The 57,671-nt window shown below is 53.1% G+C and carries 50 protein-coding genes, 1 tRNA gene and 1 rRNA gene (1 of these 52 running past the window's edge); 12 read left to right on the forward strand and 40 right to left on the reverse strand.

The genetic code is table 11. The features are described 5' to 3' along the window. Positions 1 to 4: 4 nt before the first annotated feature. From MWU62_RS13995 to MWU62_RS14020, 6 genes are all read right to left on the reverse strand, one after another. Positions 5 to 81 (reverse strand) — tRNA-Ile (locus MWU62_RS13995). 107 nt (positions 82 to 188) lie between these two features. Then, a 16S ribosomal RNA gene (locus MWU62_RS14000) occupies positions 189 to 1,729 on the reverse strand. Between the two features lie 556 nt (positions 1,730 to 2,285). After that, entirely contained in the window at positions 2,286 to 3,134 is an 849-nt protein-coding gene (pssA, locus tag MWU62_RS14005; RefSeq protein ID WP_247115494.1) for a CDP-diacylglycerol--serine O-phosphatidyltransferase, read from the reverse strand. An 89-nt stretch (positions 3,135 to 3,223) separates the two neighbouring features. Continuing rightward, a complete protein-coding gene (gene ilvC / locus MWU62_RS14010) occupies positions 3,224 to 4,240 on the reverse strand; it encodes a ketol-acid reductoisomerase (RefSeq protein ID WP_200366850.1) in 1,017 nt (338 codons plus the stop codon). Between the two features lie 64 nt (positions 4,241 to 4,304). Beyond that, the gene (gene ilvN / locus MWU62_RS14015; protein ID WP_247115495.1) at positions 4,305 to 4,796 is read right to left on the reverse strand and encodes an acetolactate synthase small subunit; all 492 of its coding nucleotides are present in this window, start codon (positions 4,794 to 4,796) and stop codon (positions 4,305 to 4,307) included. Between the two features lie 2 nt (positions 4,797 to 4,798). After that, positions 4,799 to 6,517, reverse strand: a complete 1,719-nt coding sequence (locus tag MWU62_RS14020) for an acetolactate synthase 3 large subunit (RefSeq protein WP_247115496.1) — start codon at positions 6,515 to 6,517, stop codon at positions 4,799 to 4,801. A gap of 519 nt (positions 6,518 to 7,036) precedes the next feature. Between MWU62_RS14020 and MWU62_RS14025 the strand changes: the two genes are divergently transcribed. Continuing rightward, a complete protein-coding gene (locus MWU62_RS14025) occupies positions 7,037 to 7,501 on the forward strand; it encodes a DUF4124 domain-containing protein (RefSeq protein WP_247115497.1) in 465 nt (154 codons plus the stop codon). A 72-nt stretch (positions 7,502 to 7,573) separates the two neighbouring features. Here MWU62_RS14025 and clpB read toward each other — a convergent pair whose 3' ends face one another. The 3 genes from clpB to rluD all read right to left on the reverse strand — a co-directional run bounded on the left by clpB (position 7,574) and on the right by rluD (position 12,018). Continuing rightward, on the reverse strand, positions 7,574 to 10,150 hold the full coding sequence (clpB, locus tag MWU62_RS14030; RefSeq protein ID WP_247115498.1) for an ATP-dependent chaperone ClpB: 2,577 nt from the start codon (positions 10,148 to 10,150) through the stop codon (positions 7,574 to 7,576). Positions 10,151 to 10,283: 133 nt separating this feature from the next. Beyond that, on the reverse strand, positions 10,284 to 11,051 hold the full coding sequence (gene pgeF / locus MWU62_RS14035) for a peptidoglycan editing factor PgeF (RefSeq protein WP_247115603.1): 768 nt from the start codon (positions 11,049 to 11,051) through the stop codon (positions 10,284 to 10,286). Further along, positions 11,041 to 12,018, reverse strand: coding sequence for a 23S rRNA pseudouridine(1911/1915/1917) synthase RluD (gene rluD, locus MWU62_RS14040; RefSeq protein ID WP_247115499.1), 978 nt, complete (start codon positions 12,016 to 12,018; stop codon positions 11,041 to 11,043). Before rluD ends, pgeF begins: the two co-directional genes overlap by 11 nt. 133 nt (positions 12,019 to 12,151) lie before the next feature. On the opposite strand from rluD, the gene MWU62_RS14045 reads away from it, so the two are divergent. Beyond that, positions 12,152 to 12,985, forward strand: coding sequence for an outer membrane protein assembly factor BamD (locus tag MWU62_RS14045; RefSeq protein ID WP_247115500.1), 834 nt, complete (start codon positions 12,152 to 12,154; stop codon positions 12,983 to 12,985). Positions 12,986 to 13,005: 20 nt separating this feature from the next. Here the strand turns inward: MWU62_RS14045 and MWU62_RS14050 are convergent, their stop codons facing one another. After that, positions 13,006 to 14,670 (reverse strand): NAD+ synthase, encoded by a 1,665-nt coding sequence (locus MWU62_RS14050; RefSeq protein ID WP_247115501.1) that lies wholly within the window; start codon positions 14,668 to 14,670, stop codon positions 13,006 to 13,008. Positions 14,671 to 14,763: 93 nt separating this feature from the next. On the opposite strand from MWU62_RS14050, the gene MWU62_RS14055 reads away from it, so the two are divergent. The 3 genes from MWU62_RS14055 to MWU62_RS14065 all read left to right on the forward strand — a co-directional run bounded on the left by MWU62_RS14055 (position 14,764) and on the right by MWU62_RS14065 (position 18,448). After that, positions 14,764 to 16,404, forward strand: coding sequence for an ATP-binding protein (locus MWU62_RS14055; RefSeq protein WP_247115502.1), 1,641 nt, complete (start codon positions 14,764 to 14,766; stop codon positions 16,402 to 16,404). 20 nt (positions 16,405 to 16,424) lie between these two features. Then, positions 16,425 to 17,804 (forward strand): sigma-54 dependent transcriptional regulator, encoded by a 1,380-nt coding sequence (locus MWU62_RS14060; RefSeq protein WP_247115503.1) that lies wholly within the window; start codon positions 16,425 to 16,427, stop codon positions 17,802 to 17,804. A 122-nt stretch (positions 17,805 to 17,926) separates the two neighbouring features. Next, entirely contained in the window at positions 17,927 to 18,448 is a 522-nt protein-coding gene (locus tag MWU62_RS14065) for a GspH/FimT family pseudopilin (protein WP_247115504.1), read from the forward strand. A 57-nt stretch (positions 18,449 to 18,505) separates the two neighbouring features. Here the strand turns inward: MWU62_RS14065 and MWU62_RS14070 are convergent, their stop codons facing one another. From MWU62_RS14070 to murJ, 12 genes are all read right to left on the reverse strand, one after another. Then, a complete protein-coding gene (locus tag MWU62_RS14070) occupies positions 18,506 to 18,940 on the reverse strand; it encodes a type IV pilin protein (RefSeq protein WP_281494919.1) in 435 nt (144 codons plus the stop codon). 60 nt (positions 18,941 to 19,000) lie between these two features. Beyond that, complete coding sequence (locus tag MWU62_RS18995; RefSeq protein WP_247115505.1) at positions 19,001 to 22,642, reverse strand: PilC/PilY family type IV pilus protein; 3,642 nt, start codon at positions 22,640 to 22,642, stop codon at positions 19,001 to 19,003. Between the two features lie 120 nt (positions 22,643 to 22,762). Continuing rightward, complete coding sequence (locus MWU62_RS14080) at positions 22,763 to 23,236, reverse strand: PilX N-terminal domain-containing pilus assembly protein (RefSeq protein ID WP_247115506.1); 474 nt, start codon at positions 23,234 to 23,236, stop codon at positions 22,763 to 22,765. 5 nt (positions 23,237 to 23,241) lie between these two features. Further along, the gene (locus MWU62_RS14085) at positions 23,242 to 24,369 is read right to left on the reverse strand and encodes a PilW family protein (RefSeq protein ID WP_247115507.1); all 1,128 of its coding nucleotides are present in this window, start codon (positions 24,367 to 24,369) and stop codon (positions 23,242 to 23,244) included. Further along, on the reverse strand, positions 24,369 to 24,830 hold the full coding sequence (pilV, locus tag MWU62_RS14090) for a type IV pilus modification protein PilV (RefSeq protein WP_247115508.1): 462 nt from the start codon (positions 24,828 to 24,830) through the stop codon (positions 24,369 to 24,371). The genes MWU62_RS14085 and pilV overlap by 1 nt, the downstream gene beginning before the upstream one ends. Before the next feature lie 10 nt (positions 24,831 to 24,840). Then, a complete protein-coding gene (locus MWU62_RS14095) occupies positions 24,841 to 25,341 on the reverse strand; it encodes a GspH/FimT family pseudopilin (RefSeq protein ID WP_247115509.1) in 501 nt (166 codons plus the stop codon). A 188-nt stretch (positions 25,342 to 25,529) separates the two neighbouring features. Then, the gene (gene ispH, locus MWU62_RS14100; protein WP_247115510.1) at positions 25,530 to 26,483 is read right to left on the reverse strand and encodes a 4-hydroxy-3-methylbut-2-enyl diphosphate reductase; all 954 of its coding nucleotides are present in this window, start codon (positions 26,481 to 26,483) and stop codon (positions 25,530 to 25,532) included. Between the two features lie 2 nt (positions 26,484 to 26,485). After that, the gene (fkpB, locus tag MWU62_RS14105; protein ID WP_247115511.1) at positions 26,486 to 26,938 is read right to left on the reverse strand and encodes an FKBP-type peptidyl-prolyl cis-trans isomerase; all 453 of its coding nucleotides are present in this window, start codon (positions 26,936 to 26,938) and stop codon (positions 26,486 to 26,488) included. 8 nt (positions 26,939 to 26,946) lie between these two features. Beyond that, positions 26,947 to 27,468, reverse strand: a complete 522-nt coding sequence (lspA, locus tag MWU62_RS14110) for a signal peptidase II (protein ID WP_247115512.1) — start codon at positions 27,466 to 27,468, stop codon at positions 26,947 to 26,949. Then, a complete protein-coding gene (gene ileS, locus MWU62_RS14115; protein WP_247115513.1) occupies positions 27,468 to 30,287 on the reverse strand; it encodes an isoleucine--tRNA ligase in 2,820 nt (939 codons plus the stop codon). The genes lspA and ileS overlap by 1 nt, the downstream gene beginning before the upstream one ends. Before the next feature lie 23 nt (positions 30,288 to 30,310). Next, positions 30,311 to 31,288 (reverse strand): bifunctional riboflavin kinase/FAD synthetase, encoded by a 978-nt coding sequence (gene ribF, locus MWU62_RS14120; RefSeq protein ID WP_247115514.1) that lies wholly within the window; start codon positions 31,286 to 31,288, stop codon positions 30,311 to 30,313. Positions 31,289 to 31,372: 84 nt separating this feature from the next. Beyond that, complete coding sequence (murJ, locus tag MWU62_RS14125) at positions 31,373 to 32,953, reverse strand: murein biosynthesis integral membrane protein MurJ (protein ID WP_247115515.1); 1,581 nt, start codon at positions 32,951 to 32,953, stop codon at positions 31,373 to 31,375. Between the two features lie 307 nt (positions 32,954 to 33,260). Between murJ and rpsT the strand changes: the two genes are divergently transcribed. Continuing rightward, complete coding sequence (gene rpsT, locus MWU62_RS14130; protein ID WP_200366801.1) at positions 33,261 to 33,530, forward strand: 30S ribosomal protein S20; 270 nt, start codon at positions 33,261 to 33,263, stop codon at positions 33,528 to 33,530. 65 nt (positions 33,531 to 33,595) lie between these two features. Here the strand turns inward: rpsT and proB are convergent, their stop codons facing one another. The 4 genes from proB to rplU all read right to left on the reverse strand — a co-directional run bounded on the left by proB (position 33,596) and on the right by rplU (position 36,686). Beyond that, positions 33,596 to 34,720, reverse strand: coding sequence for a glutamate 5-kinase (proB, locus tag MWU62_RS14135; protein WP_247115516.1), 1,125 nt, complete (start codon positions 34,718 to 34,720; stop codon positions 33,596 to 33,598). Between the two features lie 66 nt (positions 34,721 to 34,786). Continuing rightward, positions 34,787 to 35,983, reverse strand: coding sequence for an Obg family GTPase CgtA (gene cgtA / locus MWU62_RS14140; RefSeq protein ID WP_200366797.1), 1,197 nt, complete (start codon positions 35,981 to 35,983; stop codon positions 34,787 to 34,789). A gap of 91 nt (positions 35,984 to 36,074) precedes the next feature. After that, positions 36,075 to 36,338, reverse strand: a complete 264-nt coding sequence (rpmA, locus tag MWU62_RS14145; RefSeq protein ID WP_200366785.1) for a 50S ribosomal protein L27 — start codon at positions 36,336 to 36,338, stop codon at positions 36,075 to 36,077. 36 nt (positions 36,339 to 36,374) lie between these two features. After that, complete coding sequence (gene rplU / locus MWU62_RS14150) at positions 36,375 to 36,686, reverse strand: 50S ribosomal protein L21 (RefSeq protein WP_096784044.1); 312 nt, start codon at positions 36,684 to 36,686, stop codon at positions 36,375 to 36,377. 249 nt (positions 36,687 to 36,935) lie between these two features. On the opposite strand from rplU, the gene ispB reads away from it, so the two are divergent. After that, complete coding sequence (ispB, locus tag MWU62_RS14155; protein ID WP_247115517.1) at positions 36,936 to 37,904, forward strand: octaprenyl diphosphate synthase; 969 nt, start codon at positions 36,936 to 36,938, stop codon at positions 37,902 to 37,904. 23 nt (positions 37,905 to 37,927) lie between these two features. Here ispB and MWU62_RS14160 read toward each other — a convergent pair whose 3' ends face one another. Next, positions 37,928 to 38,911, reverse strand: a complete 984-nt coding sequence (locus tag MWU62_RS14160) for a glutathione S-transferase family protein (protein ID WP_247115518.1) — start codon at positions 38,909 to 38,911, stop codon at positions 37,928 to 37,930. 287 nt (positions 38,912 to 39,198) lie between these two features. Here MWU62_RS14160 and MWU62_RS14165 point away from each other — a divergent pair, with 287 nt between their 5' ends. Next, positions 39,199 to 40,110: a LysR substrate-binding domain-containing protein gene (locus tag MWU62_RS14165; protein ID WP_247115519.1), complete on the forward strand. Its 912-nt coding sequence runs from the start codon at positions 39,199 to 39,201 to the stop codon at positions 40,108 to 40,110. A 123-nt stretch (positions 40,111 to 40,233) separates the two neighbouring features. After that, entirely contained in the window at positions 40,234 to 41,763 is a 1,530-nt protein-coding gene (locus tag MWU62_RS14170; RefSeq protein ID WP_247115520.1) for a wax ester/triacylglycerol synthase family O-acyltransferase, read from the forward strand. Positions 41,764 to 41,786: 23 nt separating this feature from the next. On the opposite strand, the gene MWU62_RS14175 is transcribed toward MWU62_RS14170, so the two are convergent. Further along, positions 41,787 to 42,497 (reverse strand): DUF2057 family protein, encoded by a 711-nt coding sequence (locus MWU62_RS14175; RefSeq protein WP_247115521.1) that lies wholly within the window; start codon positions 42,495 to 42,497, stop codon positions 41,787 to 41,789. Between the two features lie 253 nt (positions 42,498 to 42,750). Between MWU62_RS14175 and MWU62_RS14180 the strand changes: the two genes are divergently transcribed. Further along, a complete protein-coding gene (locus MWU62_RS14180; RefSeq protein ID WP_227714421.1) occupies positions 42,751 to 42,954 on the forward strand; it encodes a DUF6316 family protein in 204 nt (67 codons plus the stop codon). Between the two features lie 42 nt (positions 42,955 to 42,996). Here the strand turns inward: MWU62_RS14180 and MWU62_RS14185 are convergent, their stop codons facing one another. The 8 genes from MWU62_RS14185 to glyA all read right to left on the reverse strand — a co-directional run bounded on the left by MWU62_RS14185 (position 42,997) and on the right by glyA (position 49,649). Further along, positions 42,997 to 43,524 carry a phosphatidylglycerophosphatase A gene (locus MWU62_RS14185; protein ID WP_247115522.1) on the reverse strand — a complete coding sequence of 176 codons (528 nt, stop codon included), beginning with the start codon at positions 43,522 to 43,524 and terminating at the stop codon, positions 42,997 to 42,999. Beyond that, on the reverse strand, positions 43,521 to 44,498 hold the full coding sequence (gene thiL, locus MWU62_RS14190) for a thiamine-phosphate kinase (RefSeq protein WP_247115523.1): 978 nt from the start codon (positions 44,496 to 44,498) through the stop codon (positions 43,521 to 43,523). The genes MWU62_RS14185 and thiL overlap by 4 nt, the downstream gene beginning before the upstream one ends. Before the next feature lie 3 nt (positions 44,499 to 44,501). After that, positions 44,502 to 44,978 (reverse strand): transcription antitermination factor NusB, encoded by a 477-nt coding sequence (gene nusB / locus MWU62_RS14195; protein ID WP_247115524.1) that lies wholly within the window; start codon positions 44,976 to 44,978, stop codon positions 44,502 to 44,504. Beyond that, positions 44,978 to 45,454: a 6,7-dimethyl-8-ribityllumazine synthase gene (gene ribE / locus MWU62_RS14200; protein WP_247115525.1), complete on the reverse strand. Its 477-nt coding sequence runs from the start codon at positions 45,452 to 45,454 to the stop codon at positions 44,978 to 44,980. Before ribE ends, nusB begins: the two co-directional genes overlap by 1 nt. A gap of 47 nt (positions 45,455 to 45,501) precedes the next feature. Beyond that, positions 45,502 to 46,617 (reverse strand): bifunctional 3,4-dihydroxy-2-butanone-4-phosphate synthase/GTP cyclohydrolase II, encoded by a 1,116-nt coding sequence (gene ribBA / locus MWU62_RS14205; protein ID WP_247115526.1) that lies wholly within the window; start codon positions 46,615 to 46,617, stop codon positions 45,502 to 45,504. Positions 46,618 to 46,693: 76 nt separating this feature from the next. Continuing rightward, the gene (ribD, locus tag MWU62_RS14210) at positions 46,694 to 47,809 is read right to left on the reverse strand and encodes a bifunctional diaminohydroxyphosphoribosylaminopyrimidine deaminase/5-amino-6-(5-phosphoribosylamino)uracil reductase RibD (protein WP_247115527.1); all 1,116 of its coding nucleotides are present in this window, start codon (positions 47,807 to 47,809) and stop codon (positions 46,694 to 46,696) included. Then, entirely contained in the window at positions 47,806 to 48,324 is a 519-nt protein-coding gene (gene nrdR / locus MWU62_RS14215) for a transcriptional regulator NrdR (RefSeq protein ID WP_200366755.1), read from the reverse strand. Before nrdR ends, ribD begins: the two co-directional genes overlap by 4 nt. Before the next feature lie 71 nt (positions 48,325 to 48,395). Beyond that, positions 48,396 to 49,649, reverse strand: coding sequence for a serine hydroxymethyltransferase (glyA, locus tag MWU62_RS14220; protein ID WP_247115528.1), 1,254 nt, complete (start codon positions 49,647 to 49,649; stop codon positions 48,396 to 48,398). A 293-nt stretch (positions 49,650 to 49,942) separates the two neighbouring features. Between glyA and ettA the strand changes: the two genes are divergently transcribed. Together ettA and radA are read left to right on the forward strand one after the other, a co-directional pair. Further along, complete coding sequence (ettA, locus tag MWU62_RS14225) at positions 49,943 to 51,604, forward strand: energy-dependent translational throttle protein EttA (RefSeq protein ID WP_247115529.1); 1,662 nt, start codon at positions 49,943 to 49,945, stop codon at positions 51,602 to 51,604. Between the two features lie 291 nt (positions 51,605 to 51,895). Further along, complete coding sequence (gene radA / locus MWU62_RS14230; protein ID WP_247115530.1) at positions 51,896 to 53,272, forward strand: DNA repair protein RadA; 1,377 nt, start codon at positions 51,896 to 51,898, stop codon at positions 53,270 to 53,272. A 172-nt stretch (positions 53,273 to 53,444) separates the two neighbouring features. Here the strand turns inward: radA and MWU62_RS14235 are convergent, their stop codons facing one another. The 4 genes from MWU62_RS14235 to MWU62_RS14250 form a co-directional block, all read right to left on the reverse strand. Continuing rightward, positions 53,445 to 53,813, reverse strand: coding sequence for a PilZ domain-containing protein (locus MWU62_RS14235; protein WP_247115531.1), 369 nt, complete (start codon positions 53,811 to 53,813; stop codon positions 53,445 to 53,447). A 103-nt stretch (positions 53,814 to 53,916) separates the two neighbouring features. After that, positions 53,917 to 55,179, reverse strand: coding sequence for an MFS transporter (locus MWU62_RS14240; protein ID WP_247115532.1), 1,263 nt, complete (start codon positions 55,177 to 55,179; stop codon positions 53,917 to 53,919). Between the two features lie 34 nt (positions 55,180 to 55,213). Next, the gene (gene hemE / locus MWU62_RS14245; RefSeq protein ID WP_247115533.1) at positions 55,214 to 56,278 is read right to left on the reverse strand and encodes a uroporphyrinogen decarboxylase; all 1,065 of its coding nucleotides are present in this window, start codon (positions 56,276 to 56,278) and stop codon (positions 55,214 to 55,216) included. Between the two features lie 128 nt (positions 56,279 to 56,406). Next, positions 56,407 to 57,671, reverse strand: partial view of an FAD-dependent oxidoreductase gene (locus tag MWU62_RS14250; RefSeq protein WP_247115534.1) — the 3' portion only. It continues 154 nt past the right edge of the window; 1,265 of the gene's 1,419 nt are visible here — the last part of the coding sequence; the start codon falls outside the window, past its right edge; the stop codon is at positions 56,407 to 56,409.

Raw genomic sequence — 57,671 nt, forward strand, 5'->3', positions numbered from 1 at the left:
ATTTTGGTGGGTCTGGGTGGACTTGAACCACCGACCTCACCCTTATCAGGGGTGCGCTCTAACCACCTGAGCTACAGACCCGGTTTTGCTTGCCATAGACAAGCCAAGTCGGGCCTGAAAGACCCTTGCTCTCTTTATCAATCAACCAAGTAATTCGTGTGGACTCTGACCGAAGCGTCGACTTCGTTTAAGGAGGTGATCCAGCCCCAGGTTCCCCTAGGGCTACCTTGTTACGACTTCACCCCAGTCATGAACCACACCGTGGTAATCGTCCTCCCGAAGGTTAGACTAACTACTTCTGGTGCAATCCACTCCCATGGTGTGACGGGCGGTGTGTACAAGGCCCGGGAACGTATTCACCGTGACATTCTGATTCACGATTACTAGCGATTCCGACTTCACGGAGTCGAGTTGCAGACTCCGATCCGGACTACGATACGTTTTGTGAGATTAGCTCCCCCTCGCGGGTTTGCAACCCTCTGTACGTACCATTGTAGCACGTGTGTAGCCCTGGCCGTAAGGGCCATGATGACCTGACGTCATCCCCACCTTCCTCCGGTTTGTCACCGGCAGTCTCCCTAGAGTTCTCAGCATAACCTGCTAGCAACTAGGGATAGGGGTTGCGCTCGTTACGGGACTTAACCCAACATCTCACGACACGAGCTGACGACGGCCATGCAGCACCTGTGTCAGAGTTCCCGAAGGCACCAATCCATCTCTGGAAAGTTCTCTGCATGTCAAGGCCAGGTAAGGTTCTTCGCGTTGCGTCGAATTAAACCACATGCTCCACCGCTTGTGCGGGCCCCCGTCAATTCATTTGAGTTTTAACCTTGCGGCCGTACTCCCCAGGCGGTCAACTTAGTGCGTTAGCTGCGCCACTAAGGATTCAAGATCCCCAACGGCTAGTTGACATCGTTTACGGCGTGGACTACCAGGGTATCTAATCCTGTTTGCTCCCCACGCTTTCGCACCTCAGTGTCAGTGTTGGTCCAGGTAGCCGCCTTCGCCACTGGTGTTCCTTCCTATATCTACGCATTTCACCGCTACACAGGAAATTCCACTACCCTCTACCACACTCTAGCCAAGCAGTTCGAAATGCCGTTCCCAGGTTAAGCCCGGGGCTTTCACATCTCGCTTACTCAACCACCTACGCGCGCTTTACGCCCAGTAATTCCGATTAACGCTTGCACCCTCCGTATTACCGCGGCTGCTGGCACGGAGTTAGCCGGTGCTTCTTCTGTGAGTGACGTCAATCTTCCAGAGTATTAATCTGAAAGCCTTCCTCCTCACTGAAAGTGCTTTACAACCCGAAAGCCTTCTTCACACACGCGGCATGGCTGGATCAGGCTTGCGCCCATTGTCCAATATTCCCCACTGCTGCCTCCCGTAGGAGTTCGGGCCGTGTCTCAGTCCCGATGTGGCTGATCATCCTCTCAGACCAGCTACGGATCGTTGCCTTGGTGAGCCATTACCCCACCAACTAGCTAATCCGACTTAGGCTCATCCAATAGCGCAAGGTCCGAAGATCCCCTGCTTTCCCCAAAAGGGCGTATGCGGTATTAATCCGAGTTTCCCCGGGCTATCCCCCACTACTGGGCAGATTCCTAAGCATTACTCACCCGTCCGCCGCTCGACGCCTGATAGCAAGCTATCTTCGTTTCCGCTCGACTTGCATGTGTTAAGCCTGCCGCCAGCGTTCAATCTGAGCCATGATCAAACTCTTCAGTTTAAATCATACAAGAATCCGAAGATTCTTAATTCTTGCTCAAGACAAAACTCAATTTTCGACGAGTCGCTGTCTTGGTATTTCTTGTCGAAATACTCCAGTCAGCGCCCACACGAATTACTTGGTTAATTTGTTAAAGAGCGTTTGAGCCGTTGCTCAATCAAGGTGGCGTATTTTACATCGTCTCGCCGCCTTGTCAACCGTTTTTTTCAAGTCGTTTCAGAAGCTTCCCTTCCAAAACCACCGATACTTACCGGCTGATTCATACTTTATTTCGAGGGGCGTATTCTACATCGAATCCCAACCCTGTCAACTGTTATTTCGAAGAATCTTAAAAGCTTTTTCTTCAATACTTTCAAACAGTTAACTCTCTCAAAACACTCCGCTGTTCCGGTGTATCCCTCAAGCGAGATGCGCATTCTACAGACACACAGACTTCTGTCAACGCCATTTTGAATTAATTCTAAAGAACTTCGGTTTCCACCTATAAATACGTCAAACCCAGGGGGAAACCGAACAAAAAACGTACCATTCCAACACTATTGCTGCACTTTACTAATTATTCGGACTTGCTCGACCGACGCACCTTTCCACGAAACAACGCACGAACCGGTCCAGACAAGGCGTAAACCAAAAAGCCGGTAAACAAAACCGTTGCCGGGTCCAGTGCAACCACTACGAAAATCAACACCACTAACAGTATCGCGGCGAAAGGCACCCGCCCACGAAGGTCGAGATCTTTGAAGCTGCGATACAGCACATTGCTAACCATCAGCACTCCAGTACCACCTACAACCACGAGCGTAAGGAACGTAAGCCAAGCAGCTGGGTCATAGGCATGAAAACACCACACAAGACCTGCAACACACGCAGCCGCCGCAGGACTAGGCAAGCCTACAAAATACTTTTTATCGACCGAGCCGATTTGCGTATTAAACCGCGCAAGGCGCAGGGCGGCACCAGCCACATATATAAAGGTTACAGCCCAGCCGATTTTATCCAAGCCATTCAGGGACCAGAAAAATGCGACAAACCCGGGTGCGACGCCAAACGCCACCATATCAGCAAGACTGTCGTACTCTTCTCCAAACTTACTTTGGGTATTAGTCATACGAGCAACGCGCCCATCAAGCCCATCCAAAATCATGGACACAAAGATCGCAATGGCAGCGTTGTCGTAGACACCGCCCGCAGCTGAAACAATGGCGTAAAAACCGGAAAACAATGATGCTGTTGTGAGAGCATTAGGAAGGAGGTATATCCCTTTTCTGCGCACAGGCGCGCCCTCAACTAGCTCTTCCTCAACAACCTCTCCGGGCTCGATATCGCACTCACTTCCTGAACCGGACGAAAGTTCCGACTCGCGCGCACGTTGATCCAATTCGGTATCTTCTCTTTCTTTAGTCATTCCCACTACTCCGGAAAGTATTTGGGCGAAGTATATACGAAAAACGCGGCCACTCGGGCCGCGCTTCATTAAACCAAACGGAACGTCGCTTAGTTTTTATCCTTATCCACAATCTTGTTGGCGGAGATCCACGGCATCATTCCGCGTAGCTTCTCACCTGTCACTTCAATCTCATGAGCGGCGTTCTGACGACGACGCGCTGTCATAGACGGATAGTTGAGAGCACCTTCCGAGATGAACATCTTCGCGTACTCACCACTTTGAATTCGCTTAAGCGCATTGCGCATAGCTTCGCGAGATTGTTCGTTGATGATTTCTGGGCCGGTCACATACTCACCATACTCTGCGTTGTTCGAGATGGAGTAATTCATGTTCGCGATACCGCCTTCGTACATCAAGTCTACAATCAACTTGAGCTCGTGCAGACACTCAAAGTACGCCATTTCCGGCGCATAGCCCGCTTCAGTCAGCGTTTCAAAACCTGCTTTTACCAGCTCGACAGCACCACCACAAAGAACAGCTTGCTCACCGAATAGGTCTGTTTCAGTTTCATCTTTGAAGGTGGTCTCGATGATACCGGTACGCCCACCGCCGATGCCGCTAGCGTAGGATAGAGATAGGTTCTTTGCGTTTCCGGAAGCGTCTTGGAACACAGCAATCAGGTCTGGGATCCCACCGCCATTGGCGAACTCGGTGCGCACAGTGTGCCCCGGAGCTTTGGGAGCAACCATGATAACGTCGAGATCTTTGCGCGGAACGATCTGGTTGTAGTGAATTGCAAAGCCATGAGCAAAGGCGAGAGTGGCACCTTGCTTTAGGTTTGGCTCAATTTCCGCCTTATAGAGTTGAGACTGAAACTCATCCGGTGTCAGAACCATTACAACATCGGCCGCAGCAACGGCAGATGGCACGTCGCTGGTCTTTAAGCCGTAGGCTTCTGCCTTAGCGATTGAAGAAGATCCAGGGCGCAGACCCACAGTGACATCAACACCGGACTCTTTCAGGTTGCACGCATGGGCATGACCCTGCGAACCAAAACCGATAATGGCAACTTTTTTGCTCTGAATGATGGAAAGATCACAATCCTTATCGTAATAAACCTGCATGACTAACCTCTATGATGTGTGATGGCCTTTCAGGAGGCCAAATCGTTCGTAATGGATAAATAATTTAAAGGCTCAAAACCTTCTCGCCTCTGGCGATCCCGGAAACCCCGGACCGCACCACTTCAAGCACACCTGACGTTCCGATCGCCTGAACAAAACCGTCAAGCTTATCGCTGGCCCCTGCCAATTGGACGGTATAAACCGAACTGGTGACGTCGACAATCTGGCCTCGGAATATATCCACAGTGCGCTTAATCTCAGCACGCTGGGAACCGGTTGCCTTCAGCTTGATCAGCATCAGTTCGCGTTCGATGTGGGGACCTTCTGTCAGGTCTACCAGCTTGACCACCTCAACCAGTTTATTGAGTTGCTTCGTAATCTGCTCGATAACCCGGTCTGAACCCGTCGTTGTAACTGTGAGACGAGACAAGGTCTCATCCTCTGTAGGCGCAACGGTTAAGGTCTCGATGTTGTAGTTCCGCTGTGAAAACAGCCCAACCACACGTGACAGCGCGCCGGATTCGTTTTCAAGCAACACAGAAATAATTCGACGCATGATCACACCCTCTCCGTCTTGCTGAGCCACATATCTTTCATGCAGCCGCGGGCCACTTGCATCGGGTATACGTGCTCAAAACGGTCAACCTGAATATCCACAAAGACAAGCGTGTCTTTCATAGCCAAGACTTCTTTCAATTTCGGCTCAAGGTCTTCCTTCTTGTCGATACGGACACCAACGTGCCCATAAGCTTCAGCAAGCTTGATGAAATCCGGCAACGACTCCATGTACGAATGGGAGTGGCGGGACTCATAATTCATGTCTTGCCACTGTTTCACCATGCCCAAAGCCTGATTATTCAGATTGATGATCTTTACCGGCAACTTGTACTGGTTACAGGTAGAGAGTTCCTGAATATTCATCTGGATACTGCCCTCACCGGTGATACACAAAACTTCGTCATCTGGATGGGTGAGCTTAATGCCCATTGCCGCTGGCAAGCCGAAACCCATGGTTCCAAGACCACCAGAGTTAATCCAGCGATTGGGTTTATCAAACTTGTAATATTGGGCAGCGAACATCTGATGCTGCCCGACGTCAGACGTAACAAACGCATCCCCGTTAGTGAGACGGTGCAGCATTTCGATCACTTCTTGCGGCTTAATGACATCCGGACTGGTTTCGTAGCGCATACCGTGGAATGCACGCCATTCGTCGATCTGCTTCCACCAAGAGGCCAATGCCTCTGCGTCTGGTTTTTCCTTGCTGTCTTTTACCAGTGCGAGCATTTCTTTGAGAACCGCATCAACCGGCCCAACGATAGGAACGTCGGCGTCAATGGTTTTAGAGATGGACGCCGGATCAATATCGATATGAATGATGCGCGCACCCGGGCAGAACTTTTCAGTTGCGTTTGTTACTCGATCATCAAATCGCGCGCCTACCGCGAGAATAAGATCTGAGTGATGCATCGCCATATTGGCTTCATAGGTTCCGTGCATGCCTAGCCAGCCGAGATGCTGCTTGTCGCTGGCAGGGTAACAACCAATGCCCATTAGGGTGTTAGTAATCGGGTACCCCAACTTGCGTACCAGCTCCGTCAACTGACCAGAGGCCTTCCCCAGAATAACACCGCCACCGGCATATATTATGGGGCGACGGGCTGCCAGCATCATATCGACAGCTTTCTTGATCTGGCCAGCATGACCGCGTATCGCGGGACTATAGGAGCGCAACTTTATCTTTTTCGGATAAGCGTATTCGAAGCGCTCATTCGGTGCTGTCATATCTTTGGGAATATCCACAACAACAGGCCCGGGGCGACCGGTCGAGGCGATATAATAGGCCTTACGGATAATTTCCGGGATTTCCGAAGGGTGGCGAACACTGAGGTTGTGTTTAACAACCGGCCGGGAAACACCCATCATGTCCGTTTCCTGAAAAGCGTCTTCGCCAATCAGGGTAGACGCAACCTGCCCGCACAGAACCACCATAGGGATGGAATCCATGAATGCGGTAGCAATGCCGGTAATAGTGTTGGTGGCCCCAGGGCCGGAGGTTACAAGCACAGTTCCTGGAAGCCCCGTAGCGCGCGCATAGCCGTCGGCCATGTGCACAGCAGCCTGCTCGTGCCTTACCAGAATGTGTTTAACTTCATCCTGCCTGAACAGCGCATCATAAATATGAAGGGCTGCACCACCCGGATAGCCATATATGTATTCGATCCCCTGGTCCTGTAGGGAACGGATCAGCATATCGGCGCCAGACAATAACTCCACGATTTTCTACCCTCTTCTACGAGTGAATGAGCCGGGCACACGCCCGGTTGCCTGGGTCCACGGATTCGCTGCTTCTTTTGAAAGCGGAACCGGCTGCTCCACACCTTGTTAAGAGGTTGTCTCCTGGCCAGCCGCCCTCCTGAGGGTTGCGGAGAACGGCCAATCGACGGGTTGCATTTAAGCAACAACCATTCCGCGACATATGCGCGGCACGCTCAGTGTGGTAAATAACAGGGGGATACTTGCACGGGATTGCCTGCCGTATTTACCCCAGTCTTCAGGCAATCGGTAATTCTGACAGCGCGAAACTCCCTGTCAATAGCCTCCGTTGCTTTCTGTGTTCATACTGGCGCATGCTCTGCCATCATTATGCATCACTACAGGCGCGGAATTTTGAACCAGATGGAAGAAAAAACGTCCCATAGATGGCACTATAGGCAAACGCGAAACAGAACGAAGGGCCCGGTTTCTCAGGTTGCAAGCCTACCCGGGAGCAGCGAACACACAACGAGTAGAGCCATGAACAGAAAAGCCCTGATGCTGACACTATTAATCGCCGTAGCTCCCAGCGTTGCAATGAGCGCCTCGGTATATAAATGGACAGACGAAGATGGCGTTACCCATTTTGGCGACCGCCAGCCTGTGGGGTCCAACTCCGAGACCGTCAACGTGCGCTCTGGTACATCTTCCGCAGCCAGCAACAACAGGCCCAGCCCTCAAGAGCGCCTTGGTGAACTTGAAGAGCAAAAAAGGAAAGAAGCGGAGCGCGAAAAAGAAAGCGCCGTTGAGGCTGCTCGTCGCAAGCAACGCGAGGCAAACTGCGAAACGGCCCGCTCTAATCTGGAAGTCATCCAGAACAACGCACGTATACGGATCGAAGAGAACGGGGAGATGCGTTATTTAACGCCAGAGGAAATCGACGAGCAGCGCAAGAAGCTGGAAGAAATTGCCGCTAAAAGCTGCGAGCCAGAGAGCCAACCCTAGTTTTTTATTCTAGATACGATAACAGGGCAGAACCCAAGTCCTGCCCCGTTATTACTTTTTTAGCGCCCCATCTTAAGCTTTGTTGAATACCAGCTTACCGTCACTCGCCGTAGCAAGGATTGTATCTTCAGAGATAAAATCGCCCTGCAACAACCTTTGCGCCAATGGGTTTTCAATCATTCTCTGGATGGCTCTTTTCAGCGGACGGGCGCCATAAACCGGGTCGTATCCCACTTCCGCCAGCAAGTCCAGCGCAGCTGCATCGAGTTCCAGCTTAACACCCTGTTCCTGCAGCCGCTTATTCAGAATTTCTATCTGGATTTTGGCGATGCCGTGAATCTGGCTTCCCGCCAGCGGATGGAACACAACCACTTCATCTACCCGATTAATAAACTCCGGACGGAAGTGGGTTCCCACCTCTTCCATGACCGCGCTCTTCATAGCTTCGTAGTTCTCTTCTCCAGCTTTTTGCTGAATGATCCCCGAACCCAGATTGGACGTCATCACGATAACCGTATTCCGGAAATCCACCGTTCGGCCCTGCCCATCCGTTAAGCGACCATCATCCAGCACTTGCAGCAAAATATTGAAGACATCCGGGTGCGCCTTTTCGACTTCATCCAGTAGAAGCACGGAATACGGGCGACGACGAACCGCTTCCGTAAGGTATCCGCCTTCCTCATAGCCAACATATCCAGGGGGCGCACCAATCAGGCGGGCAACGGAATGCTTCTCCATAAACTCCGACATATCAATCCGCACCATGGCGTCGTCAGTATCGAAGAGGAATGAAGCAAGTGACTTGCACAGCTCCGTTTTACCGACACCGGTTGGGCCAAGGAACAGAAACGAACCATTTGGCCGATTGGGATCTGCAAGCCCTGCACGGGAACGACGCACGGCGTTCGATACGGCCTCCACCGCTTCATTCTGACCGATTACACGGTCATGCAGCGCGTCTTCCATACGCATAAGCTTGTCGCGCTCACCTTCCAGCATTCGGGATACCGGAATGCCAGTCCACTTAGAAACAACTTCAGCAATTTCTTCGTCAGTGACCCGATTGCGTAGGAGTTTCATCTCCATCATCTCAGCCTGACTGGCCATATCGAGTTGACGCTCCAACTCTGGAATGCGCCCATACTGCAACTCGGACATTCTACCCAGGTCGCCTGCGCGACGGGCCGTTTCTAAATCGATACGGGCTTGCTCCAACTGGCTCTTAATCTTCTGAGAGCCGTGCAACGCGGCTTTTTCCGTATTCCAAATTTCCTCAAGATCCGCATATTCGCGCTCTATATCCCGAATAACACCGGAAAGCTCCTCAAGGCGCTTCTTTGACGCTGCGTCTGTTTCTTTCTTTAAGGCCTCCCGCTCAATTTTAAGTTGAATCAAGCGGCGCTCCAGCCGATCCAGAGGCTCTGGCTTGGAGTCCATCTCCATACGAATTTGGCTGGCAGCCTCATCGATCAGGTCAATAGCCTTGTCTGGCAGTTGGCGGTCCATGATGTAACGCTGGGAGAGCTTGGCCGCAGCAATAATAGCCCCGTCGGTCACCTCTACACCATGGTGAACCTCGTAACGCTCTTTCAGACCGCGCAGAATTGCGACGGTATCTTCCTCATTCGGTTCGTTCACCAGCACTTTTTGAAAGCGCCGCTCCAGCGCAGCGTCTTTCTCTATGTTCTCACGGTATTCGTTCAGTGTGGTTGCGCCAACGCAGTGCAACTCGCCGCGCGCCAGTGCAGGCTTGAGCATGTTGCCTGCATCCATGGAGCCTTCAGCTTTACCCGCACCTACGACCGTATGGATTTCGTCAATGAACAGGATAATCTGGCCTTCCTGTTTAGCGAGCTCATTCAGCACGGCTTTCAAACGCTCTTCAAACTCGCCCCGAAACTTGGCTCCAGCAATAAGCGAGCCCATATCCAGAGATAAAACGCGTTTATTTTTAAGGCCTTCGGGCACTTCTCCATTGACAATGCGCTGCGCCAAACCTTCTGCGATAGCAGTTTTACCTACGCCCGGCTCACCAATCAGTACCGGGTTGTTTTTGCGACGGCGCTGCAACACTTGAATGGTGCGACGTATTTCGTCATCACGACCAATCACCGGATCAAGCTTCCCGGCTTCCGCCCGCTCTGTTAAATCGATGGTGTACTTTGAAAGCGCCTGTCGATTTTCCTCTGCACCCGCATCGCTAACGTTTTCTCCTCCACGCACGGCATCAATGGCTTTTTCCAGCGCTGCCTTGTCTACGCCTTGCTCGCGCAAAACACGACCGAGCGTGCCCCGGTCTTCCAAAGCGGCCAATAGCAGCAGTTCGCTAGAAATAAACTGGTCCTGCCGCTTCTGCGCCAATTTATCGGCAATATTGAACAGGCGCCCCATATCGTTAGACATAGCGACATCGCCGGCACTGCCGCTCACTTCTGGCAAGTTCTCGATTTCCTGAGCTACTGCCTGGCGCACACGACCGGGCTCAGCACCTGCTTGCTTGAGAAGCGGGGTGATAGAACTGCCCTGCTGATCAAGCATGGCCTGCATAAGGTGTATGGGTTCAATAAAGTTGTGGTCTTTGCCAACGGCCAGTGATTGCGCGTCCGCCAGTGCGGTTTGCAAAAGGCTGGTGAGCTTGTCGATTCTCATGAATTCGTTCCCCGAGTTATTCAGTAAATGCGATCAGAAATTGCGCATTCGGTTTGCATTGAGAACTAATGTAGGGGCTATCAAGGGAAGTTCAAGGCCGGAACACTCAAAACCGTCAGAAAATTGACAAGCCTCAGGTTTTCCAAATAACGGTGGCCATACGACCGGTTTGTCCATCACGGCGGTAGGAGTAAAAATGCTGGGAATCGGTAACCGTACAAAAGTTACCGCCATAGATTTGGTGGACGCCCAGACTTTCGAGACGTTGTCGGGCAAGTCGATAAATATCTGCCATATAGCGTCCCTCTCGAGCTCCAATGGAGCTGAAAGCAACATCAGCTTCAGGGTTGCGCTCCACAAAAGCCACCCTAACTTCCGGGCCAACCTCAAACACCTGCGGGCCTATGGCTGGCCCGAACCATGCCATCAAGGTATTGCCGGGCAGTCCCATACGAGCCACCAAGTTTTCCAGCACTCCAAAACATAAACTGCGCCAGCCAGCGTGAGCTGCCGCAACTGTGGTGCCTTTCTGGTCGCATAGAATAACCGGCAAACAGTCTGCTGTAAGAATCGTGCAGGCTTGCCCAACCCTGTGGGTAAAACTTGCATCGGCTTCTGGAATCGCCGCTCGTTGGTTTTGCGGAAATCGCACAACACCTGTGCCGTGAACTTGATTCAGCCATCTAAATGCTGCTTTGGGAAGGCCGCAGGCACGAGCTAGCCTGAGGCGATTTTCCTGCACATGGGCAGGTTCATCGCCCACATGCTCACCAAGGTTAAGGCTGCCCCACGGATGCTCGCTGATCCCGCCTAGGCGCGTCGTGCAGAGCGCGTATATGTTTGAAGGGGCAGGCCAGTCCGGGCGGATAAATGATAGCTCCGGAGCCCCCTCAGAACTCATCACTCTCCAACCCCTGAACGTGCTTACGCAGCGCAGCTAACAAGCCAACAAAATCCGCTGGCAAGGGCACATCCCAGCTCAGTATTTCTCCGGTTTGTGGATGCTCCAATGTGAGCTGTCGCGCATGCAGTGCTTGCCGGTGAAATGCCGAGAGTACTTCACGTAACTCTTCCGTGGTGCCCTTGGGCAAACGAAGACGACCGCCGTAGAGCGGGTCGCCCACCAGCGGGTGCTTTACGTAGGCCATGTGCACGCGAATCTGGTGTGTGCGACCGCTTTCAAGTTTACAGCGCACATGAGTATGAGCCGCAAAACGCTCAATCAAACGGTAGTGAGTTACAGCAGGTTTTCCGCTTCTGACCACCCCCATTTTCTTTCGCTCATGAGGGTGGCGGCCAATCGGCGCGTCCACCGTGGCGCCGCCTGTCAGGGTGCCTACTACGATTGCTTCGTATTCGCGACCCATGGTTCGAGTCTGCAGCTGACCCACTAGCGATGTATGAGCAATCAGGCTGCGCGCCACCACCATAATACCGGAGGTATCTTTATCAAGACGGTGGACGATGCCGGCACGGGGCAGATTCTCTACCTCGGGCGCGTAGTTCAACAGCGCATTTACTAGCGTACCATCTGCGTGCCCTGCGGCCGGATGCACCACCAAGCCTGCAGGCTTGTTGATAACCAGTATATGCTCGTCTTCGTAAACAATATCCAGACTGATCGCTTCCGCTTGCCAAGTCACCTGAGCCTCAGGCTCGGCATCAAGGGCCAGTTGGTCGCTCAGCATCACCTTATCTTTGGGCTTACGCGGCTCTCCGTTCACGGTTAAAGCACCGCTGCGAATCCATGACTGCAAGCGCGAACGCGAGTGCTCGGGCATAAGCTCAGCGGCTGCCTGATCCAGTCGCCGGTCACTTAGCTCTGGCGGTATAGAAAAACTGGCAGTTATTCGATTTTCAGATGACATTAAGCCCCCGGGGCCTGTGTGTGTTACGTTTCGGTCAGAATAATTGAAACAAACGGGACGCGCTCTGCACATTGGGCGAGTTCCCCGTTACAATACCGCCCTCGAATTTATCGACATTATACGGGATTCCGGCATGAGATCAGGTTTTCGTTTACTGCTACTTTCCACACTGGTCGTCCTGATCAGTGCCTGCGCGTCCAACAAGCAGGAGGAAGTGCTTCCGGAAAAAACCTATTACGACAATGCTCGTCAGGCAATGAACTCCGGCAACTTTAATGAAGCCGAGGAAAATCTTGATTCTTTAGAAACCTACTATCCGTTTGGCCGCTACGCCGAACAGGCCCAGCTTGACCTTATCTATGCCCGTTACCAAAATCTTGATCTTGAAGGCTCCAGAGCGGCAGCAGACCGATTCCTGCGTCTGAACCCCCAAAGCGATCACGCTGATTATGCTCTCTACATGCGCGGGCTCGCTTCCTATAATCTAGATATTGGTTTGGCCGCACGCTACTTTGCGATTGACGTTGCAGCCAGAGATGCAGGGGAGCAACTACAGGCGTTTCGCGATTTCAGCGAACTATTGAACCGGTACCCTGAAAGCGAATACGCTGCCGACGCCCGCCAACGCATGATCGCCGTGCGCAATCGCATGGCAGAACTGGAACTTCACGCTGCGCGCTATTACATCAAGCGCGAGGCCTATGTGGCGGCCAATAACCGGGCACGCTACATAATCGAGAACTACCCTACTTCGCCAGCCGTTGAAGAGGCTTTGATTATTCTGGCTGAGACCTTTGATTTCCTGAAATTTAAAAAGGGCTCGCAAGATGCAGTAGCGCTTTTGCGTCAGAACTTCCCCAAGAGCGATGCTTTCAATAGCAAAGGCGAATTTGAAGCCAACTTGCTAAAGCGCGAAAACCGCTCGCTATCCAGCGTAATCACCTTCGGACTTATGGGCGACGAGTAAGCCGCCGCATAAAAGAGATATTAATTGCCGCTCTTCCAGCCACTCGTAATGGGATAGCGGCGATCCTTACCGAATCCTCGCTCGGTAATGCGGATCCCGATAGGCGCCTGCCTGCGCTTGTATTCGTTGAGATCGACTAAGCGGATAACGCGATCAACATCCGCTTGATCAAACCCTTTCGCAACGATCGCATCCGCACTAAAATCTCGCTCTACATAGAAATTTAGAATTTGATCTAACACATCGTAGCCCGGAAGGCTGTCTTCATCCTTCTGATCAGGCGCGAGTTCCGCAGAGGGCGGGCGTGTGATAACACGTTCGGGAATCACTGGCGACACAGAATTACGATACCAAGCGAGGCGAAAGACCAGTGTTTTGGGAACGTCCTTAAGGACATCAAAGCCGCCCGCCATATCGCCATAAAGCGTCGAGTACCCCACAGCGAGTTCGCTCTTATTACCGGTTGTAAGCACCAGCGAACCAAATTTATTAGAAAGTGACATCAGCATAACGCCGCGAATACGCGCTTGAAGGTTTTGCTCGGTGGTGTCGAGGGTTGTGCCCTCGAACGGCTCAGCCAGCGCGGTCATGAAAGATTCATACATAGGTTCAATGGAGTACACATCGTACTGAACGCCCATGGCGCCTGCTTGGGCTGCTGCATCTTCTAGGCTGATGTCTGAGGTGTATCGGAAAGGCATCATCACAGCGCGAACACGATCCGGCCCCAAAGCATCCGCCGCCACAGCAAGAGCCAGAGCGGAATCTATACCGCCGGAAAGCCCAAGTACGACCGTTTTGAAACCATTTTTATTGACATAGTCCCGCACGCCCATCACAAGCGCACTGTAGACATTTGCCTCCACCGAAGGTTCTGCCGGCAACGGCTGGGATACGGGCTGGCAACGGCGATCAAACACGAAATCGACAGGGAAAAGGCCCTCATTGAATTGAGGCACTTCTACTGCGAGGGAACCGGAGTGGTCGTAAACCATGGAGCCACCATCGAACACCAACTCATCCTGAGCACCTACCAAATTGGTGTAGATGATACTCACCTGATTATCCCGAGACTTGCGCTCAAGCAGCGCCTTACGTCGGGCCTGCTTGTCGATATCATAGGGTGAGGCGTTCAGGTTAATAATCAGCTTTGCACCTGCCGCAGCGGAGTCTTCAACCGGGCCGTCTGCCCATATGTCTTCGCAGACCGTTAAGCCAACGGGCACGCCACAAATCTCTACCACTACTGCACCCTCGCCCTCCGCAAAATAGCGTTTCTCATCAAACACCTGATAATTCGGGGGGAACCGCTTGAAGTAGCGGCCTGTAATGTTGCCGCCTTCAATCACCACCGCAGCGTTGTACAACAGGCCCTTATTTTGAAGCGGAACGCCAATAACAATAGCCGCGCCAAGCTGCGCACTTTGTAGGCGTTCGAGAGATTCTGTTACGCGCAGGCTCATACTGGGGCGAAGCAGCAAATCTTCCGGCGGATACCCTGTAACACAAAGCTCCGGGAAGACAACAACATCTGCCCCCTCTTTTGAGTGAGCACGCCTTGCAGCATCTATAATCCGGTCGGTGTTGCCGGGAATATCCCCCACCAGAAAATCCAATTGCGCCATCGCAACCCTTAGGTTTCGGGGTGATTTAGAGGGAAACGGGCTACTCCCGGAAACGGACATACTTTGGCTCCTGTAACTCACTGCCATGAAAAGGCTATTATAACCCCGCACAGGCTTTGAATTCTTCCGCTCAACAACGGATTTCTGAAAACCATGGCGACAGCTTCCACACCGGCAGCCAACTCAGGCAAACACCCCCCCGGCTTACAGCAGGCCAAGTTGTTCCGCATCTACAACCACTACCGGGTTTTGATCAGCTTGATGCTGGTGGCATTGTTGTTCATTGACCCCGTGAATTTCGATACCCGTTTCCGGTTTCTGGACTACTACCAGTTTGGCGTAGCGGGCTACTTTGCACTGAACAGTTTTGTTGCAATCCTCATACTGGCGGGTTTTCAGCCGGGGCAGCGACACATCACAGTGTCCATACTGCTGGACATTTTAATTATGCACGGGCTGTTGTTTACCAGTACAGGTATTACCAACGGCCTCGCGAACCTTGTCATTATCTCAGTGGCAGCTGGCAATATTCTTACCCCTAGCCGCATGGGCACCTTCTATGCAGCTCTTGCAGCCATTTGTTCACTCAGCATTTCAGGGTGGGCCATACTGGCGCTTGGGGGCAACGGCGATGACATTGTGCGAGCAGGTTCTCTGGGCATTCTGTACTTCGCAGCGGCCTTTATCCTGCAGAATATCTCCCGGAGAATGATGCGAAGCGAAGCTCTAGCCACCAGCCGTGCTCAGAGCATTGTGGAACTGGAGCAAATCAATAAACAGATCATCCAGCGCATGCGCACCGGCATTCTTGTCCTGGACCGATACGGCCAGATGCGTCTAGCCAACGCTGCGGCTGAAGAGTTTTTGTTTGGAGTTCCAACCCACAAAGGGGAGCACAACTCTCCATCTCGCGCTCTACCTTTGCCGCTCAAATCCGGGCTGGAAGTCTGGCTGAAAAACCCCTTCCAACACACCACACCGTTTCAACCCACACCCACCTCGCCGATGCTACAGGCAAGCTTTACCCGGCTGGATCAGGAGCGTGGCGACCTGATCCTCGTATTTATCGAAGATATGAGCAAAGTGACCCAGCAGGCACAGCAAATGAAGCTGGCCTCGCTCGGGCGCCTCACCGCAGGTATTGCCCATGAAATTCGCAACCCGCTAGGCGCCATAAGCCACGCGGCTCAATTGATGGAAGAATCGCCTCACCTTGATACTAGCGACCAACAAATGTTGGATATCATCCGACGCCACTCCCGCAGAGTGAACAGCATTGTAGAGAACGTACTCAGCCTTTCCCGGCGCAGGCCAGCAAATGCAGACCTTGTTGACGTGCCAAGCTGGCTAGATGAGTACAGAACTGATTTCCTGCAAACTCAGGAAACAACCAGCCCTCCGGCGGAACTAACCCTAACCATCGAACCTAACATACCCGATGCACGGTTTGATAAAAGCCAGATTGAGCAGGTACTGGTAAACTTGTGTGACAATGGCTTGCGCTATAGCCAACAACAATCAGGCGTACGAAAAATTTCGCTGAGTGCGGGGGCGACAGCGGATGGTGAACGAGCTTACATCGATGTAAGGGATTACGGGCCTGGCGTCACAGCAGAAGCCAGCCATTCCATTTTCGAGCCCTTTTACACAACAGACAAAGGTGGCACCGGCCTTGGGCTTTATCTAGCCAGAGAACTGTGCGAGGCTAATCAAGCTCATCTTTCTTTGACGGAAGACGGCCAACCCGGCTGCTGTTTTCGTATTACCTTTGCCCACCCGGGGCGAATGATCTGACATGGAACCAACACGACAAGATGACCACTCATACTGCGCTGATTGTTGATGATGAACCGGATATCCGGGACCTGCTTGAAATCACTCTTACCCGCATGGGCATTAAAACCCTAACGGCACCGGACCTTGCAAGCGCTCTCGCCCTGTTAGAAAAACACAGCCCACAACTTTGCTTAACAGACATGAACTTGCCCGATGGCAACGGTATAGAGTTGGTGCAGTGGATTCAGCAGCACCTACCCGCCACCCCAGTGGCCGTTATTACAGCCTATGGCAGCATGGATACCGCCATCGAATCACTGAAAGCCGGCGCTTTCGATTTCGTCTCCAAGCCGGTTGAACTCTCTAGGCTCAGAGAACTCGTAACCAGCGCATTAAAGCTTACAAAACCCGACTCAGCCGTTGATGATGCCACAGACGAGCCGGGGCTCCTGCTCGGCAACTCTTCACAGATAAAGCGATTACGCAACCAAACCCGCAAGCTCGCCAGAAGCCAAGCGCCCGTGTTTATCAGCGGCGAATCCGGTAGTGGTAAAGAGCTGGTGGCTCGGATGATTCACATGCAAGGGCCTCGTAGAGACGGCCCCTTCATTGCCGTTAACTGCGGGGCCATTCCTTCCGAGTTAATGGAGAGTGAATTCTTCGGGCACAAAAAAGGCAGCTTCACAGGCGCTGTGGAGAACAAGGACGGACTGTTTCGGTCCGCAGACGGTGGCACACTCTTTCTCGACGAAGTAGCCGACCTACCCCTAGCCATGCAGGTGAAACTGCTGCGCGCTATTCAGGAGAAAGCAGTTCGCCCCGTGGGTGACACTAAAGAGCTGCCGGTTGATATACGCCTGCTCAGCGCAACCCACAAAGATTTGGCAGAGCTGGTGCAGAACGGCAGCTTTCGGCAAGATTTATTCTACCGGATTAACGTGATAGAGCTGGCAGTACCGCCGCTTAGGGACCGCACAGACGATATCGCCTTGCTGGCAAACCATATTCTAGGGCGCATTGCCCAAGAGTATGAATGCGAGGCGGCAAGCCTCACTCAAGATGCAGTAGACCGTTTGAAAGAGCACGATTTCCCCGGCAACGTGCGGGAGCTGGAAAACATTCTTGAGCGCGCCTTTACCCTCTGTGACGCAGACAAAATAAGCGCTTCCGACCTACACCTTGGCAGTACCGCAACAGACGGAGCAACTAACACGAGCACGACCGCAACCTCTGAAGCCTGCCCGACGCTAATACCGGAAGGCGATATTGATTTGGAGGGCTATTTGGAATCCATTGAGCGCCAAGCTATTGAGAAGGCACTTGAGGCGACTCGGTGGAATAAAACAGCTGCGGCAAAAAAGTTGGGGATCAGTTTTCGGGCGTTGCGGTATAGGTTGAAGAAGTTGGGGATGGAGTGACGTTTCACTCCCAACTTCAAAAGCCCGCTACGAGAAGTAATATTGAATTCCCTTAGAACAACGTAGTAACATTCATAAATCGAACAGGATGTTCGGTTCAATTAAAAGTCAAGGAACGATCCATGAAATATACAGAGACCTGCAAAGGCGTAACACTTGTTGAGCTTTGTACTGTACTAGCAATAATGGCAATTATTACCCTATCTGCGGTGTCTTTCGCTCCTTCAATTATTCAGAAACACCGAGCAGACTCTGTCACAAGAGAATTGCTCCATCTATTCAACTTAGCCCGCACAGAAGCCATAACCAGCGGATCGATTGTTACTCTCTGCCCGACAAATAAAACTGGTAACTGTTCTGGAGACTGGAAAAACAACCCTATTTCAGTTTTCATAGATCCTGACAACAGTCGCTCTGTCACTAACACTGAAACCGTCATCAAACTGGTAGCACCCCCTTCAACGGGTGCACTAAAATCTACTCCTAAAAAACGTGGGTATTTCCAGTTCGGCGCGCTAGGTAGCTCAAGAGGCACGCCAGGCAACTTAACCTATTCACCAAAGACAAATGACCCCACATTTGCACGCAAGATCATTATTAGTTTCTCAGGTCGTGCAAGACTAGCATCAGTAAAGAAGCAGTAGAACCATTCAATTACTGAGCTGCGCAAATAGCCGGGTATGTGGACTATTTGCCCACCCTCACCTCCAACAATCGGCGTCACCAGACTCATTGGTTCTGACACCCGCTTGTGTAATCTTCAACCAGCCACAACTATCACCCGACTGCCCACCTACCGGAGTTGCCTTAAGAACGTATGTGGCTCTGCCAACGCCCCCATCAAAAGCATAATTATAAAACACTGAACTGCCTTGCCTTGGCTGCGTGGTAAAAGGCAAACCCGGCGCAGTGCCATCTGCTTTACGATAATCATAGCCGTTTGAATAACGGCGTTCCATAAACTGTGACAACTCCAAAAGGTCAGCTTGAGCTATCGCCCGGCGGGTGGACTCTACATATCGCTGATAACTAGGCACAGCCACCGCCGCAATTATCCCAATGATTGCCACTACAATCATCAGCTCTATCAACGTAAAGCCCGACATCGAATTAATCGATTTTTTTTCATGTGACATATCTGAAAACGCCTTAATGGAGTTTGGGGGGCCAAGCAGCCCCCCCAACCAAGTGAACGATTAGCGTAACTCTTCCCAGTTTTGACGACCGAAGTTATACCCTTCAGCAGCACCACAGGCTGGCCCCTGACAGGTAGTAGGCTCCTCTGGGTCCTCTGGGTCCTCCGAATCTCCATCATCTGGCGTAGGATCGGTAGGCGGATCAACAGGGCCATCGTAATCATTGGGTAAATCAACGATCACAGACTCAACAAACAAGTCAGTCTTGTTATCGAGGACAACCCGGATTTCCTCGCCGGACACAACACCTCTAATGCCGCTTACAACAGAGCTCTCACCTTCACCGTCGCCCTGACCTGCACCTACACTCTCGCCCTTTTCATTTTTGACGGTGTTATCAGACTCGTTAAACTCCCCATCGCGGTTGAGATCAAAAACGGGATCCTCTGTTTGCCCCCCGGTAGCAAGATCCATATCCATCAAGTAGCCATCGACACCACCACCGCAATCGTTATTATCCGGAATAAGCGTACTAAACCTTACCCGCTCTACAGGGTAACCAGAGGGGAAGGAAGGGCTGCTCACTATGCGCTCGCCTGCAATTTTATCAAGATCCATGAACCAGCCATCTTCAGTACCGACAAACTCTTTAGCGGATACTACCCTAACGTCAATTTCTACGGGGACAAGCGTTCCATCCTTATCGACTTTATAGGTCGTAGAGGTTTCATCTGTAATGGTTTGTTTGAGCAAATCCCCCCGATCGATACCGCTGACAGAACCATTATCGAAAATCCCGTAAAGGCTCTGCGTTTGGTTATCACCGCTATCCGTTACCCGGAAATACGAGCCAGTACCAAACACGATGACTAAGTCGTTGGGCCCACCATTCGGATTCCGGGCAAATGAAGGGGCTGAAGTAATCGGTTGCTTTGTATCGTCTGTGCTCGTAGCAGAAAAAAGCTTCGATATGGCACTGCCTGCACTGAGACTACCTGCGGTTAGGTCGGCCCGCCAAAGGTTACCTAACAAATCCCCAACATACGCCGTTTTTGCAAGCCCTGTACTCTGATCAACCAAAACCGACGGAGTTGACATACCATTTGGAGTATCAGCTTCGCCCGCCCCAGTATCCATACGCGCCACTAGCGACCCATCGCTTACGTCAACTACAAATAGCGACGACTTATTTGATGCGCTGTTGTAACCATTCCCAAATATGGCCACCCACTTTCCAGACTCCAGTTTTGCAATCTGCGGCGACTCCACACCGTAACCAAGCTCCGAGTTAGTGAACTCCCAAAGCACATCGGCTTCACTGAAGTTTTTGGGATCGCTAACATCAAGTGCAAAGACTGTTTTGCCGCCTACGCCCATTGTTCCAACCAGAATTGTCTTCCATTGACCATCAACGTAAACATCTTGAATGACCGGCGTGCCATCAACGAAATATTTATGATCGTAATCCGACTCCATCAGAACGTTGATTTTTGCGAAATTGCTCCCATCATCAGGCTGAATCAACTCACTCGGCATGTAGGCAAACAACTCTTCACCGGTTAGCGAATCGAACCCATGTAAGTAGCCATCATTCGCTCCAACGTAAATCACGTCTGGGCGGTCTTGGTAATCCGCGCTCGCACGATACGTGGCATAGGATGAGCCTTCTGTACCTGCCAACCGCCGATGACCAAAGTTTGTTTTCCCCGCAAACTGCGGATCCGACCCGATCACATCACCCAGCAACCTGAGTCGGCTCACGCCACCTGCAGCAGATGGCACATACAAGCGATCTCGGAAAGAAGAGTCGGCAGCATTGTCGCCGCGTAACCAATTAATTCTTGCCTGCCCTAAGTCATCAACCGAGCCATCAGTTGCTGTGTTCAACGCTGATTCCTGCGCCGAACTCAAATTACCAATCGCCTTTAACTCAACCCCAGCACCGGCGCTATAGGTGTACAGGTTTCTGCCATTGGCTCCCTTCGACTCCAAGCCATATTCTGCGTCCCATATCAGGCGCCCGCGAGCGCCCCCCGGCAGAATTTCTGCTGCCTGCAAAGCTCCGCTCCAATCTGTGCTGCGGAAGCCGGCAGAGAAGCTAAGAGCATCTTCTCTGAGGACAGCAGAGCTCGCTGCCGCCGAGGTTGATGACTCCTCAACTCGAGAAACAATATCGCTAAGAACAGCCGCTAGCTTGGTCGCAAAAGTGTCCGGATCTGCGGCATTAAAGAAACCACCTCGGCCATTTACGGCTGCGTGGAGTAAGTCATCAACTTTGCCTGAATCGCTATCTGTACTCGGCCAAGTGACAGAGATACTGTCGTCCAAAATGGCATCAAATGCCGTCTTAGCATCAATTTCGCCTTCCACTCCAAGGCCCACACCGAAAGTCACCATATGCTGCCAGAACGCAGGATCTATATTCCCCGCTTTGGAGCTAACAGGGACTTCATTGGGCAAGTCGTCCCGCAAATCCCGAACCCAGAAGTGCATCGCAACATCAGCAAGCGTATTACTTCTGCTATCTTTAAACGGAGAGGTAGGTACATATTTGTAATCGTCAATCTGAGTGGCGTTATTGCCATCGACGTTGCCTACGCTATTTGATAACGAGCCGCTTCTATAGCCATCCGTCATAAGAATGGTAAACGATTGCCTGCATTCTAGGTGATCTGCACTATTACTGCGACCCGGCTCAGCCGCCCACGGGCTGCTATCGCCTTTGCGCTCATAATATTTGCCAGCACGATAAAGAGCCTCGCGCAATGGCGTTCCCTCTTGGGGCACACCATCTGTATAAAGACTATTGAAAAAGGCTTCCCGATCCGAGCCTTTAAAGAGACGAACGCCGTTAACAATGACTGATGTATTAACGCCATCTACGTTCCCCGACCCCTTATTAAGGCGACCATAACCAACCCGCATGCCTTCGCCCTGTTTAGAAAAAGCATTACCAATACCCGCCCTTGATGCTAAAGTGCGAGAACGATAATATGAGAACCAATTGGCGAAGTTCTGAATTTCTTCAGATACTGACCGCGTACCACCATCGTGCTTAAACTCTGATACGATTTTCTCATCACCTGTTTCCAAGTCCTTGGCGTACCCAGTTCCATTTCTTATTTGATAGCGTACGTAACTATCTTTTTGCTTAGGATCTGCGCTAGCCGACTTCAGCACATAATATGTAATTGGCCAATAGTATTTCCAAGTTGCGGTCACATCCCCGTCGCTTTCTATCCACCGATAACTTTGTTGCCTGCTTGTCAAGTCAAGCGTATCGGAATTGGAACCCTCGTGCCCAGGAAAATAATAAGCTTCGTCTGGCGAGGCCTGCGGCCACTGGGAGCGGTCACCTTTATACCAAGGCTCATATGTTTTAGCGGAGTTGTAGAAAAAAGGATTGCTATCTGAAGATCGAAAATAACGATTAAACTCATTATTGTCATCAAAATCATAAATGTAGGTTCTATTATAGCCATCATTAGAGTAATAACCAAATTTATACATGTCATCTACAGGCGGAAAAAGATAGCGTGCACCTTGGTTATAATCACCTTCAGGCACTTCAAACTGCATTGAACCCGAATCATCAATAATAAACATTATATTCGGTGCAACAGTCCCACCAAGGAAGGGAGGAAAGTCTGCAATTTCTACAGGTGCAGCTAGAGCTGAGTTAAATGTGAATAGACCGAACACACAGGTTACCAAGCTTGTGCGCAACCTCGGAAAGTACAATAGACTATTAAATTTAGTTTTCATTTTAATTCTCCTACACAACGCAATCAAAACTTTAGATTTCTGATTTAACGTTCTGGCTTAAAGTGGCTGGGGCATGAACATTGACTGTAGGATTGCTACGGATGATGCCGTGCCACCCTGACCACGAGATGTAACAGAAAAACGATCAAAGCAGGCAGCACCAGCCTCAAGACTCGGGCAAAATGTCGATATCCAACCAATATGATATGAAGGATCTTCAGATAGCTGGGCATCACCAGTATTTACGGCCACCGCATTGGCTCCCGCGCCATTCCAAACACTAGGGTCGTCAAGCCTATCGTTCGTGAGTGCTGTCAAAGTATTTGCAATCAACCAATTCTCCCCAACTCTTAGAGCGCGCTCACTGGCTTGAAAAGCTATATTTCTATCGTGCAGGTTAGAAGCCATTCGCTCCTGAAGAATGGTGCCTTGCATGCTGCCCACCCCTATTAGGGAAATAAGCAGAAGCATGATTAAAGATATTATTAAAGCGCTACCCGCTTGTGATGACGGCGATAAGCTAATATTCATGGTCTTTATTCCAAACGGTTTCTAAGTCCAATTGTAGAAGTCGCAACAAGCCTCGCTCGGCGATCCTCCAATGTAGTCACTTCCGTTCCAAGCAGGTTGAAAACTCGCTGAAGCTTCTCGCTGTTCGCTCCGTTTTCGCTTCGCACAACAAAAGCTACCCTTACACTGACGACATCTTCCCAGCTAGTAACGTTGTCCGCTGTCGTGTAACTATCCGCGCGCTTCAGAACTCCACTTGAAAGGCCATAAAGAATTTGCATAGACTCGACACCCGCGACCAGCTCTTGCGGACCTTCCGCCCTGGCGTCCAATCTTTGTCGGTACAAAACCGGCGTGCTATTTCCAGAAGCGTCATTACGAACACCAATGTAATAAGCAACCGTACTATAAGAGGCAATTCGAGCCTCCGTACCATAAGCTAAGTCAAAGCTTGCAGGCGCAGCATTACCCGGCGCGGAGGCTCCGCCTGCTATACTTACTGAACTATCACCATCGGTAGCAGTGTTCTGAAAGAGCTCGCCAGCCGAACAGTCATCGGTTACTGCCAGAACAACTTGCCCTTCTGGCAGCCCGGATGCCGCACCCAAGTTGATTTGAGCTGCCGTGCTGCCTGTCACATCTACCGGCAGTGTTTGCACGCTGTTAACAATGAGTACATCAGTGGCTTTGACCACCTCTCCAGTAATTTCAACCGGGAATGTTCCGGCACCCGATCCCTCAGTCCAATCACCTGAACCTGCAGCTACAGAGTCTACTGCGTTATAAGCGGCGCCGATTCCGGTCCCAGCTGCTTCCCAGCCAAGAACTCCATCTCCAACAGGAACTACTCGCGCAAGGTTAAGCTTATCGTCGACTTCGCCTGCACTTTGGAGGCACGCTAAACCTCCGGCAGAACGCACATCTCGCTGCATCATCGACGACACAAACCGGATATTCTCCTGACCATGAGCAATAGCGTCCGTGAGTCGGTAGCTCTGGCTAGTGCCTAAGTACACTTGCGTTGCACCAAGAGTGAGGATAATACCGAGCAACATCGCTATCATGAGCTCAATCAAAGAAAGCCCCGCCATTTTGCTCGGAATTAGCTGCTGTACAAATAGTGGCTTTTCCCGCTTAAGCTGGTGATTCATCATTAAATTACCGTCCTTAAAGTCACGGCCACCCCATCAGGATCTGCTTTAGTCCAGTCAACGACAACGACAACCTCCCCAGTTCCGTTGTCTACACTCACAGTTGCTTCACCTTCTGGCAACAAGCAAACAATTAGGTTAGACCACTCAGCAACGTCGTTATCCCTGACCGATCCCGTTGCTTCCGGCGCATAATCGGTAGCGCAGGAGGTTGTAGCGGGGTCGACCGAAATACCATTATAATTAATAGCATTACTGCGGTTCGCTCTAATCCTATCCATCATATCGGCTGTCAATAAAATTGCCTGAGTTCTTTGCTCAGCACCATTCGTCATCTGGCTCGACTGAACTTGCATGGCGGCCATTCCGAGAAGCCCTACGGCAAGCACCAGCACGGCAACTAAGACCTCTATCAAGGCTATGCCTGTCTCTTTAATTTTGTATTGGCTCATAGTTAATTTCATACCCAGCCTCTTAACTGCAGTCTTCTAAAGTGACTGTCGCACGACCAGCCATTGAGATAGATACGCGGCGCATGCGGGCACTACCCGACGTGCAGGTAGGTGGCTCTAGCTCGATATTTACAACGGCGTTTGGCGCTATTTTGTAACCGCGACCGTCAAACGTTACTCCCGCTACTCCACCTTGGCTTACGCTAACCCCCTCAAGAGCAGGAAAGCGCTTTATGATCGTGCCAGTGTCACAGTCGTTAACGCCCAAGCCGCCATCGATAACACACCACCCGTTAACAAACCCTCCCGGTTCATTCTGTATCGAAAAAGGAGTTCCCTGCTTTACGGCTTCGCTTCTCGCCAAATTCACTGCCGCCAATAGTGTATTGGCTTGAGTTGTAACACGACTATTTTCAATCATGTTTACAAATGATGGCGCAGCCAAGGCCATCATGATGGCGAGAACGGCGATCGTTACCAGCAACTCTATTAGGGTAAAACCACTGTTTATCCGAGTGCGCATAAAAACAGAACCTCTATTAATGTCAGCTTTAGATTACAAAACTCTCATGTGAATAAACATCGAAAATCGACCAGCGGATTAAAACCGATGATGAGCGGCACTCAGGCAACAAAAAAGCGTGACCGAAGCCACGCTTTTTTGTTGCCTGAGTGCTTTGTCGTACCGGCACACCCTCACACTAGCAAAAGCTACTCAACTTCAACCACATCAATCCGCAACTCTCTAGGCATAGAGAAAACAATATTCTCCTCCCGCCCGGCAATCTCCTCCGGCACGCTGCCACCAAGATCGCGCAGGCGGCCAATTACGTCATTGACCAAAACTTCCGGAGCTGAAGCGCCTGCGGTTACGCCGACTGACTTTTTGCCTTCCAGCCATTGCGGGTCAATTTGCGAGGCTTCGTCGATCAGGTAGGCCGGGGTGCCCATCCGCTCCGCCAGTTCGCGCAAGCGGTTGGAATTAGAACTATTGGGAGAGCCTACCACCAGCATCAAATCACAGTCACCAGCGAGTTGTTTTACCGCATCCTGCCGGTTTTGGGTGGCGTAACAAATGTCGTCTTTACGCGGGCCTTCGATCAGCGGGAACCTTGCTCGCAGGGCATCGATCACTCGGGCCGTGTCGTCCATGGAGAGTGTTGTCTGGGTAACGTAGGATACGTGTGCTGGGTCTTTTACCTCCAGCTTCGAGACATCGTCTTCGTTCTCCACCAAATAGATATCGCCACCGGTACTGTGGTCGTACTGGCCCATGGTGCCTTCCACCTCCGGATGGCCGTGGTGGCCGATCAGGATGCACTCGCGACCGTCGCGGCTGTAGCGCATCACTTCTAGGTGCACTTTGGTGACCAGCGGACAGGTGGCGTCGAAGACTTTCAGGCCACGGCGGGCCGCTTCGTTCTGTACGGCCTGCGAGACACCATGGGCGCTGAAGATCACCAGTTTGTCGTCTGGCACCTCATCCAACTCATCTACGAATATGGCACCCCGGTTACGAAGGTTGTCCACCACAAATTTGTTGTGTACCACCTCGTGGCGTACGTATATGGGCGCACCGAACACGTCCAGAGCACGATTTACTATCTCGATGGCGCGATCTACGCCTGCACAAAAACCACGGGGGTTTGCCAGTCTTATTTGCATAATCAGTGCGTCTGTCCTGCCGGTTCTACGTCAATGATTTCTACGTCGAAGGTCAGTGTACGTCCGGACAGTGGATGATTGAAGTCCACTTCTACTTGATCACCTTCCACACGGCTCACCACACCCGGCAGCTCTTGTTGGCGTGCATCAGCGAACGAGATCATCACACCTGGCTCCAGCACCATATCTGCACTGAATTCATGCCGCTTAAACGTCTGTACGTTGTTGGGGTTACGCTGGCCAAACGCCTTCTCCGGCGGCACGTTGTGGCTGGCCTTGTCGCCAGCTTTCATGCCCATCAGGTAGGCTTCAAAGTTCTCTGGCAGGCTTTCATCACCAATCTCCAGAGTTGCCGCATCTTTATCGAAGGTGGAGTCAATCACTTCGCCGCTCTCGAATTTCAGTGCAAAGTGCAAGGTTACTCGTGTCCCTTTATCTATTGGCAGTTCTTTCATGGGCTTTATTACCTCCCGTTCGCAGGCGTGTCGGAATCGGCAGGCTTGCGGAACATATCAAGAATCATCATGGCTGCACCTATGGTAATGGCGGTGTCGGCCAGATTAAATGCGGGAAAGTGCCAGTCCTGCCAATAGAAATGCAGAAAGTCGACAACGTAACCGTGCACAACCCGGTCGTATACGTTGCCAAGAGCACCACCCAGAATCAGTACTATGGCGATAGCGGTCCAGGTTTCATGGCGCTGCAGGTTTTTCAACCAACCGACCAATACCACGCTGACCACCAGCGCCAAGACGACAAAGAACCAGCGCTGCCAACCGGCCGCTCCTGCCAGAAAGCTGAATGCCGCTCCGGTATTGTGCAGCAGTGTCAGGTTGAACAGCGGAATAACCGGCACCGGATCGCCGTAGGTCAGCATAGCCGTCGCCATGGCTTTGGTGCCCAGATCTAGCACGACCACAAGCGCAGCCAGCCACAGCCACTTCAGCTTTGTTCCGGTAACGGGTTCATTCATTACTGCATCCATCAGGCAAACGAGCGGGTTTCACCCACCCCTTCCACGTTCGTGATACAGCGGCCACACAGGTCTTCATGCTCAGCGTTGGCTCCCACATCTTCCCGATGGTGCCAGCAGCGCTCGCACTTGCCATGAGAGGCCGGTGTAACCTTTACGCGCAACCCTTCGTAGCCTGTCATCTCAGCACTACCCGCTTCGGATACCGGTCTTATGGTAGCTTCGGAGGTAATCAGCACAAAACGCAATTCTTCTCCAAGAAACTCCAAATCGGCGGCCAAGTCGCCTTCACAATACAAGGTGACTTCGGCGCTCAGAGAGCCTTTGATCTCGCCCCGGGCACGGGCTTCTTCCATGCACTTGTTTACAGCTTCTTTCACACCGTAGATCCTGCGCCAATAGTCGCGGCCCAACTCGGCGTCGTCAGGCAATGCGGTAAGCCCCTCGTACCAGGTTTCGTAGAACACGGTATCGCCGCGCTGTCCTGGCAAGTGCTGCCAGATTTCGTCAGCAGTGAAGCTCAGAATCGGCGCAATCCAGCGCACAAGCGCCTCAGCTACGTGGTACAGCGCAGTCTGGCAGGAGCGCCGTGCCAGACTGTCTGCCTGAGTGGTGTACTGACGATCTTTGATGATATCGAGATAAAAGCCGCCCAACGTCGCTTCGCAGAAGCTGTAAACTTTCTGGTAAATCCGCAGGAAGGCGTAGTTGCCATAGTCCTCATGCAATTCATTCTGGAGCTGCAGGGCTCGATCCACCATCCAGCGATCCAAAGCGATCATATCTTCCGGTGCAACCATGTGTTGTTCAGGATCAAACCCTGTGAGGTTGCTCAACAAGAAACGCGAGGTATTTCGGATACGGCGATACCCGTCGGCTGTCTGCCGCAGGATGTCCTTGGAGACGGTCATTTCGCCGCTGTAGTCGGTCGCTGAAACCCATAAGCGGAGAATGTCTGCACCCAGCTCGTTCATGACCTCCTGAGGTGCAATCACGTTGCCCAGAGACTTGGACATTTTGAGGCCTTTACCGTCCACGGTGAAACCGTGGGTTAGCACCTGCTTATAGGGCGCAACACCATTCATGGCGATGGAGGTCTTCAGTGAGGACTGGAACCAGCCGCGATGCTGGTCGGAGCCTTCAAGGTACATGTCAGCCGGGAACTGTCCGAGTTCCGGGCGCACACGCAGAACGGATTCGTGGGTAACCCCGGAATCGAACCAAACATCCAAGGTGTCCATCACTTTCTCATAGTGATCGGCATCATCACCCAAGAGCTCACGGGCATCAATTTCATACCACGCATCAATACCGTCGGTTTCGATAGCCTGAGCCACTTTTTCAATCAGGCTTTGGGTGTCCGGATGCAACTCCTGCGTTTCCTTATGGATAAACAGGGTGATGGGCACGCCCCAAGTACGCTGACGCGAGATACACCAATCTGGCGACTGCTGGAACATGGCCTCAATGCGATTCTGCCCCCAGGCAGGCACCCAGCGCACGCCTTTGATTGCCTCCAGTGCATCTGCGCGGAGATTTTCTTTCTCCATGCTGATAAACCACTGCGGTGTAGCACGGTAGATCAAAGGTGTTTTGGTGCGCCAGCAATGGGGGAAGCTATGGCGGAACTTTTCCTTGCGTACCAGCTTGCCTTCACGGGCCAGAGCCTCACATACCGGTTCGTCGGCCTTATACACATGAATGCCCGCAAACTCGCCAGTCGCACTGGTGTAGGTACCATCAGCCTGAACCATGTTCAGCGTGCCGATTCCATAATGTTTGCCAACCACGAAGTCTTCCATACCGTGATCAGGCGCAGTATGAACCGCACCGGTACCCGCTTCGATAGACACGTGGTCACCGAGAATCGCGGGCACCTGCTTGTCGTAAACGGGATGATGCAAGGCCAGATTCTCAAGATCTGCACCCAGACAATTGCCCAGCACTTCATAGTCCTTGATTTCCCAGCGCGCCATAACGCCTTCTACCATGGCGGCCGCAAGAATCATGCGCTCCGGGCCGTTACCGGCATCAACTTGCACCAGCGCATAATCCAGATCGGCATTAAGCGATACCGCCTGATTCGCAGGGATGGTCCAAGGCGTGGTGGTCCAGATAACCACAGACACATCGCCTTGGCCCTTGTCGGTGCCGAACAGCGACAATGCCTTGGCCTGATCCACAGCGGTGAAACGCACATCAATTTGCGTCGACGTTTTGTCCTGATACTCCACCTCGGCTTCTGCCAGTGCGGACTGACCCACCACACTCCAGTAAACCGGCTTGAAGCCTCGAACCACATGTCCCTTGGCAACAATCTTGCCCAAAGCACGCACAATACCGGCTTCCACTTTCGGGTCCATGGTGAGATAGGGCTTGTCCCACTCACCCATGATACCAAGGCGGACAAAATCGGCTTTCTGGCCGGCAATCTGCTTGGTTGCATAATCACGGCATGCCTGACGGAAGGTTTTATAATCAACCTTCACACCTGCCTTACCGATTTCCTGCTCAACCTTGTGCTCAATGGGTAAGCCGTGGCAATCCCAACCCGGAACATAAGGCGCATCGAAGCCCATGAAGCCGCGGGATTTAACGATCATATCCTTCAGAATCTTATTAACCGCATGACCGATGTGAATGCTGCCATTAGCGTAGGGAGGACCATCATGAAGGATGAACTTTTCACGCCCTTCACGCTGCTGACGCAAGTTGGCATATACGTTTAAATCCTGCCAGCGCTTGAGCATTTCAGGCTCGCGCTTGGCCAGATTGCCGCGCATTGGAAACGCAGTTTCCGGCAGATTCAGGGTGTGCTTATAGTCGCTCATGGTTTGTGTGCGTACTCTTTTGGTCAGTTTGGGTCAGTGTTTCTGTGTCCGGAGTGCTCGGCCAGCCAGGCTCTGGCTGCATCGAAATCTCGGGCTATCTGCGCCTTGAGCGCATCGATGGATTCAAACTTTTCTTCATCCCGCAGGCCGTGGCGGAATACAACGTCAATTCGCTGGCCGTAAAGTGTGCCAGTAAAGTCAAACAGGTGCACCTCTAGCGCGGGTTGCTTGCCATCCACCGTTGGACGCAAGCCAATGTTGGCAATGCCGTCCTGCTTTACTCCGCCTTCAAGTGTAACGCCGACAACATACACGCCCCGCAGAGCTGGCATTTTATCGAGCAGAATATTGGCGGTGGGCGATCCAATGCGGCGCCCCAACTGGCGACCATAAACCACTCGTCCGCGAATATGGTAGGGGCGCCCAAGTAGAGACTCGGCTTGGGCCAGCTTACTATCCAACAACAGGTTACGGATTCTGGTGCTACTAATACGCTCACCCGCAACAGTAACTGTGCGAGTGTTCTCAACTGAAAAGCCGGCGCTCTTGCCTACCTTTTCAAGTAACGCAAAGTCGCCAGCTCTATCGCAGCCAAAGCGGAAGTCGTCACCAACGACAAGATGACGCACCGCAAGCCCGTCAATAAGGACGTTATCGATAAAACCCATTCCGGAATAACTGCGGAAGGTTCCGTCAAACTTTAGGCAAAGCACAATATCAATACCGGCCGCCATGAGGGCTTCGAACTTTTGCCGAAACCCCATCAACCTTGGCGGCGCCTCCATGCCCTGAAAAAACTCTCTGGGCTGGGGCTCGAAAACCATGACCACTGACGGCAACCCCAAAGCACTGGCCTTGTTTTTGACCTGTTCGATAATGGTTTGATGGCCCAGATGAACGCCATCAAAGTTGCCTATAGTGGCAACACAGCCATTAGCCAGCGGTGAATTCACCTGTCTGGAGAGCATTTTCAGGTTGGTCAGGCCCCGGATCAGACGCATGCAATGCGAACCTTCATTTGCCAGTTGGCTTTCAACGCTTGATTGAGTATGCAAGACGCTGGTGAGAAAACGCGCGATTATACCTTACCTCTGGCGGAAATGTCTTACCCGCACCCCGGTCAGCGCCAGAACGATGAAGTAGGCACTAGCACTCGCCACAACCATCACCCCCATATACAGAGAGCGTTCGATTCCATCCGCCGACAGCCAACGCATAACGGGATAGTTCAGCCAGATGATAACGGCCACCATGGCGGCGTTAGCCAAGCCAAGCTGCAACAAATACTTCCCCCAGCCGGGCTGGCTTTTCCAAGCGCCCTGCCGCTTGAGCCCGCGCCAGAGCAACATTGCGTTAAGCCAAGCCGACAGCGATGTAGCCAACGCCAGACCGGCGTGGGCTAGTGGTACAATAAGCGCCAAATTGAAGATCATATTCGCCACCATGGCGATGATCCCGATTTTTACCGGAGTGCGAGTATCTTGACGGGCAAAAAAGCCAGGTGCCAGCACCTTGATAACCATAAACGCCAGCAACCCCGCGGAATAGGCCCGCAAGCTCTGGGCCGACATGGCCACATCTCTATCGGTGACCTCACCATAATGGAACAGCGTTGCAATCAAAGGTTCTGCCAAGAGCGCCAGCGCAAGTGCTGCAGGCACCCCGATAATCAATACCGCTCGAACAGCCCAATCCAGCGTGGCCGCAAACTGCTCACGGGAGTCCGCCGCGTGCTTGCGAGACAGGCTGGGCAAAATAACCGTTGCGATGGCAATTCCAAACACCCCCAAAGGTAACTCAGAAAGCCGGTCGGAATAATATAACCAGGATACGCTGCCGGTTTGGAGGAAGGACGCCAACACAGTATCCAGCAAGAGGTTGATTTGACTGACCGACACGCCAAATAGGGCTGGCATCATCAGCTTAAGAATACGGCTGACGCCCTCGTGCCGATAATCAACCCGGGGCCGAGGCATCAGGCCCAGACGCATTAGAAACGGCAACTGGAAAAACAGCTGCAACGCGCCCGCAATAAACACCCCCCAAGCCAGAGCCATAACCGGCTCACTCATCAAAGGCGTGAGATAGATAGCAGCAGCTATCATGGCCAGATTGAGCAATACCGGAGTAAATGCGGGTACTGCAAAGCGGTCGTAACTATTAAGGATGCCGCCAGCGAACGCAGTCAACGAGATCATCAGCAAATACGGGAAGGTTATCCGCAGCATATCGCTCGTCAGCCCGAACTTGACGTCGTCATCCAAAAAACCAGGCGCAAAAACCGCCGTTAGCAAGGGCGCGCCCAGCATAGCGACCAACGTAATACCCAACAGCACCAACCCCAAAGAGCCAGCAACGGCGTCCACCAGACGCTTTACATCAGAGACCGGGTGATTCTGGCGATAAGATGACAAGACCGGCACAAAAGCCTGAGAAAAGGCACCTTCAGCAAAGAGTCGACGCAAAAAGTTTGGGATTTTGAAGGCAACAAAGAACGCATCTGCTCCGGCGCCTGCGCCGAAGTAGCGTGCAATAACCATATCCCGAACCAATCCCAACACTCGGGAGAGCATGGTCATACTACCCACTAGGCCAGACGAACGAAGCAGCCCTGGCGCTCTGATGGGCGGTTTATTCTCAGGTGGTATTTCAGGTTGCGATGACATGCGGGCTTGTATCCATGTTGCACGCTCTTTCGGCCGGGCATCTCGGGAATTACTTGCTTCCCTGCTATACCCGCGTCCGGCGAGCCGCGAGTTTAACACAGGGCTTTGTGCCCGGTGACTATCTGTGTGCTGGACAGGGTTTGGTATTGACTTTTTGGGGATTGAGCGGCATAGTTCCGCGTCATTTATTTCGACGCGCTGGTTATGGGCGCGCCCGCGATTTCAGGAAGCCTCTGACTGGTATTTTGTCCAGAGTTTCCGTACGAATCATTCAGTAACGAATTTAAGTACTTTCAGGAGTTTTACGGTGGCAAATACCCCGCAAGCCAAAAAGCGCGCACGTCAGAACGAGAAGAACCGCAAGCACAACGCCAGCCTGCGTTCCATGACCCGCACTTACATGAAAAAAGTTCAGGCCAAGATCGAGTCCGGCAACTACGAAGAAGCTCAGGCTGCTTTCAAGGCCGCTCAACCGATCATGGACAGCATGGTTAACAAGGGCATTTTTACCAAGAACAAGGTAGCCCGCCAGAAGAGCCGCATGGTCACCAAGATCAAGGCGCTGAAGGGCGAATAATAGTCGTTGTACTAGAAATCGCTTATTTAGAAACAAAAAACCGGCATATTCGCCGGTTTTTTGTTTTAGATGATGACCATATTATCCCGATGAATCATCTCTTCATCGGAGATATAACCTAGAACGTCGGAGATACTGTTACTCGAGAGCCCCGCTATCGCTCTAGCCTCATCCGCATCGTAATTCACCAAGCCTCGCGCAACCTCTGCACCATCTTGCCCAACACAAGACACCATCTCGCCTCGCCGGAACTGGCCGATCACACCCTTTACCCCAACGGGCAAAAGGCTACGCCCACCCTGACGAAGCACTTTAACCGCGCCATCATCCAGTGTCAGCCTACCTCGGGTTTGCAGATGGCTAGCCAGCCACTGCTTACGCGCAGCAATGCGCCCCTGCTCCGGAAGCAATAAGGTGCCCACAACATCTCCCTGACGCAACCGGGCAAGCACGCCGTCGATGCGTCCACCGACTATCACGGTAAAGGCACCGGATCTTGCCGCCAAGCGCGCAGCCCGCAGCTTGGTTTGCATGCCACCCCGGCCCAGCACACCAGCACTACCTCCCGCCATAGCATCCAGATCACGATCGCCAGCAAAGCGCTCCGTTATTAGATTGGCGTCCGGATTTTTGCGCGGATCTTTATCAAACAAACCCAACTGATCGGTGAGGATAATCAAACCATCAGCCTCAACCACATTGGTAACCAGAGCACCCAAGGTATCGTTATCACCAAACCGAATCTCGTCGGTAACCACCGTATCATTCTCGTTTACAATAGGTACCACTCCAAAATCCAACAAAGCCCGGAGTGTGCTGCGGCCGTTCAAGTACCGCTTTCGATCAGACAAGTCGTCGTGGGTGAGAAGAATCTGCGCCGTATGGATACCATGGCGCTTGAACTGCGCTTCCCAAGTTTGAACCAAACCCATCTGGCCCACGGCGGCGGCGGCTTGCAGCTCATGCAATTGCTCCGGGCGGCTTTTCCAGCCCAGCCGGCTCATACCCTCTGCCACCGAACCGGACGAAACCACAACCAGTTCAACACCTTCTTTGACCAGCGCCGCCATCTGATCCACCCAAAGCGCTAACGCATCCACATCCAGGCCACGGCCATCGTTGGTTAGGAGGGCACTTCCAATTTTCACCACCAGGCGGCGGGCCCGGCTCAGCTGGGTGCGTTGCGTCATGATTTGGGCTTTGTCTCTTTCGAACTAACGGGATAACTCAGGAGGTACTGATAAAAGCACCGAAACCTAATCCTTCACATATACCACTTCAACGTCGTAGTCATCGTCGTCAAAATCATCATCGTCGTCCGCTGCTTCGCGAGCGGCTCTGCGAGCCCGTCGCTCTTCCTCTACACCGGCACGGGCCTCTTCATCCATGCGCCTGCGCCTTGCCGCTTCCTGCTCGGCAACTTCTGGGTTTTCTGCCTCTTCTACCGCGCGTTCCTCAATCCAACGCATTACCGCCTGAGTCAGCGGTTTGGTGCCTTCACCGCTTAGCGCAGAAATACGAAACACCGGCCCTTTCCAGCCAAGCTCATCAACAATCGCCTGACAGTGGGCTTCACGGTCTGCTTCCGGCACCATATCAACCTTGTTCAACACCAACCAACGATCCCGACTGGCCAGAGTTTCGCTAAACTTTTCCAGCTCGTTTGCGATCACCTTGACGGCGTGGGCTGGCGAAGAGCCATCGTACGGAGCCACATCAACCAAATGCAACAACAAGCGAGTGCGCACCAGATGCTTAAGGAAACGCACACCAAGGCCCGCGCCCTCCGCAGCACCCTCAATCAAACCGGGTATGTCTGCGATAACAAAGCTCTGGTGCGCCTGCACGCTCACCACACCCAGATTTGGCACCAGCGTAGTAAACGGATAATCCGCAACCTTGGGCGTCGCGGCTGAGACTGAGCGTATAAAGGTAGACTTACCCGCATTGGGCAGGCCAAGCAGTCCAACATCTGCAAGAACTTTCAGTTCCAAACGCAGGTTCCTGAGCTCACCTTCAGAACCTTTTGAAGTTTGACGGGGCGCACGATTTATAGACGACTTGAACCGAGTGTTGCCGAGACCATGAAAACCGCCCTGAGCCACCTTCAGGCGCTGGCCAATGCGAGTCAGGTCGCCAAGCACTTCGTGGGTATCCACATCAACCACCGTGGTTCCAACAGGAACCGGCAGTACCAAATCCTCACCCTTAGTGCCCGTGCAATTCCGCCCGGAACCCTGCTCGCCACCTTGCGCCTTGTGCTTACGCTGAAACTGATAATCCACCAGCGTGTTCAGCGAATCGCTCGCCTCAAGATAAACGGAGCCACCATCACCGCCATCCCCGCCATCGGGGCCACCTCTGGGAACGTATTTTTCACGCCGAAAACTGAGGCAGCCGTGGCCGCCGTTACCGGCCTCAACGATGATTGTGGCTTCGTCTACGAATTTCATGAATCAACCCTTTGCGCGTAGCGCATAAACTAAAAAGCCCCGCAGCCTCATGGAAGCTTTGCGGGGCTCAACAGAACCGGATCGCCGCTGCTTAGGCAGCAGTTGGAACGATGCTTACAAACTTGCGGTTCTGTGGACCTTTCACTTCGAACACAACCTGACCGTCTGCTTTCGCAAACAGCGTGTGGTCTTTGCCCAGGCCAACATTGGTGCCTGCATGGAAACGGGTTCCGCGCTGACGAACGATAATGCTGCCTGCAGAAACTGCTTCGCCGCCGTAGCGCTTAACACCAAGTCGTTTCGACTCGGAATCGCGACCGTTACGGGTACTACCTGCTGCTTTTTTGTGAGCCATGACAAGCCTCCTAATTTAAGGGTTTTTTTCGAGGGCTTAGCCCTGAATACCCGTGATCTTGACTTCAGTAAACCACTGACGGTGGCCCTGACGCTTCATTGAGTGCTTACGACGACGGAACTTGATGATATTGATCTTGTCGTGACGGCCGTGGCTAACCACTTCTGCAGTCACTTTGGCACCATCAACTACCGGCGCGCCAACTTTGAAATTGTCGCCATCGGCGATTAGCAGAACGCGGTCAAACTCGACGTTGCCGCCAGTTTCCACTTCCAGCTTTTCAAGCTTCAGAGTTTCGCCTTCTTTAACTCGGTGCTGTTTACCACCGCTAACAATAACTGCGTACATTAACTTTCTCCGCGATTGACCCATCCCTGCTCTTATCCGCCTGATTCTAAGGGAAGCGCTTTGGCAACCCTATAACAGGGAGCGCAGGTTGGGATGAGTTGGGCGCGTGATTGTACGAAAAGGCGCCCGGCAATACAAGCCAAGTTGACACTAACCGCAGCAATACCTAGCATTGCCGCGTCCTGCCTGTATTATCAGTGCGTCAGACAGCCACAAAACTTCAACACCAGCAAGGGATCCACAAGCCGCATGACAGCCCAGCGCATTTACGACACCGTGGCGGATGACTTCAGCCGCGTTAATGACCTGATTATCCAACGGCTTTCTTCGGACGTCCCTTTGGTAGAGAAAATAGCCCAGCACATCATCGAAAGTGGCGGTAAGCGCCTGAGACCATTACTGGTTTTGCTTTCCAGCCGGGCGTCAGGTTATCGCGAAAATGAACACCTGAAGTTGGCTGCTGTCATTGAATTTCTCCATACCGCCACCCTGCTCCACGACGATGTGGTGGATACATCGGATATGCGCCGGGGCCGGAGCACAGCGAACGCCAATTGGGGCAATGCGCCTAGCGTACTCGTAGGTGATTTCCTCTACGCCCGTGCATTCGAGATGATGGTGGAGCTTAAAAGCCTTCCTATCATGGAGATTTTGTCCCACGCGACAGCCGTTATCGCTCAGGGCGAAGTTATGCAGTTGATGAACGTGAAAAACCCGGATCTTACGGAAGAGCAATACATGACCGTGATCCATAATAAAACGGCTATGTTGTTCGAAGCGGCATCCCATTCCGGCGCTATCCTCGCTAACGCGAGCGACACGCAGAAACAGGCGTTGAAAAACTACGGTAAACATCTGGGGCTGGCGTTCCAGCTAGTGGATGATGTTCTGGACTATCGCGGCGACGCCGAAGCCATGGGCAAGAACGTGGGCGACGACTTGGCTGAGGGCAAAACCACCCTGCCCCTAATCCACGCCATGGCAAACAGCAGCGACGAAGGCCGCCAGCTCATACGTCAGGCCATTCGCAAAGGCGGGCTGGATGATCTACCAAAGGTTCTCGATCTTGTTAATGCTTCCGGGGCGCTGGAGTACACCATGGAGCGCGCCAGAACCGAAGCTGCAAAAGCCTCGGATACCCTAAACGCACTCCCGGCCTCGCCCCATAAAGAGGCTCTGGAACTGCTGACTCAGGTCGCCGTGGCGCGAGTCAGCTAAAAAACCTTCCAAAGCAAAACGGGTTAAAGGCCATCGCGCCCGTGGGGAGCCGTGAAATCCAGCTGCGGTCCCACCGGTACTACCTGCGTAGGGTTGATGGTACGCTGACTCACATAGTAGTGCTGCTTAATCTGGCGAATATCCACAGTATCAGCCACACCAGGCACCTGATACAGTTCTCTCAGATACCCTGAAAGCGCTGGAAAATCGCTAACGCGCTGGCGATTGCACTTGAAGTGGCTGTAGTAGACCGCATCAAACCGAACCAGCGTTGTGAACAAGCGCCAATCCGCTTCTGTTAGTGTACTTCCGGTCAGATAACGCTGCTTCGCCAGCTTGTCTTCCAGCCAGTCCAGCGATTCGAACAACTCGGCATAGGCTTTCTCATACTGATCCTGAGCCGTGGCAAAACCTGCCTTGTACACGCCGTTGTTAACCGTGTCGTAGACCCGCTCATTCACTGCATCAATGTCGGCCCGCAGCGCTTCCGGGTAGAAATCCAGGTCGGTGTTTACACCCTCAAGACCATCAAACGCCGAGTTGAACATGCGGATAATCTCCGCCGACTCGTTGCTGGCTATGGTGTTCTGGTGCTTGTCCCACAAAGCAGGAACCGTCACTCGACCGGTGTAATCCGGCGCAGCTTTGGTATACACCTGGTGCATAAAGCGGAAATCATGAAGATCGTCTTTATGGGCACTGTCATCCGGCTGGAACTCCCAGCCGTTCTCAACCATATCCGGATGCACTACCGATACGGAAATATGCTTTTCAAGGCCCTTCAGCTTCCGGAAAATTAGCGTGCGATGGGCCCATGGGCAAGCCAGAGACACATACAAGTGATAACGCCCGGATTCAGCCTTGAAACCACCTTCACCGTCAGGCCCCGGCGAACCATCTGCCGTTACCCAGTTCCGAAAACGCGCCGCTTCACGCTCAAATTTACCACCGGTTTTGCTGGTGTCGTACCACTTGTCCTGCCATTTTCCGTCAACAAGAAGACCCATAATGAATGCTCCTCAAAAGTTCTGAATTAACGCACCAACCTTGCATACGAATTGCCTTGTCAGGCTCCAAGAAGGCCAGCACACAGTATCGGGCGGCTATCGGGCACAGCCTTCACAAACCGTGCATTGCCATGGATGGCAATGCCGAGCCCCCAGGGAAGGGTTCACGGCGTGTTTGTGAAGGCTGTGCCCGATAGCCGCGAATTCCATTGCTAAAGAAGCATAGCGGCCCAGCTGCTACACTCTCAAGCAACCAATTCTGGCCAACAACCTCAGATAATTCGAACATGCACACAGCCATCACCATAGACGCCCTAAGAGTCCTAGACGCCATCGACCGAAAAGGCAGTTTCGCCGGAGCAGCAGGCCAGCTATTCCGCGTGCCATCAGCCATAAGCTACACAGTGCAAAAACTCGAAGAAGAGCTGAACGTAATGCTGTTTGACCGGAGCGGGCACCGAGCAGTACTCACCCCCGCTGGCCGTTACCTGCTCGAAGAAGGCAGAACGCTGCTTGAGGCAGCCGAAAACCTTGCGCACTCAACCCGGCAAGTCGCTCAAGGCTGGGAAACGCGTTTACGCATTGGGTTCAACTCACTGCTTCCAGCAGAGTGCCTGTTCCCGGCGATTAAGGACTTCTATGCCCTGGGGGTTCCGGTCGACATCCAAATCACCGAAGAAGTTTTTGCCGGCACCTGGGATGCTCTGCAAAGCCGCAGGGTAGATCTCGTTATTGGTGCCGACGACATCAGCAAACCTGCTGGAAACTTCACCAGCCATGTACTTGGCATTATGGACTTCGTTTTTGCTGTTTCTTTTGACCACCCATTGGCAGAAGCCAAAAACCCCCTGACCGAAGACGACATTTGCCGCTTTCCAGCCGCGGTTGCCGCAGACTCATCCCGCTCGCTGCCTGCGGGCCACGCCGGTATATTTCACCGACAGCGAACGTTAAGCGGCACCAACATCGACCACAAAATTGCCATTCAAAAAGCAGGTCTGGGGATAGGCTGGCTGCCACGAGCCCGAGTTAAAGAGCTACTGGAATCCGGCCAACTCATCGAAAAACAGGTGTGCGAGCCGAGACAGCCCATCACCCTTCAGGCGGCGCGGCACGCCGACGACAAAGGCAAAGCATTAATCTGGTTCTGGCAACGGCTCATAACCGATCCAGCCATAACAGATTGGCTTGAGAGCTGAACTTCCCTGCAAAACACGGTCATCATGACTGCAAAGCAGAATTCAGGCAGGCAAATGAGTCAACGGCATGGTTAGCCGGTTCATTTATACTGCAACCAACCTTGTAAACAATGGAGTCCCTTGATGCGGCAGCTATCGGAACTGGATGCCTCTTTCCTGTACTTGGAGTCAGCTAATGCGCCGATGCATATTGGCAGCATCTATCTATTTGATGCCAGCGAGAGAGAAACGCCCTTAGCGTTCAGCACCTTTGTTTCCTACCTGCGTAGTCGCCTGCATGTGGTGCCGGTATTTCGCCAGCGCCTGAAAGAAATCCCGCTGCGCATGGGCCGCCCCTATTGGATTGACGACCCTGATTTCAGCATAGAGCGGCACCTGGCTTATGTTAGCCTCGGCGAAAACAGCCGGGAAGCGAGCTTAATGACACTGGCTTCCAAAATTCTAGAAGAGCCCTTGAAGCGAGACCGCCCACTCTGGCACATCACCTTTGTTGATGGTTTCCAGCTGGGTGGCGACAAAGAGGGCAAACCCGGCTTCGCACTCATTGTAAAGCTGCACCACGCAGCCATTGATGCGTTTAGCGGTGCAGAGATAATGGGAAAACTGCTGGAATACACGCCGGAACCACAACCCATTAGCGCACCCAGACCATGGCAGCCACGCCCGAAACCTTCAGAAGAGCGCGTTATGTTGCAGGCAGGGGCCAACATATTGCGCACACCCTGGCGAGTTACATCTATAGCTGCGGGCGCTGCGGGGGCAACTGCGCGCGGTCTTATCCAGAAGCAGCTGCGCAGAATTCCTTTGCCGTTCCCTCTGTTTTCGGCGCCCCACAGCCCTTTTAATCGCCAGATAACAGCCAATCGCCAGATAGTCTCTGCGAAGCTGGACCTTTCTCGCCTCAAGGCAATCAAAGCAACGCTGGGGGATGTCACTCTCAATGATGTAGTGCTCGGGCTTTGTGCGGAAACTCTGCACCGGTACCTTGGCGATCAGGGCGCCAGCACTAACGAATCACTGATTGCCATGACCCCCTTGTCTGTACGTTCAAGTACACTGAACAGAACCACCGGCAACCAAATGTCAGCCATGCTTTTGGATCTTGCTACCAACGAGCAGAACCCAGCCAAGCGCATTCGCCGGATTCACTGGAACGCAGTAGCGTCTGAGCCATACCGTGAAGCCATTGCAGCAGATCGTCTTACCGAGCTACTACCTTCCACCATGCTAGCCCTGTCAGCACGATTGTATTCAGAGCTGCAGATCACCCAGCGCTATCAACCCGTATTCAACCTGCCCATTACCAACGTTCCTGGGCCTCAAGTACCCCTATACCTGCAAGGTGCAAGGTTAGTGCAACAGTATAACGCCGCCCCGCTTTTCGACAGCATGGGGCTGGTTATTGTAGCTGTAAGCTATCAGGGTAGCCTGACCCTCAATTTTACTATTTGCCCAGATGTGGTGACCAAAGGGGACTCTCTGCGAAACCATGCCTGCGCGAGTCTCGATGCCATTGAACAAGCCGCCAGCATGCTGGATCCGGAGGAGATGCATACGCCTCTTGAAGAAACTCGGAGCCAGTCACTGGCAGACAGCGCGATGAACTTACTTGAAGGTTCACTAAAAAAACTAACGAGCCGCCTCAGGCGTTAACCCCACTCGAAAGCGCTGAGTGCTTACTCAAACGCCCAGCGCAGAAACGCTTTTTTCTCTTCTTCTGACGCAGTCTCCCAGACTGCCTTCAGGCGGTTCAGCGGGCTCACACCTTCGCTATTGGATAAAACCTTACCATCGTCGCTACCCTTGTCGAGGGTTAAGGATGAGCCTGCCACCTGAGTCTTGTCGATACCCGACCAGTTACTTGAACGAGCCAATGCCTCTCCATCGGACCCCACGATCGCTGCCGAAAACTCGGGGAGCGCATCTTCTGCCTGCTGACGGGTTTTAGGTTTAGCAAATTCGAAGCTATAGACCGAATTGGGGCTCGCCTCAAACTGCACAATTTGCGGTTTACTTTCAATCACATGAACCTTCGATTCGCCATTCTTCACAACCCCGGATTTGGCCCAGATTGTTTTGTAGGTGAACACCACCTCGTTTTCACCGGGCAGTAGCGCATAATCCAGCGCTAAGTCGTCCATGAGATAGTTGGTCATTGAACGCCCGTTAACCCGGCTGACATGAATAACTCCCGGCGCTTTCAAGGTTGCCGCGTTCAACGCACTGGCGGGCTCGCCGTCCCAGGTCTCAACTTTTGTAAGTGCGGATGAACAACCAGCCAAAGCTGCTAAAAGCAACGCAGGAAAAAAAATTCGGCTTGTCTGCAGCCACCCACGGAAACCGCTCGTCTCAAACCTTGTAAAACGTAAAACGCTAAAAACATTCATGCTAGTTTCCTTATGGTAAGGGGAAGCTTGTTCGGATCAGGGCCGCCGCCAGTTGAGACGCATTTTGAACATCGTGACAATTGATGGCAACCGGTTCCACAAACTGTGGCTGGCTGCATTTAAACAAGAGGTCAACATATTAATGTTAAAAAAACATTGAATTTGTCAAAAAATGTATTAATTTTAAGCAGACCCCGATAAAACACATATCGCCCGACATGCCATAGACGTAGGTCGGACACCGGAGCCGGCCATGAATACTCAGGGCAGATCAGGAGAAGATCGACGTATTCCTTTTCGGAGTAGTCGCTTTTTTTGTGTCGGAAACAAATGGTACTTCACAACCCGCGAGGGATTCGATAGCGGCCCCTTCGCGTCACGGGAGCGCGCCGAAATCGGATTAAAGCGTTTTCTACACGTGGTAAAGCTGCTTCCTGAAGAACATCAAGTGCACTAACGCAAGCTGCATATATGCTAATGAGAGCCTTGGGCACTTATTCTAAAGTACGTAAGGCATCAGCCAGATATCAATCGCGAGCAAGCACAGAAGCGCCATCACGCCTGCAACTACGTCATCGACCATTATACCCAACCCACCAGGCAACCGCTCATCCAGCCAATTAATAGGCCAGGGCTTGAGCACATCAAAAAACCTGAAGACCAGAAACGCCGACAACACTCCGTAGATTTGGTCTGGAAACAGCCCCAGCGCAATCCACATACCCACAAACTCGTCCCAAACTATGCCGCCGTGGTCGTGTACTTTTAAGTCTGATGCGGTCTTTCCGCATAGCCAAACACCCAGTACGAACGCTAGCGCAACAATAGCCCAGTAAGCTATGGGCGGCAGCCATGCAAATCCGTACCAAAGTGGAATGGCAGCCAAACTACCCCAGGTTCCCGGTGCCCGGGGTGCTGCGCCACTGCCAAAGCCGAAGGCCAAAAGGTGTACCGGGTTCTTCAGGAACCCGGGGGGCAAAATAGCTTGTGGTAAATCCGGTTCTGGCCATTGTTCTTCTTGGCTCATGGCTTTCTCCTGAAATGATCAAAACCTGTCGCTTCAGAACCTGAGACTACAGCACTGCCGTCAAGGCGCAACCCGGCTACGGGTTCAATCACACCGACAACCGTGAGCTGTTGTTTAAGCCACGCCGGTGCCCCTGCCCAGCTCGCTTCTGGAATAGTCGCACACAACTCATAGTCATCACCGGAATGCAGCGCATAATCTTTGGCTGCACTGCCCTTCAAGCGCACGAGCGCACGAGATACAGGTATCCGGGCAAGCTCGATACTGGCACCTACATTAGAAGCCTCAAGAATATGATTAAGATCTGCCAGCAATCCGTCGGATACATCAATGGCGGCTGTCGCAAGCTTCCTGAGGGCTATACCCAACTCTAGTCTTGGCTGCGGATAGTGGTAACGTTCCAGCACAAACTGTTCATCCGCTGCCATGGAATGGCCGGCATCAAGATCGTCTTGGGCCGGAAGGTAGTCTAGTGCGGCGCCAGCATCCCCCAAGGAGCCAGATACAACAATCAGGTCACCAGCTCTGGCTCCGGTGCGGCGAATCGCCCACCCCTGCTCCACAACTCCGTGTACTTGCACGCTCAGTGTCAGAGGGCCGCGGGTTGTGTCGCCACCAGCGAGTGCCAAACCGAAAGACTCAGCCGCATTGCCAAGCCCAAACGCAAAATCCCGCAACCAGAGTTCGTCTGCTTCGGGAAGTGTTAGCGCAAGCGTAAAGCAGTCAGGCTCAGCGCCCATGGCCGCGAGATCACTCGCCGCAACTGCGAGGGCTCTCCAACCAAGATAATCGGGGCGATAACCAACGGGGAAGTGCACGCCTTCAACCAGCGTATCAATAGAAAAAACCAGATCAGAACCGGGTGGAACCCTCTGAACTGCGCAATCGTCGCCCGGCCCCACGATAACCGAGCTGGAACCGTGCAGACGTGCTAACGGCATAAAGTACTGCCGTATCAGCTCAAATTCTCCCATCGGTCAGCGCGGACGCGTCTCGGCAAGGCGCAAGCGGCGGCCCAACTTATCCAGCACACTGTTAACAAACTTATGTCCTTCTGTGCCGCCAAACCGCTTCGCCAGCTCTATGCCTTCATTGATAACTACCTTGTAGGGCACATCCATTCTGTGGCGCAGTTCATAGGCACCCACGCGAACAATGGCCAACTCCACAGGGTCTACTTCAAGTAGCGGGCGATCAAGAAATGGCTCGATCAGCTTGTCCAGCTCCGCCTGTTCACGATGAACACCGCGCAGAACATCGCGAAAATACAGAGAATCCACTTTGGTCATGTCATTATCGACCATGAACTCGGCTTCAATATCCGAAATCGGGCTCTTGGTAAAGTGGCGCTGGTAAAGCCCCTGCATTGCCAGAACCCGGGCACGGCGGCGATCGCCAGCTTTTGGCTGGCCTGTCGGCGCCGGGCGGGGTGTCGTATCTTCAGTGTCGTTCATTACTCACCCAGTTTGTTGAACAGGCTAACCATTTCAAGCGCTGTAATTGCCGCCTCGGCGCCTTTGTTACCGGCTTTGGTGCCAGAGCGCTCAATGGCTTGCTCGATAGAATCCACAGTCAGTACACCAAAGGTTACCGGCACGTCTGTTTCCAGACTTACTGCGCCGATGCCACTAGAGGCCTCTCCCGCTACATACTCAAAATGCGGGGTGCCACCGCGAATCACGGCCCCCAGAGCAATAATGGCACTGTACCCACCGGTTTCGGCAACGCGCTTCACAGCCAGAGGCATCTCATAGGCACCAGGCACACGGACGATGGTTATATCACTGTCTGCAATTCCGTGGCGGCGCAGCGTGTCTATAGCACCCTCCACCAGACTTTCTACAACGAAACCGTTAAAACGACCAACCACCAGCGCATAGCGCCCGGTGCACTGGGTAAAATCACCTTCAATTACTTTGATGTCGGCCATCGGTGGCTCCTTATCGGGCTGCAACCGTAATGTTGCAACCGGGTTTATCAGTCCGGGGTGTAGGGAATGTACTCAACAACTTCCAGATCGAACCCGGAAATGGCTGAGTATTTTACGGGCGGGCTAAGCAGACGCATCTTGCTTACACCTATATCCCGCAGGATTTGGGAACCGGTGCCCACGGTGAAGTACACACCGGAGCTGCCCTTGCCAGAGGGCCCGTGTCCTTGGTCGAAAAACTCCTGAATACGGTCTTCCAGATTGTAGCTGTCCTCCGCGCTGTTAAGCAGAACGACAACGCCACAGCCTTCAGCGGCCACCTTTTCAAGCGCATGGTGCAGTGGCCAGCTTCGAGAATCCTTGCGGCGCGCGCCAAGTAAGTCTCGGAGGGTATCAGTAATATGAACACGCACGTGCACTGGCTCATCTGCCGGAATTTCACCATAAACCATGGCAAGATGCGTGGAACCCTGAATGATATCCCGGTAAGTGCGCAGCTTGAACACGCCGTATTCCGTATCGAGCTGGTTCTCTTCAACACATTCAACGGTGCGTTCGTGGGTGGTGCGGTAGTGGATCAAGTCCGCAATGGTGCCGATTTTGAGCTCGTGCTCTTCAGCAAAACGCTCAAGATCCTCACGGCGGGCCATAGATCCATCGTCATTCATAATTTCACAAATAACACCCGCCGGCTCACTACCCGCGAGAGCAGCCAGATCACAGGAGGCTTCCGTATGGCCCGCGCGACTGAGCACACCGCCGGGGTCAGACATTAATGGGAAGATATGTCCCGGCTGTACTAAATCCGACGCTTTTGCGTTGCGGGCAACGGCTGCCTGCACGGTACGCGCACGATCGGCAGCCGAAATCCCCGTGGTTACGCCCGTTGCCGCTTCAATGGACAGAGTAAACTTGGTACCGAAGCCCGAAGCGTTCTGCTGGACCATCAGGGGCAGCCCCAGCTGCTCGCAGCGATCGCGTGTCATAGGCATACAAATAAGACCACGGCCGAAGCGGGCCATGAAGTTGATGTCCTCGGCGGTGCAGTGTTCGGCCGCCATTACCAGATCACCTTCATTTTCACGATCTTCATCATCCATCAGGATAACCATCTTGCCCTGGCGGATGTCCTCAATGATTTCTTCAACGCTGTTCAGTGCCATACTGTTTTGCACCCTTTCAATGCACCCATTACCGCTCCACAAAAGCAGCTACAGTGCGCACTGTGAATTTAAATGCTTAGCGGCGAATCAGGATCAGACGCTGGTCCTCTCCTACCTGTCGCCGGTCCTGTACCGTCCATTCGATTTTGTCGGCCATGGTTTCAAGCGGAAGATGCGCTGTCGGCCGACCGTTGCTGCCCAGAAACACCGGAGCCTGATAAAGCCAGAGTTCGTCTACTAACTGCTCGTTTATGAACGTGCCCGCCAGCGTTGGTCCAGCCTCAACCAGAAGCTCATTAATGCCCAACTCGCCCAGCGAATCCAAAAGCTCGGCAACGTCGATACCATTATCTTTCCATGAAACACCCTTGAGGCGAATTCCCAATGCCGCAAGATCTTGCGCTGGCGCTGTTGCTAGCGTGGACGATGCGCAAAAAACCTGCACCTTACCGCCTCGCAAAATGGTTGCCGACGGTGGCGTTCTCGCATCTCTATCGGCGATCACGCGAAGCGGTTGCCGCGAAGGCTCGGTGGCGTCGCCAATATCCCCAAGTTCCTCACGGCGGACGGTTAATGAGGGATCGTCCGCGAGCACAGTACCTACACCGGTAAGAATTGCGTCGCTCACCGCACGGAGCCGCTGTACGTCACGGCGAGCTTCTTCACCGGTAATCCATTGGCTCTCGCCGGAGGCCATGGCCGTGCGGCCATCCAAGCTTGCCGCCATTTTCAAGCGCACCCATGGACGGCCGGTATTCATGCGCTTCATAAACCCGGGGTTCAGGCGTGCCGCTTCATCTGCAAGCAGTCCAACATTAACTCTGATCCCGGCTTCACGGAGCATATCAAGCCCCCTGCCCGAAACCGATGGGTTGGGATCCTGTGTGGCTGCAAAAACACGCGATATGCCCGCATCAATCAAGGCCCGTGCGCAGGGCGGCGTACGACCAAAATGACTGCATGGTTCAAGCGTGACATAAGCAGTGGCGCCACGGGCAGCAGTGCCGGCCTCGCTTAAGGCGCGGGCTTCTGCATGCGCTTCCCCGGCTCGCTCGTGCCAGCCTTCACCCAAAATTTTGTCACCACGGGCTATCACGCAGCCAACTCGTGGATTGGGATGCGTTGAATAGCGGCCACGCCATGCAAGCTGCACGGCTCTGGCCATCATGGACCGTTCCCGGAGTTCGGTCATTTCTTTCCTTCAGGAGATTGCTTGTCCGCCAATGCCTTTGCAACATCAACCGCCGCCTCGCCGTTGCTGGCTGAGAGCCGCTCAATTTCTTCCTTGAATTCATTGATGTCTTGAAAGCTGCGGTAAACAGAGGCAAAGCGCACATAGGCTACCTTATCGAGCTGCCGAAGCTCGGTCATTACCTCTTCGCCCAGCTGCATGGATTTCACCTCACGCTCGCCCGTTGCCCGTAGGCGGTAGCGTATACGATTCAGTGCAGCATCAATTTGCTCAATACTAACCGGGCGCTTTTCCAGCGCCTTCATAATACCGGAACGCAACTTGTCTTCGTCAAAAGGCTGCCGAACGCCGTCTTGCTTGACGACCCTTGGCATTATCAGTTCTGCGGACTCAAACGTGGTAAAGCGTTCGCGGCAGGAAAGGCACTCTCTGCGGCGGCGCACCTGATCGCCCTCGGTAACGAGCCGCGAGTCAATAACTTTAGTATCCGCTTCACCACAGAAAGGACAGTGCATATCAGGTACTCCGGGAGGGCGCCGGGTGGTGCGGCTATCGCGCACCTTGCCCGGCAAGCATTACCAGACGCTTATGCGTATACCGGGAAGCGCGCGCACAGGGCTTCAACCTGCTCACGGACACGGCTATTCACGGTTTCGTCTTCCAGATTATCAAGGATATCGCAGATCCAACCTGCCAGCTCACGACATTCGGCTTCACCAAAGCCACGAGTTGTAATCGCTGGCGTACCAAGGCGCAGGCCAGAGGTCACAAACGGCGAGCGCGGGTCGTTAGGCACAGCGTTCTTGTTCACGGTAATGTGCGCACGACCCAGTGCCGCGTCTGCATCTTTACCTGTGATGTCCTGTTTGATGAGACTGACCAAGAACAGATGGTTTTTGGTGCCACCGGAAACCACATCGTAGCCGCGGTCAACAAATACGTTCGCCATAGCGGAAGCGTTCTTGACCACCTGCTGCTGATAGGTCTTGAACTCGTCGCTCATAGCCTCTTTGAAGCAGATTGCTTTGGCAGCAATCACATGCATCAAGGGGCCGCCTTGACCACCCGGGAAAACAGCGGAATTCAGCTTCTTATGCAGAGCTTCATCGTCGCACGCCAGAATCAGGCCGCCACGGGGTCCGCGCAGGGTTTTATGAGTTGTTGTGGTGACCACATGTGCGTGAGGCATGGGGTCGGGATAAACGCCCGCGGCTACCAGACCAGCTACGTGGGCCATATCGACAAACAGGTAGGCGTCAACCTTGTCGGCAATGGCGCGAAAACGGGCAAAATCCAATTCCTGAGAATAGGCGGAGAAACCGGCAATGATCATCTTCGGCTTGTGCTCAACCGCCAGCGCTTCTAGCTCATCGTAGTCGATCAGGCCGGTATCCGTATCGATACCATATTGCACGGCATTGTAGATCTTGCCGGAAAAATTCACGCCAGCACCGTGGGTTAGGTGGCCACCGTGGGCCAAACTCATGCCTAAAACCGTATCGCCCGGATTAACCAGCGCCATAAAGACTGCTGAGTTGGCCTGCGAACCGGAGTGCGGCTGTACGTTGGCGTAGGCGGCACCAAACAGCTCCTTGGCGCGATCAATAGCCAACTGCTCGGCAATATCGACAAATTCACAACCACCATAGTAACGCTTGCCGGGGTAACCCTCAGCGTACTTGTTAGTAAGGTCACTGCCTTGAGCTTCCATTACTCTCGGGCTGGTGTAGTTCTCTGATGCAATCAGCTCAATATGAGCCTCCTGACGCTTGCTTTCCGCCCGCATGGCGTTCCAGAGTTCGTCGTCGAAACCGGCGATCTTCATATCACGATTAAACATCGGTGTGCTGCCCCTGTGTGCTTGACTGGTCCGGAGAGTCTTGGGAATGACTCCGGAATCCCTTAAAATTTGGGCCGCCATTCTAGCCCATTACTGGGTTGGAAATCATCCTTTATACTGTTCGCAGATACCGTCATGCCGATATCGCCTGTTTCCCCGAAATTGCTATAGCTCCCTTGTTTCGATACCTTACAGACCCAACTGTCAGTCCTAATTGCAAGGTTGCGCAAGGCGATAGCAAAAAGCCCTTGCGGAACCTTCTCACATCTCGTTTTTAAGAGGGTAATGCCTTTATGGCCCAATACGTATATAGCATGAACCGCGTGGGCAAGGTGGTTCCGCCCAAGCGTGAAATCCTCAAGGATATTTCCCTGAGCTTCTTCCCTGGCGCCAAAATTGGCGTACTCGGTCTCAACGGTTCCGGTAAGTCCACCCTTTTACGCATTATGGCGGGTGTGGATCAGGATTACATCGGTGAGGCCCGCCCCCAGCCCGGCATCAAAGTGGGCTACCTGCCTCAGGAGCCGGAACTGGACGACAGCAAAACGGTTAAAGAGATTGTCGATGAGGCAGTTTCTGAAGTTCATGATGCACTGGCAGAACTGGACAAGGTTTATGCTGCCTACGCTGAACCGGATGCAGATTTTGATGCGCTAGCCAAAAAGCAAGGCGAGCTGGAAGCGTTGATTCAGGCCACCGACGGCCACGATATAGAACGCAAAATGGAAGTAGCTGCTGATGCCCTGCGCCTACCCGCTTGGGATCAGCCGGTAAAAAATCTCTCCGGTGGTGAGCGTCGTCGCGTGGCTCTCTGCCGCCTGCTCCTCTCCGGCCCGGACATGCTTTTGCTGGACGAGCCGACCAACCATCTGGACGCAGAGTCCGTAGCCTGGCTGGAGCGCTTCCTGCACGATTACGAAGGCACTGTGGTTGCCATCACACACGACCGTTACTTCCTCGACAACGTAGCTGGCTGGATTCTGGAACTGGACCGTGGTCAGGGCATCCCGTTTGAAGGTAACTACAGCCAGTGGCTGGAGAATAAGGAACAGCGCCTGAGCACTGAAGCAAAACAGGAAGCCTCGCGCCAGAAGGCCATCAAGCAGGAACTGGAATGGGTACGCAGCAACGCCAAAGGCCGTCAGTCAAAGAGCAAAGCCCGCCTTGCCCGCTTTGAAGAAATGAGCTCTCAGGATTTCCAGAAGCGCAATGAAACCAATGAGATATACATACCACCCGGGCCTCGCTTAGGTGACAAGGTCATCGAAGTGGAAGGCATAAGCAAGGCTTTTGATGATCGCCTGCTTTACGAAGATGTTTCCTTCACTGTGCCACCAGGAGCAATTGTCGGCATTATCGGTGGTAACGGCGCCGGTAAATCCACCCTGTTCCGCATGATAGCCGGTCATGACCAGCCCAACTCCGGCACCATCACCGTGGGTGAAACCGTTCAACTTGCCTATGTGGATCAAAGCAGAGATCTGGACGGTTCGAAAACTGTGTGGGAACTGCTAAGTGAAGGACAGGACATCATTAAGGTCGGCAACTACGAAACGCCTTCAAGGGCCTATGCCGGCCGCTTCAACTTTAAAGGCTCAGACCAGCAGAAGCGCGTAGGCGATTTGTCTGGTGGTGAGCGTAATCGTCTGCACTTAGCGAAGCTATTGAAAGAAGGCGGCAACGTGCTGCTGTTGGACGAACCTACCAACGACTTGGACGTAGAGACTCTGCGCGCGCTGGAGGAAGCTCTGCTGAATTTCCCGGGCTCCGCTATGGTTATCTCGCACGACCGCTGGTTCCTTGACCGAGTAGCCACGCACATCCTGGCGTTTGAGGATGATGGCGAGGTGGTGTACTTCGAGGGTAATTTCGCCGAGTACGACGAAGACCACAAGAAGCGCAAAGGGGATTCCGCCATGGTGCCCCAGCGCATGAAGTATAAGAAGTTGGCTTAATGGCAACACCCCCTCTCCCCAACCCCTCTCCCTCAAGGGGCGAGGGGCTTTACTGCACTGCCTGTAAGCTGGTGGCTGGACCTGCGAGATTTGTGTAGGGCCTTGCAGGCTTTGGGTGGGTAGCTCCCCAACCCCTCTCCCTCGGGGGAAAGGGGCTTTACTGCACTGCCTGTGAGATTTGTGCAGAGATCTCAGGCTTCAGGTGTGTAGCTCCCCTCTCCCTTCACGGGAGAGAGGCCGGGGGAGAGGGTGAAAGGTTAAACGCTCCGCAAAACCATCAGGACTATCTTCATGGCAAAAGCCAAAACCGCCTACGTCTGTACCGAGTGCGGCGCAGACTACTCCAAATGGCAGGGCCAGTGCACGGCTTGCCAAACCTGGAACACTGTCAGCGAAGTTCGTGGCGTTAGCAGCAATGCCAAGGGCGCTCGCGGTGTGCGTTTTGAAGGCTTCGCGGGCAGCCTTTCCGCTGTTCAAAGCTTGGATGAGGTAAGCCTCGCCGAGCAGGAGCGCATAAGTACCGGCATGCAGGAATTCGACCGGGTTCTAGGTGGCGGGCTTGTGGAAGGTTCTGCTGTGCTTATGGGCGGACACCCCGGCGCAGGCAAGAGTACGCTGCTGCTTCAAGCTGTGTGTCACTTGGCTGCTAGCATGCCAGCGCTTTATGTAACAGGCGAAGAATCTCTGCAGCAAGTGGCCATGCGCGCGAAGCGGCTTGGCTTGCCCACCAAAGACTTGAAAATGCTTTCAGAGACCAGTGTCGAGCGTGTTATGCAGGTGGCTGAGGCGGAGAAACCACGAATTTTGGTGGTGGACAGTATCCAGGTGATGCACGTTGCGGACATTGAATCAGCTCCGGGTTCGGTTTCTCAGGTTCGAGAAAGTGCTGCGTTTTTGACTCGCTTTGCCAAACAGACGGGCACAATTCTGTTTTTGGTAGGCCATGTCACCAAGGATGGTAGCCTTGCTGGGCCGAAAGTTTTGGAGCACATGATTGACTGCTCTATTCTGCTGGAGGGCTCCAGTGACAGCCGTTACCGCACCTTGCGCGGGATTAAGAACCGCTTTGGCGCGGTGAACGAGCTTGGTGTGTTCGCTATGTTGGAGCAGGGTCTGAAGGAGGTTAAGAACCCCAGCGCTATTTTCCTGAACCGTGGTGAGGAAGCTGCGCCCGGTAGTGTGGTTATGGTGGTGTGGGAAGGCACACGGCCGATGCTGGTGGAGATTCAGGCGTTGGTAGACATGGCTCAGGGTGGTTACCCTCGGCGTGTTGCAGTGGGGCTGGATCAGAATCGTTTGGCCATGCTTCTGGCCGTGCTGCACCGCCATGGTGGCTTGCATGTGTCGGATCAGGATGTGTTTGTGAATGTGGTGGGTGGCGTGAAGGTTAATGAGACCAGCGCGGATTTGGCGTTGCTGGCTGCCATTGTGTCTTCTTTTCGGGATCGGGCGTTGCCGCAGGATTTGGTGATTTTTGGGGAGGTTGGGTTATCGGGGGAGATTCGCCCGGTGCCTAGTGGTCAGGAGCGTATTAATGAGGCGGCGAAGCATGGGTTTACTCGTGCTCTGGTACCCAAAGCCAATGCACCACGTAAAGCTATAGCGGGGATGAAGGTGACTCCAGTAACTAAGCTTAGTGAGGCTATTACAGCATTGGAGGAGTTATAACCTCATATCTTGGCGCATGGACAGCACTGGCAGGCGCAATCCAAAAAACGCTCCAAGCACATCCATGTGGCTTGTCTCCGGCCGTCCATGGCCTACGACATTTTTGGATTGCGCCTGCCAGTGCTGTCCTCAAACATAGAACGTGCTTTCCCCAACGCCGTACGGAAACCGACTAACCAATTAAGTGCGCAAACTCCCGATCAAGAAGAACCTGATCCCCCAGATTCAACTCAACAAGGCGCTTCAGGTGTGTCGCACTTTCCAGATCTATGTACTGGCACTTGAAACCCAACCTGTGGGATTCGATGTGCTTTAACTCAACCGCCATAACAATCCCTACATGCTCCCCATCAAGATGGATAACCACCTCACAGGGTTGGTTTAACGGCACATCCCACCCTTCTGGACGTTTAACCAAAACGCCTTTCAGGGAAATGTCCAAAACCTCTGTTATCCACACGCTGTCAATCGCATGCAATTCGCAAGGCGCATCAAAGCTTATTCGGTGGAATTTCCGTTTTTCTGAGGCTTTGTCGGGCAAGGGGTCGCTCCTTTAGTGGTATCCGGCATCTGTTCGAACTATAGCCGCAACTGCGGTTTCTATCCAGAAAGGTCCTTTTGAAGGTGCAGCGGGCGGGTGTGGGTCAGCAGTCTCGGCCGTTTTCATTTTGGCAGCGCGGGTCTAGGCCGGTGGCGATGGGGGCTACATCGGGGAGGGGAACGTATTTTTCCCGCAGGGCTTTGGGGATTGATGGTCGTACGCCCAAGCGCATGAGTACGTACATGGCGTAGATCAAAGCCACGGCTGATTCGAATAAAAAGAAGCTGTAGGGTCCGAAAACTGCCATCAACGCAGCGGCTACCATTGGGCCAACGGTTGCGCCTATGGAGTGTATCATCAGCAATCGGCCAGATGCGGCGACGTAGTATTTCCGTTCAAGGCGGTCGAAGGTTTCGGCAACGCAAAGCGGATAGATGCTGCTCATGGCACCGCCAAATAGGAGGGCCATTACCAGCAAGGCAGTAAACGGTATTCCGGCGGCGGCAGATCCGGACAGTATTAGCCATAGCCCTCCCACAGCTATCAGGGCAATGGACATTATCAGGCGCCGGTCATATCGATCCGCCAGTACACCCATGGGTAGTTGGAAGGCAAGCCCGCCAAGCACTACGGTGCTCATAAACATAGCGGCTTCCGTTACGCTCAGTCCGATTCTGCTCGCGAAGACGATGCCAAGGGCGTAGAAGGATCCGATCATTAGGCCCGCTACTGCAGCGCCAATTAGGCCGACAGGCGATGCAGCATAGAGAGCCTTTACACTAAGCACGCGGCTGTCGCTGAGGTTAGGCTCCCCTAGGCTGATCATTGCGACGGGTATTAGAGAAACCACCGTTAGGGCTGCGGCCAACATGAAGAGATCCGGAGCAGTTGGGTCGGCCAGGTTAACCATGGTTTGGCCAACCACAATCGCGAGATAGTAGGTGAGCATGTAGAAACCGAGGATGCGCCCCCGGGTTTGGTTACTGCTTTTGGTATTGAGCCAGCTTTCTATTGTGGCGGTTAAACCGGCAATGCAAAACCCGTTAACAACTCGAAGGGCAACCCAAGCGGCCGGGTGGGTAAAAGCGGTATAGGCGAGAGTTACGGTAGCAGCCAGTGCTGCGAAAGCGGCGAAGGCGCGGATATGTCCAATGCGGAGGATGACCCGCTTGCCGCGCCAACCACCAAGCGCAAGGCCAAAGTAGTAGGCGGCCATGATCGCACCTGTAAGAGCGACCGGGTAACCTGCCGCCTCCATTCGAAGCGGCAGAACAACGCCAAGCAGATTATTGCCCGCTATGAGGGCGGCTGTGCCGCCCAACAGGGGTCTGATTGAGGTGAGAACCGCACTTAGGCTACGTGTCATAGGCAGTGCACTACCCCCCTCGACTTAACTCAGTTTAGCGATGGTACTCCGGGCTCAATTCAACAACCGCCTCGATGAACGCCTTGGCGTGCTCCGGATCTACATCCGGCGTAATGCCGTGGCCAAGGTTAAAGATGTGACCTGGCCCGGAGCCGTAGCGGCGCAGGATGTCGCCTACTTCTTCGCGAATCCGTGCTTTAGGGGCGTAGAGCATGGTGGGGTCCATATTGCCTTGCAGAGCCACGCGATCACCCACACGGGAACGGGCATTGCCGATGTCCGTAGTCCAGTCGAGGCCAACGGCATCAGCGCCAGAGTCGGCAATGGACTCAAGCCACTGGCCACCGTTTTTGGTGAACAGGATTACCGGCACATAGCGCCCATCGTTTTCGCGAATCAGGTTATCGACAATCTTCTTCATGTAACGCAGAGAGAACTCCTCGTACGCCCAGCCGCTGAGCATGCCGCCCCAAGTATCAAAAATCTGAACGGCTTGAGCACCAGCCTTAATCTGGCCGTTGAGGTAATCGATGACTGCGTCCGCGAGAAGGTCCAGAAGTTGATGCATTACCTCCGGCTGGCCGTACATGAGTTTTTTGGCTTCGCGGAAATCTTTGGACGAGCCACCTTCAACCATATAGGTCGCCAGCGTCCAGGGGCTACCCGAGAAGCCGATCAAGGGAACGCGGCCATTGAGCGCGCCACGGATGGTGGAAACAGCATTCATCACGTAATCAAGGTCGGTTTCTGCCTTGATCTTCGGCATTGCATCCAAATCCGCTTGGGAGCGTATGGTGTGTTTGAACTTGGGGCCTTCGCCGGTTTCAAAGTACAACCCTAAGCCCAAAGCATCGGGAATGGTGAGAATATCAGAGAACAGAATAGCGGCATCCAGCGGGAAACGCTCAAGCGGCTGGAGAGTCACCTCGCACGCCAAGGGCGTGTTCTTGCACAAGCTGAGGAAGTCACCCGCTTTTTCCCGGGTAGCGCGATACTCGGGCAAATAACGGCCGGCCTGGCGCATCATCCATACCGGGGTACGATCAACAGGCTGGCGCATCAGGGCGCGCAGGAAGCGGTCATTCTTCAACTCGGTCATAAGGATCCCAACATTGTCTCTTTCAAGTGGTCTAAACGGAACGAGAGCAATGATACCCCGTTTGCCATAATAAAAAAGGCCAGCTTACCCTTACTAAGCTGGCCTTCTGATCCGAATCAAAGCGTTTGTCAGATATCCAGATAATCCATGATGCCCTCAGCAGCCTGACGGCCTTCCCAGATTGCGGTCACCACAAGGTCTGAGCCTCGAACCATGTCGCCACCGGCAAAAACTTTCGGATTGCTAGTTTGGAAGCCGTATTCCGCCTTTTCCGGGGCGGTTACCCTGCCCGACTCGTCGGTATTGATGGTTAAGTCATCAAACCAGTCCGCCGGGCTTGGACGAAAGCCGAAAGCAACCAGCACTGCGTCTGCCGGGATAACCTCTTCACTACCGGGCACCACTTCCGGGCGGCGACGACCGTTTTCATCGGGCTCACCAAGCTGTGTCGACACCACTTTTACACCTTCCACCTGATCCTCGCCAATGATGGCGATGGGTTGGCGATTGAATAGAAACTTAACGCCTTCTTCCTTGGCGTTGGAAACTTCGCGGCGCGAGCCTGGCATGTTGGCCTGATCGCGACGATAAGCGCAGATCACGCTTTCTGCCTGCTGGCGGATAGAGGTGCGGTTGCAGTCCATGGCGGTATCACCGCCACCAAGCACCACCACGCGTTTGCCTTTCATATCAATGAAATCCGCCGGATCTTGTTCAAAGCCAAGTCGACGGTTAACGTTGGATACGAGGAACGGCAAGGCATCGTAGACCCCCGGCAAATCCTCGCCCGGAAAGCCACCCTTCATGTAGGTGTAGGTTCCCATGCCCATAAACACAGCATCGTATTCGTCAAGAATGTCCTGCATCTGAACATCCTTACCCACTTCTGTGGACAAACGGAACTCAACACCCATTTCCTCAAACACTTGACGCCGCCGCGCCATCACAGATTTTTCCAGTTTAAATTCCGGGATTCCGAAGGTCAGCAAGCCGCCGATCTCTGGATACATATCAAACACCACCGGCTTCACACCGTTGCGTACCAGCACATCGGCACAACCCAAACCTGCAGGGCCCGCACCTATCACGGCTACCTTTTTATCCGTCCACTTAACCGCAGACATGTCCGGTTTCCACCCCAGAGCGAAGGCCGTATCGGTAATGTACTTTTCAACAGAGCCGATAGTAACCGCGCCAAAGCCGTCGTTCAGGGTGCAGGCACCTTCACACAAGCGATCCTGAGGGCAAACCCGGCCACACACTTCTGGCAGCGAGTTGGTTTGATGACACAACTCCACAGCTTTCATGATATTACCCTCCGACACCAACTTCAGCCAGTTCGGGATGTAGTTGTGCACCGGACACTTCCACTCACAATAAGGATTGCCGCACT

Origin of the sequence: Marinobacter sp. S6332 (assembly GCF_023016045.1) — a bacterium.
GTDB lineage: Bacteria > Pseudomonadota > Gammaproteobacteria > Pseudomonadales > Oleiphilaceae > Marinobacter.

Bases quoted from the DNA above. Each gene is read 5' to 3' on its own strand.
- MWU62_RS14070 (WP_281494919.1), bottom strand. From the start codon at position 18,940: ATGTCACATGAAAAAAAATCGATTAATTCGATGTCGGGCTTTACGTTG.
- fkpB (WP_247115511.1), bottom strand. From the start codon at position 26,938: ATGAAAGAACTGCCAATAGATAAAGGGACACGAGTAACCTTGCACTTT.
- ribE (WP_247115525.1), bottom strand. From the start codon at position 45,454: ATGGCCGACATCAAAGTAATTGAAGGTGATTTTACCCAGTGCACCGGG.
- MWU62_RS14170 (WP_247115520.1), top strand. From the start codon at position 40,234: ATGCGGCAGCTATCGGAACTGGATGCCTCTTTCCTGTACTTGGAGTCA.
- MWU62_RS14080 (WP_247115506.1), bottom strand. From the start codon at position 23,236: ATGAATATTAGCTTATCGCCGTCATCACAAGCGGGTAGCGCTTTAATA.
- MWU62_RS14240 (WP_247115532.1), bottom strand. From the start codon at position 55,179: ATGACACGTAGCCTAAGTGCGGTTCTCACCTCAATCAGACCCCTGTTG.
- rluD (WP_247115499.1), bottom strand. From the start codon at position 12,018: ATGTCATCTGAAAATCGAATAACTGCCAGTTTTTCTATACCGCCAGAG.
- ileS (WP_247115513.1), bottom strand. From the start codon at position 30,287: ATGAGCGACTATAAGCACACCCTGAATCTGCCGGAAACTGCGTTTCCA.
- clpB (WP_247115498.1), bottom strand. From the start codon at position 10,150: ATGAGAATCGACAAGCTCACCAGCCTTTTGCAAACCGCACTGGCGGAC.
- ilvC (WP_200366850.1), bottom strand. From the start codon at position 4,240: ATGCAGGTTTATTACGATAAGGATTGTGATCTTTCCATCATTCAGAGC.
- lspA (WP_247115512.1), bottom strand. From the start codon at position 27,468: ATGGATGCAGTAATGAATGAACCCGTTACCGGAACAAAGCTGAAGTGG.
- murJ (WP_247115515.1), bottom strand. From the start codon at position 32,953: ATGTCATCGCAACCTGAAATACCACCTGAGAATAAACCGCCCATCAGA.
- MWU62_RS14065 (WP_247115504.1), top strand. From the start codon at position 17,927: ATGAAATATACAGAGACCTGCAAAGGCGTAACACTTGTTGAGCTTTGT.
- MWU62_RS14050 (WP_247115501.1), bottom strand. From the start codon at position 14,670: ATGTCCGTTTCCGGGAGTAGCCCGTTTCCCTCTAAATCACCCCGAAAC.
- hemE (WP_247115533.1), bottom strand. From the start codon at position 56,278: ATGACCGAGTTGAAGAATGACCGCTTCCTGCGCGCCCTGATGCGCCAG.
- ispB (WP_247115517.1), top strand. From the start codon at position 36,936: ATGACAGCCCAGCGCATTTACGACACCGTGGCGGATGACTTCAGCCGC.
- thiL (WP_247115523.1), bottom strand. From the start codon at position 44,498: ATGGGAGAATTTGAGCTGATACGGCAGTACTTTATGCCGTTAGCACGT.
- radA (WP_247115530.1), top strand. From the start codon at position 51,896: ATGGCAAAAGCCAAAACCGCCTACGTCTGTACCGAGTGCGGCGCAGAC.
- ribF (WP_247115514.1), bottom strand. From the start codon at position 31,288: ATGCGTCTGATCCGGGGCCTGACCAACCTGAAAATGCTCTCCAGACAG.
- ribD (WP_247115527.1), bottom strand. From the start codon at position 47,809: ATGACCGAACTCCGGGAACGGTCCATGATGGCCAGAGCCGTGCAGCTT.
- MWU62_RS14160 (WP_247115518.1), bottom strand. From the start codon at position 38,911: ATGGGTCTTCTTGTTGACGGAAAATGGCAGGACAAGTGGTACGACACC.
- pssA (WP_247115494.1), bottom strand. From the start codon at position 3,134: ATGACTAAAGAAAGAGAAGATACCGAATTGGATCAACGTGCGCGCGAG.
- glyA (WP_247115528.1), bottom strand. From the start codon at position 49,649: ATGTTTAATCGTGATATGAAGATCGCCGGTTTCGACGACGAACTCTGG.
- MWU62_RS14165 (WP_247115519.1), top strand. From the start codon at position 39,199: ATGCACACAGCCATCACCATAGACGCCCTAAGAGTCCTAGACGCCATC.
- cgtA (WP_200366797.1), bottom strand. From the start codon at position 35,983: ATGAAATTCGTAGACGAAGCCACAATCATCGTTGAGGCCGGTAACGGC.
- ispH (WP_247115510.1), bottom strand. From the start codon at position 26,483: ATGCAAATAAGACTGGCAAACCCCCGTGGTTTTTGTGCAGGCGTAGAT.
- pgeF (WP_247115603.1), bottom strand. From the start codon at position 11,051: ATGAGTTCTGAGGGGGCTCCGGAGCTATCATTTATCCGCCCGGACTGG.
- MWU62_RS14025 (WP_247115497.1), top strand. From the start codon at position 7,037: ATGAACAGAAAAGCCCTGATGCTGACACTATTAATCGCCGTAGCTCCC.
- nrdR (WP_200366755.1), bottom strand. From the start codon at position 48,324: ATGCACTGTCCTTTCTGTGGTGAAGCGGATACTAAAGTTATTGACTCG.
- pilV (WP_247115508.1), bottom strand. From the start codon at position 24,830: ATGAAATTAACTATGAGCCAATACAAAATTAAAGAGACAGGCATAGCC.
- MWU62_RS14085 (WP_247115507.1), bottom strand. From the start codon at position 24,369: ATGATGAATCACCAGCTTAAGCGGGAAAAGCCACTATTTGTACAGCAG.
- MWU62_RS14045 (WP_247115500.1), top strand. From the start codon at position 12,152: ATGAGATCAGGTTTTCGTTTACTGCTACTTTCCACACTGGTCGTCCTG.
- MWU62_RS14060 (WP_247115503.1), top strand. From the start codon at position 16,425: ATGACCACTCATACTGCGCTGATTGTTGATGATGAACCGGATATCCGG.
- proB (WP_247115516.1), bottom strand. From the start codon at position 34,720: ATGACGCAACGCACCCAGCTGAGCCGGGCCCGCCGCCTGGTGGTGAAA.
- rpmA (WP_200366785.1), bottom strand. From the start codon at position 36,338: ATGGCTCACAAAAAAGCAGCAGGTAGTACCCGTAACGGTCGCGATTCC.
- MWU62_RS14180 (WP_227714421.1), top strand. From the start codon at position 42,751: ATGAATACTCAGGGCAGATCAGGAGAAGATCGACGTATTCCTTTTCGG.
- MWU62_RS14175 (WP_247115521.1), bottom strand. From the start codon at position 42,497: ATGAATGTTTTTAGCGTTTTACGTTTTACAAGGTTTGAGACGAGCGGT.
- nusB (WP_247115524.1), bottom strand. From the start codon at position 44,978: ATGAACGACACTGAAGATACGACACCCCGCCCGGCGCCGACAGGCCAG.
- MWU62_RS14095 (WP_247115509.1), bottom strand. From the start codon at position 25,341: ATGCGCACTCGGATAAACAGTGGTTTTACCCTAATAGAGTTGCTGGTA.
- MWU62_RS14055 (WP_247115502.1), top strand. From the start codon at position 14,764: ATGGCGACAGCTTCCACACCGGCAGCCAACTCAGGCAAACACCCCCCC.
- rplU (WP_096784044.1), bottom strand. From the start codon at position 36,686: ATGTACGCAGTTATTGTTAGCGGTGGTAAACAGCACCGAGTTAAAGAA.
- ilvN (WP_247115495.1), bottom strand. From the start codon at position 4,796: ATGCGTCGAATTATTTCTGTGTTGCTTGAAAACGAATCCGGCGCGCTG.
- MWU62_RS14185 (WP_247115522.1), bottom strand. From the start codon at position 43,524: ATGAGCCAAGAAGAACAATGGCCAGAACCGGATTTACCACAAGCTATT.
- ribBA (WP_247115526.1), bottom strand. From the start codon at position 46,617: ATGGCACTGAACAGCGTTGAAGAAATCATTGAGGACATCCGCCAGGGC.
- ettA (WP_247115529.1), top strand. From the start codon at position 49,943: ATGGCCCAATACGTATATAGCATGAACCGCGTGGGCAAGGTGGTTCCG.